General features: G+C 37.0%; 27 protein-coding genes (1 of these 27 running past the window's edge). 22 read left to right on the top strand and 5 right to left on the bottom strand.

All coding sequences use genetic code 11. The features are described 5' to 3' along the window. From A6I66_RS13705 to A6I66_RS13740, 8 genes are all read left to right on the top strand, one after another. Positions 1–1,078, top strand: the 3' portion of a protein-coding gene (locus tag A6I66_RS13705) for a peptidylprolyl isomerase (RefSeq protein ID WP_067150472.1). The gene continues 53 nt to the left of window position 1, outside the view; only the last 1,078 of its 1,131 coding nucleotides appear in the window; its start codon lies beyond the left edge, outside the window; it ends in the stop codon at positions 1,076–1,078. 16 nt (positions 1,079–1,094) lie between these two features. Further along, positions 1,095–2,024 (top strand): prolipoprotein diacylglyceryl transferase, encoded by a 930-nt coding sequence (gene lgt / locus A6I66_RS13710; RefSeq protein WP_067150475.1) that lies wholly within the window; start codon positions 1,095–1,097, stop codon positions 2,022–2,024. A gap of 1 nt (position 2,025) precedes the next feature. Further along, on the top strand, positions 2,026–2,505 hold the full coding sequence (locus A6I66_RS13715) for a DUF192 domain-containing protein (RefSeq protein WP_067150478.1): 480 nt from the start codon (positions 2,026–2,028) through the stop codon (positions 2,503–2,505). A 220-nt stretch (positions 2,506–2,725) separates the two neighbouring features. Then, positions 2,726–3,460: a DUF2092 domain-containing protein gene (locus A6I66_RS13720; RefSeq protein WP_067150481.1), complete on the top strand. Its 735-nt coding sequence runs from the start codon at positions 2,726–2,728 to the stop codon at positions 3,458–3,460. A 19-nt stretch (positions 3,461–3,479) separates the two neighbouring features. After that, positions 3,480–4,523: a DUF6515 family protein gene (locus A6I66_RS13725; protein WP_067150484.1), complete on the top strand. Its 1,044-nt coding sequence runs from the start codon at positions 3,480–3,482 to the stop codon at positions 4,521–4,523. A 127-nt stretch (positions 4,524–4,650) separates the two neighbouring features. Then, positions 4,651–6,816: a DUF748 domain-containing protein gene (locus A6I66_RS13730; protein WP_067150487.1), complete on the top strand. Its 2,166-nt coding sequence runs from the start codon at positions 4,651–4,653 to the stop codon at positions 6,814–6,816. A gap of 131 nt (positions 6,817–6,947) precedes the next feature. Next, a complete protein-coding gene (locus A6I66_RS13735) occupies positions 6,948–8,489 on the top strand; it encodes an arylsulfatase (protein ID WP_067150490.1) in 1,542 nt (513 codons plus the stop codon). A gap of 62 nt (positions 8,490–8,551) precedes the next feature. Then, positions 8,552–8,917, top strand: a complete 366-nt coding sequence (locus A6I66_RS13740; RefSeq protein ID WP_067150493.1) for a hypothetical protein — start codon at positions 8,552–8,554, stop codon at positions 8,915–8,917. A gap of 82 nt (positions 8,918–8,999) precedes the next feature. Here A6I66_RS13740 and mdh read toward each other — a convergent pair whose 3' ends face one another. Next, positions 9,000–9,926 carry a malate dehydrogenase gene (gene mdh / locus A6I66_RS13745; RefSeq protein WP_067150496.1) on the bottom strand — a complete coding sequence of 309 codons (927 nt, stop codon included), beginning with the start codon at positions 9,924–9,926 and terminating at the stop codon, positions 9,000–9,002. Between the two features lie 328 nt (positions 9,927–10,254). Continuing rightward, positions 10,255–12,204: a DNA topoisomerase (ATP-hydrolyzing) subunit B gene (gene gyrB, locus A6I66_RS13750; protein ID WP_067150499.1), complete on the bottom strand. Its 1,950-nt coding sequence runs from the start codon at positions 12,202–12,204 to the stop codon at positions 10,255–10,257. 496 nt (positions 12,205–12,700) lie between these two features. Here gyrB and A6I66_RS13755 point away from each other — a divergent pair, with 496 nt between their 5' ends. From A6I66_RS13755 to A6I66_RS13780, 6 genes are all read left to right on the top strand, one after another. Beyond that, complete coding sequence (locus A6I66_RS13755; RefSeq protein WP_067150502.1) at positions 12,701–13,993, top strand: hypothetical protein; 1,293 nt, start codon at positions 12,701–12,703, stop codon at positions 13,991–13,993. 278 nt (positions 13,994–14,271) lie between these two features. Continuing rightward, positions 14,272–14,541, top strand: a complete 270-nt coding sequence (locus tag A6I66_RS13760) for an Asp-tRNA(Asn)/Glu-tRNA(Gln) amidotransferase subunit GatC (protein ID WP_067150505.1) — start codon at positions 14,272–14,274, stop codon at positions 14,539–14,541. Between the two features lie 2 nt (positions 14,542–14,543). Next, positions 14,544–15,944: an amidase family protein gene (locus tag A6I66_RS13765; RefSeq protein WP_067150508.1), complete on the top strand. Its 1,401-nt coding sequence runs from the start codon at positions 14,544–14,546 to the stop codon at positions 15,942–15,944. Beyond that, positions 15,944–19,285 (top strand): bifunctional amidotransferase subunit GatB/aspartate--tRNA ligase AspS, encoded by a 3,342-nt coding sequence (gatB/aspS, locus tag A6I66_RS13770; RefSeq protein WP_067150512.1) that lies wholly within the window; start codon positions 15,944–15,946, stop codon positions 19,283–19,285. The genes A6I66_RS13765 and gatB/aspS overlap by 1 nt, the downstream gene beginning before the upstream one ends. Positions 19,286–19,373: 88 nt before the next feature. Further along, positions 19,374–20,663 (top strand): T9SS type A sorting domain-containing protein, encoded by a 1,290-nt coding sequence (locus A6I66_RS13775; RefSeq protein WP_169815735.1) that lies wholly within the window; start codon positions 19,374–19,376, stop codon positions 20,661–20,663. Between the two features lie 842 nt (positions 20,664–21,505). Beyond that, a complete protein-coding gene (locus A6I66_RS13780; RefSeq protein ID WP_067150519.1) occupies positions 21,506–22,102 on the top strand; it encodes a hypothetical protein in 597 nt (198 codons plus the stop codon). A 63-nt stretch (positions 22,103–22,165) separates the two neighbouring features. Here the strand turns inward: A6I66_RS13780 and A6I66_RS13785 are convergent, their stop codons facing one another. Beyond that, positions 22,166–23,380, bottom strand: a complete 1,215-nt coding sequence (locus A6I66_RS13785; RefSeq protein WP_067150522.1) for a sensor histidine kinase — start codon at positions 23,378–23,380, stop codon at positions 22,166–22,168. A gap of 230 nt (positions 23,381–23,610) precedes the next feature. Between A6I66_RS13785 and A6I66_RS13790 the strand changes: the two genes are divergently transcribed. Further along, positions 23,611–24,147 (top strand): DUF2911 domain-containing protein, encoded by a 537-nt coding sequence (locus A6I66_RS13790; RefSeq protein ID WP_067150526.1) that lies wholly within the window; start codon positions 23,611–23,613, stop codon positions 24,145–24,147. Between the two features lie 50 nt (positions 24,148–24,197). Here A6I66_RS13790 and A6I66_RS13795 read toward each other — a convergent pair whose 3' ends face one another. Beyond that, positions 24,198–24,509 (bottom strand): DUF202 domain-containing protein, encoded by a 312-nt coding sequence (locus tag A6I66_RS13795; protein WP_067150529.1) that lies wholly within the window; start codon positions 24,507–24,509, stop codon positions 24,198–24,200. Positions 24,510–24,520: 11 nt separating this feature from the next. Further along, positions 24,521–25,150: a 7-carboxy-7-deazaguanine synthase QueE gene (locus tag A6I66_RS13800; protein WP_067150532.1), complete on the bottom strand. Its 630-nt coding sequence runs from the start codon at positions 25,148–25,150 to the stop codon at positions 24,521–24,523. A gap of 157 nt (positions 25,151–25,307) precedes the next feature. Here A6I66_RS13800 and A6I66_RS13805 point away from each other — a divergent pair, with 157 nt between their 5' ends. The 7 genes from A6I66_RS13805 to A6I66_RS13835 form a co-directional block, all read left to right on the top strand. Then, the gene (locus A6I66_RS13805; RefSeq protein ID WP_067150535.1) at positions 25,308–26,849 is read left to right on the top strand and encodes a helicase HerA-like domain-containing protein; all 1,542 of its coding nucleotides are present in this window, start codon (positions 25,308–25,310) and stop codon (positions 26,847–26,849) included. Between the two features lie 44 nt (positions 26,850–26,893). Then, entirely contained in the window at positions 26,894–27,451 is a 558-nt protein-coding gene (locus A6I66_RS13810) for a hypothetical protein (protein WP_067150538.1), read from the top strand. Positions 27,452–27,461: 10 nt separating this feature from the next. After that, the gene (locus A6I66_RS13815; RefSeq protein WP_067150541.1) at positions 27,462–28,439 is read left to right on the top strand and encodes a YitT family protein; all 978 of its coding nucleotides are present in this window, start codon (positions 27,462–27,464) and stop codon (positions 28,437–28,439) included. A 23-nt stretch (positions 28,440–28,462) separates the two neighbouring features. Then, a complete protein-coding gene (locus tag A6I66_RS13820; protein WP_067150544.1) occupies positions 28,463–28,831 on the top strand; it encodes a cupin domain-containing protein in 369 nt (122 codons plus the stop codon). A 3-nt stretch (positions 28,832–28,834) separates the two neighbouring features. After that, positions 28,835–29,662, top strand: coding sequence for an alpha/beta fold hydrolase (locus A6I66_RS13825; protein WP_067150546.1), 828 nt, complete (start codon positions 28,835–28,837; stop codon positions 29,660–29,662). A gap of 185 nt (positions 29,663–29,847) precedes the next feature. Beyond that, positions 29,848–30,618 (top strand): pseudouridine synthase, encoded by a 771-nt coding sequence (locus tag A6I66_RS13830; protein WP_067150549.1) that lies wholly within the window; start codon positions 29,848–29,850, stop codon positions 30,616–30,618. A 351-nt stretch (positions 30,619–30,969) separates the two neighbouring features. After that, positions 30,970–42,645 (top strand): DUF11 domain-containing protein (locus A6I66_RS13835; protein ID WP_067150552.1); only part of this gene is annotated, 11,676 nt, incomplete at its 3' end.

Below are 42,645 nucleotides of genomic sequence, written 5' to 3' on the forward strand. Positions count from 1 at the left end.
CTTGAGTTCTTGCAAGGATCATTCCTACCCAGAACTTGAAGATGGCCTGTATGCGGAGCTTGAAACTTCAAAAGGAACCATGTTAGCGAAGCTTAGTTTTGAAAAAACACCTGTAACTGTAGCCAATTTCGTTTCACTTGCCGAAGGCACGAACACCTTGGTGAAAGCACCTTACAAAGACAAAAAATATTATGATGGCACCATTTTTCATCGTGTCATGAACGACTTTATCATTCAAGGGGGCGATCCAACCGGTACTGGTAAAGGAAATCCAGGTTACCGTTTTATGGATGAATTTCACTCCGATTTAAAACATGACAAACCTGGCATGCTTTCCATGGCCAATCCTGGAAAGAACAGCAATGGGAGTCAGTTTTTCATCACCGATATTGCCAAACCGCATCTAGACCATGTGCATACTGTTTTTGGTGAAGTGATAGAAGGTCTTGATGTTTTAGATTCTATTTCGAATGTTAAAACTAACGACAAGCACAGCCCCCTAACTGATGTGGTTTTAAAGCATGTTAGAATTATTCGAAAAGGAAAAGCTGCAGAATCGTTTAATGCACCAAAAGTTTTTCAAAAACATTTTGCTGAGCAAGAACGTCTCGAAAAGGAGAAAATTGAAAAAGCAGCTGCTATCTTAAAGGCTACTCACGATAAATTTGAAGCTCAAAAAGCAAAAGCGACTACCCTTGATTCTGGATTACAGTTTTATATCTCTGAAAAAGGCGAAGGAAAAAAACTTCCTAAAAACTCCAAAGCACTCGTGGACTATTCGGTGTTTTTTGTTGACGGAAAATTAATTGGCACTAGTAAATTAGATGTCGCTGAAGCCCTTGGTGCCGTAAATAAAAAACGTAAATTTGCCAACAAATATCATCCTATCACTGCCGAACTAAAACCCAATGCTCACATGATTCCCGGATTTAAAGAAGGTTTACAACAATTACATGTTGGCGATAAAGCTACTTTATTTATTCCGTATCATTTAGCATATGGCGATAGCGGTACTAAAGGGATCCCTGGTAAATCAAACCTCATTTTTGAAGTTGAAGTTTTAGAACTTTTAAAATAAAATAAGCTCAAAATCTATGCATGCATTAAAATTTGATTGGAATCCTATTTCTGGAATAGATATCGCAGGAAGTTTCAAAATTCACTTTTACAGCCTCATGTGGGTTACTGCGTTTATTCTAGGATGGTATATCATGAAACGCATTTTTACCAAAGAAAAAGTATCTCTAACTTATCTAGATCCGCTTTTTATTTACACGGTTTTAGCCACCATGATTGGGGCTCGATTAGGCCACGTATTATTTTATCAATCGGAATTGATATCAGAAGACTTTTTTAGCATCTTTTTACCTTTCAAGTTCAAGGGTGGTTTTGAGTTTACAGGGTTTCAAGGACTTGCTAGTCATGGTGCTGCAATTGGAATTATTATTGGCATGTATCTATACCGTAAAAAGTATAACTACAAGTCACTGCTTTGGATTTTAGACCGCGTTGTAATTCCTGTAGCGTCTGGAGCCATTTTTATTCGTATTGGAAACTTTATAAACTCTGAAATTATAGGTAAGGTAACCGATTCTAATTTTGGAGTACGCTTTATTCAAGACCAATATTACAAGAGAGAAGTAATGCAGCTTACAGGTATCAATGACGTACAAAAAGCCTATGATGCCGTTGCCACGGACCCTAAATTCCAAAACTTATTAGATGCTGTGCCTTACAGACACCCTTCGCAACTTTACGAGTCGTTTTGTTACATTTTTGTCTTTTTAATTTTATGGTATTTCTATTCTAAAACCACTAAAAAAGATCAAACAGGATTTTTATTCGGCTTGTTTTTAGTCCTTTTATGGAGCATCCGATTCTTTATTGAGTTCACCAAAGAGCCTCAAGGCGAAGAATACATTAATTGGTTGAACCTTAACACAGGACAATGGTTAAGTATCCCGTTTGTATTAATAGGACTCTATTTCATGTTTGTTTACAAGCCAAAATCTCAAGTAAAATAATATGTTCCTCAAAAGACACCTTTGTTTTGTATTAGCTTTATTAGTCCTTTCAGCATGTAAAGACCAAAAAAAAGACATTAAACAAACCGAGGTGTCGTTTAGCAAAGAAGGTGAACTCACTATTTTTAGCACGGAAAACACACCAAAAACCACTTTGGACATAGAAATTGCAGACACCGATTTTGATATTCAAACTGGATTAATGTATAGAAATTCTATGCAAAAAAACCAAGGCATGCTTTTTGTTTTTGATGATGAACAAGAGCGCTTTTTTTACATGAAAAACACTAAGATCCCATTAGACTTAGTTTATATCGCCGCGAACAAAAAAATTGTAAGTTTTCAAGAAAACGCCAAGCCATTCGATGAATCTTCATTACCATCTAATGTTCCTGCACAGTTTGTTTTAGAAATTAATGCGGGATTGGTCAACATCTGGAATCTTAAAATTGGTGACAGCATTCAGTTCACTACAAAATAGCATTGAGACTACTAAAACAAACCTCTTTATCCTTTCAAAACACCGTTTATTGCCTTAAGCGGTAATTAAAGCTTTACATATCACGATTTTTCTTATATTTACAATACGCCATGGCTGTATGTCTACTATTTAATTTACAATCATTTAACAAGCTTTAGCACATGGCTTCAAATTAATTCATTAAAGTTGTTCATAAAACACTAAAAAACCTTCAAAAATTATGAAAAACCATTTATTCGCGCTTACCCTCCTCCTTATCACCTCCTTGGGGTTTGCTCAAACCACCAAAGAAATTGACTCGACAGCCATCTTCATTCTTGACAAAATGAGTGCTGTTATCGGGGATTTAGAGTCTGTTAATTTTCATTTAAGCAGTTCTAACGATAAAATTAATGAGGACAAAGACATTATAAAAGAATATCACGAAAGTAATATTTCAATTTCTGGACCAGACAAACTTCATATTCGTGTCAATGGGTCAGATGAAGACCTAGCTTATTGGTATGATGGCTCATTCATTACTTATTACAACTACAATGAAAACAACTATGTGACCTTAGAAGCTCCAGAAACCACACTAGAAATGATAGATGACATGCACCATCAATATGATTTCCAGTTTCCTGCAGCCGATTTTTTCTATCCTGCCTTTACTGATGACTTAATAGAAGCCTTTGATAGTATTAAATTCTTAGGAAGAAAAACATTAAAAGGAGAAGACTGCTACCACATTCAGGCCATCAATAAAAATTTAAATGTGCAAATATGGGTTTCAGCTCAACCCGACGTTTTACCAAAACACTTTGTTATTATTTATAAAAACAAATCTAATTTGCAATATGAGTCTACTTTTAGCAACTGGACATTAAATCCCGTTATCCCAGAATCGAAGTTTCATTTCTTAGCGCCTCCAAATGCAAAACTAATTAGCATATTAAAAAAGGGGAATTCTTAATCAATAAAACATCATTATCATGACCACATATTCATTAAACATAAAACATAAATTAGGCATTCTTCTCGTATTTTTAGCTTTAGCTTTTCCTACCGATCTGATAGCTCAACGCATGAGTCATGGCGCTTCACGTGGAGGCGGCAGAACCATGTCTAGAGGTGGTGGGGGTGCTAGCCACAGCATGTCGAGACCTAAAACCACGCCAAGCAGATCCAACAATAGAGCAACAACAACCAATAGAGCCACGCCTAAAAGAACTATTAATGGTGGAAGCGCTAATAAGAGTCGAAGCTTTTCTGGAAATTCAAAGGGAAAAGTTACGAATAAATCAACTACAAGACCTAACCTTAGTACTAATAGAAAAACCTCAACTGTAAAGCGTACCTCTAACAATAAAATAGGGAATAACAGCGGAAATAAAATTGGTAACAAAACGCATATCGGTAATAACAATGTTAATATTAACGTAAATAACAGCCACCATAACAACAATATTAGAAATACCCGTGTAAGATCAAGTCATGTGCGTTACACAAGACCTCCATATCGCTACGGTGGTCGTGGATATTATTGTCACCGACCATATTATTACCACCCTTACAGACCTTATTACTGGGGGCCTGTGTGGCATCCTTGGGGATATTTTGTAGCCTCTTTAGCAAGAACTGCTATCATTGTAGCTATTATTAGTGACAACGAAGAAGACAAAAAAGAAGAATATCATTATGATAATGGTACCTATTACCTAAAAACAGAAGAAGGCTTTGTTGCTGTTCAAGCACCTGTTGGCGCGCAAGTTCCTTCCATCCCAAAAGAAGCTCAAGAAGTTAAAGTTAACGAAACCAACAATTACTATTACGGTGGCGCTTTTTATGAGCAAAACAAAGATGGCTATATTGTAGTTCCTGCTACAGCTGGAACCATTGTTCCTGGATTACCAGAAGGTGGCGAGGAAGTAAAAATAGGTGATGTGACTTATGTACAATTTGGAGAAACCTATTACCAACCAATACAAGTAGACGGTAAAGACATGTATGAAATTGTTGAAGTAAAAGAAGAATAAATATCACTTAAATAAAGCATGCAATAGGTCAAAAAAAACAAGCTTATAATTATTTAAATAAGCTTGTTTTTTTTTATTACCAATGACTGAAAGCTTTTCTCATTTGAAATAATTCAAAAGGACTCGAATGAATAAAAAAACAAAAATCGTCATTCTTTCTATTTTAGGCGTTATTCTAATTGCGCTAGCCATACTTCCTACCCTAGTGAAAAACTACGCTATAAAAAATAGTAAAGCCCTCTTAGGTAGACAAATTAACATTGGAGATTTAAAGTACAACTACTTCACAAGTACAGTTAAGGTTTACGATTTTAAACTATTTGAGGCTAACGAACAAGATTATTTCGTTTCATTAGACACTTTTATTTTAAATTTAAACCCGCTTAAACTTATTAAAGATAAAGTTGAAATCGATAAACTTTACCTCAGCCATTTAACTGTAAATACAGTTATGAAAGATTCTACTTTTAATTTTGATGATCTTCTTGCCTTTCATTCTAGTACAGACACCATTACTGAGAAAGAAAAGGAACCACTAAAATTTAGCGTTTCAGATATTTCATTAAAACATGCTAATTTCTATTTCGATGATCAAAACATTAATAAGGAAACCCATATTGAAGACTTCGATTTTATCATCCCCTACGTTAGTTGGGATCAGGAAGAAAAAAGTAATGCCGACCTAAAATTCAATTTGAAAAATGGAGGTTATTTTAAATCTATATTAAATGTACATCCTTCGAGCGGCGAATTTGATGCTCATTTCACCATTAGCGACTTACAATTAAAACCTTTTTACGAATACGTTGCCGAGCACGCTCATATTAATAGTCTAGAAGGGCTTATAAATTCTGAAATACAAATTAAAGGCAATACTAATGAAGCTTTAAAATCAATCGTATCGGGCAAGGTTGATATCAGTAATTTTGAAATGACCGATACTTACAACAAGCCATTTTTAGCAGCAAAACACATTGCATCCGATTTAAAAGAAATCGATTATTTTAACAGCTCATACACTCTTGAAACCTTAAAAATAAACGGTTCGTATTCCTTTTTTCAACTAGATTCTACATCAAATAATTTTTTAAGAATATTTAAATTAGACACAGCAACACCTGAAGTTGTAGAAAATAAAGGCGACACCTTATCTAATTCCAATACCTCTTCTGATAATGAATTGCATTACGCCATAAATCACCTAGTCGTTCAAAACGGCATTTTAGACTATACCGATAATTTAACAGGAGAACCATTTAACTACCATTTAAGTGAGATTGAAATTAATTCTAAAGCCATTACAAGTAACACTAATTGGATCGATATTTATTCCACCATGCTACTTAATAATCGAGGCACTTTAAAAGCCAATTTAGGCATTAACCCAAATGATTATTACAACTCGACATTAGATATTTCGATTGAAAACTTTCTACTACCAGATTTAAACATCTATACAAATTATTATATGGGACATAGTATCCTACAAGGTGACATGTATTATACTTCCAAATCTAAAATAGTAGATGGCCAAATTGAAAGTGAAAACAAATTACTGGTAAAAAATGCTTCGTTAGAAAACACTAAGGGCGGACTCTATAACTTGCCTTTAAAATTTGCCTTCTTCCTGCTTACCGATAAAAACGGTGACATCCATCTAGATGTTCCAGTACGTGGCAATCTAAACGACCCAGATATTAACGTCGGTAAAATTGTTTGGCAGACCTTTAAAAATGTAATTGGAAAAACCGTTGCTGCCCCTGTAAATTTTCTTGTTGGCTTAGTAGGCGGTGAAAAAAAGGACTTGGAAGAAATCGATTTGACTTATACCGACAGTATTCCTACTGAAAAAGCATATAAACAGCTAGGCAAACTCATAGAACTAGAACAGAAAAAACCAGACTTAAAAATTAATCTAACGTATTTCTCTGATAGAAACCTACAAGCTGAAGCCCTGGCTAAAGCTGAAATAGGAAAATCATTTAAACAAGAAACTGGTAAAGACTTCGAGAAACAAGAAAAAGAATTCGAAAAGTTCGTATTAAAAAAAGTAGAGTCCGATTCGTTAGATTTTAACGGCGCCATAAACAAACTGGTAAGTCAAACTCAAAAAGATAGCCTCGTTACAGCTTTTGAAACTCATTTAATTCAGAATACTGAAAGCTATATTAAAGCACAAGCCCCATTCAGCAAAATTGAAATCGAAAAAGGAAAACTTAAAGATCCCGAAAACACCGGAACTTTCCCGAAATTTAAAATAAGTTATGGTTTAAAAGAAGAAAATGCTAATTAACAAAAATGATAAGGGGCTCAAAACGCACAAATTAGTAGCAAATTACATTTAATAACTATCTTTTAACACTATTTATAATCATATAATATAATCAAAATAATTACCTTTAAGCTTTAATCAATCCTTATTTTATGACAAATTTACGAAAACTTGGAGTTCTGATGATGTTCTCCCTTCTTGCATCATCTGTTACGGCTCAAAAAAAACCGAATATCCTAGTCCTTTGGGGGGATGATATTGGACAATCCAATATTAGTGCTTATACCTTTGGAATTACGGGCTACAAGACCCCAAACATTGACCGTATCGCCAAAGAAGGCACCATGTTTACAGATTACTATGCCGAGCAAAGTTGTACTGCTGGTCGTTCATCTTTCATTTTAGGCCAGAGCGTATTTCGTACGGGCTTAAGTAAAGTTGGTATGCCAGGTGCAAAAGAAGGTATCAGTGAAAAAGACCCTACTATTGCCGAACTTCTAAAACCATTAGGTTATGCCACAGGTCAATTTGGAAAAAACCACTTAGGAGATCGTGATGAGCACTTACCTACAAACCATGGTTTTGATGAGTTCTTCGGTAACTTATATCACTTAAATGCTGAAGAAGAACCAGAATTAAGAGATTACCCAGACCCAGCTAAATACCCGAATTTTAGAAAGAAATTTGGACCGCGAGGAGTGATTCACTCAACTGCTGATGGTAAAGTAGAAGATACTGGACCATTAACTAAAAAACGTATGGAAACTATTGATGACGAATCATCAAAAGCTGCCATGGACTGGATTAGAAAACAACACAAAGCAGGAAAACAATGGTTCTGCTGGTGGAATGGTACACGTATGCACTTTAGAACACACGTAAAAGCAGAGCATACAGGAATTTCTGGACAAAATGAATATGGTGACGGTATGGTTGAGCACGATATGCATATCGGTTTATTCTTAGATTTATTAGATGAATTAGGAATTGCTGACAATACCATTGTGATGTATTCTACAGATAATGGACCACACAAAAACACATGGCCAGATGCTGGTATCAATCCGTTTAGAGGAGAAAAGAATACCAACTGGGAAGGTGGATGGAGAGTACCAGCTATGATAAGATGGCCAGGTGAAATCCCTGCAGGAACTGTAGCTAACGATATCTTTTCTGGCATGGACTGGATGCCTACTTTCTTAGCTGCTGCTGGAGATGATAAGGTAAAAGAAAAACTATTAAAAGGTCACTCTGCAAACGGTAAAACCTTTAAAGTACACTTAGATGGTTACAACATGTTACCATACTTAAAAGGTGAGGAGAAAAAAGGAAGACGTGAAGAAATATTTTATTTCTCTGATGATGGTGACTTAACTGCGTTACGTTACAATGATTGGAAATTAATTTTCATGGAACAAAGAAGTCCTGGAACATTACAAGTATGGGCTGAGCCATTTACTGTATTACGTTTACCAATGATTTACAACTTAAGAAGAGACCCTTATGAGTTTGCAAGCATCACATCAAACACCTATTACGATTGGTTATTAGATCACGCATTTTTACTTGTACCGGCACAAGCTTATGTTGCTAAATTCCTAGGAACATTTAAAGATTATCCGCCTAGAGCTAAAGCAGCAAGTTTTAGTTTAGATAAAGTAATGGATAAACTAGCCACTCCTACAAATAATTAAAAATTTATAAAATAAGGGGTAGACTGAGTTCTACCCTTTTTTACCAAAAAAAACAAAACAATATGAAAAAAGTTATCTGGTTAACATTAGGACTTATGTTTTCGGCATTTACAATGTCTGCACAACTTCCAATTAGTTCTTCTGATCTAAAAAGCATCAGTACAACAACGAAATTAAGTGAATCTCAAACTGAAAAAGTTGAAAAAGCTTTACTTACTGATAAAGATTTACAATCTAAAACAATTGATTACTTAAAATCAAACCCTGAAACGTCAAAATCTATTTTAGATTTAGCCTCTAATAGCTCAGGAAATACAGATCTTATGAAATCTATCTTAGGCGACAATGCTTTAGCTACTTATGCGATTGATTACATTGCTAAAAACCCAAAATTACTAAAACAAGCCTTGAAGGTTGTAGGCCTTTAATTTGAGTTTATACCATTTCAATCATAAAAAAACGTCTGAAAAATTAATTTCAGACGTTTTTTATTTATAAAGATTATTCAGCCTATAGCTCTAACAATCCGTTTGTTTTTGCTACACCTTCAGCACTAGCTTTCATGTGTGCTTTTTCAGCATCACTTAAAGGAATATCAACTATTTTTTCGATACCATCTTTTCCTAATACTACTGGTACACCGATACAGATATCATTTAAACCATATTCTCCTTCAAGGAAAGTAGAACAAGGGAAAATCTTTTTCGTATCACAAGCAATAGCTTGTACCATTCCTGATACAGCTGCTCCAGGTGCGTACCATGCAGAAGTACCTAATAACTTCGTTAATGTTGCTCCACCAACTTTAGTATCTTCAGCAACTTGTGCTAAACGCTCTTCACTTAAGAATTCAGAAACTTTAATACTGTTTCTAGTAGCGTGACTTGTTAATGGCACCATACCTGTGTCACTATGTCCTCCAACTACCATTCCATCTACATCACTAATAGGCGCACCTAAAGCTTCTGCTAAACGGTATTTAAAACGAGCAGAATCTAAAGCACCACCCATACCAATAATTCTATTTTTTGGCATTCCTGTAGCTTTATGTGCTAAATAGGTCATGGTATCCATTGGATTACTAACCACAATAAGAATCATGTTTGGAGAATGCTCAAGTAAACTTTTTGATACATTTTTAACAATACCAGCATTAATACCGATAAGCTCTTCACGAGTCATACCTGGTTTACGTGGAATCCCTGAAGTAATCACACAAATATCACTATTTGCTGTTTGGCTATAATCGTTAGTTACACCAGTTATTTTAGTATCAAAACCATTTAAAGATGCACATTGCATTAAATCCATTGCTTTTCCTTCAGCAAAACCTTCTTTAATATCAAGAATTACGACTTCTGAAGCGAAATTTTTAATAGCAATATACTCAGCACAACTAGCACCTACTGCTCCTGCTCCTACTACAGTTACTTTCATTTTTTTTATTATTTATTATTAGTATTTAATTTGTTTTTAAGCTCGAAATACAACTCATTATAGTTCAAACCGTGCTAATTTACGAATTAAAACCCTTTTAATAAAAAAGTAATAGGCAATTCAATTCTTTTTTGAGAGTACCTAAAAATTTTATGTTAAAATTTCAGAAATTATCCATTAAGCGATCAAAATGCTGATTAAACCCAAATATTTTCATCAAACCGCTTTGAATCTAAAAAAGTATGGCAAAAAAAATAACCCCATCACAAAAGTGATAGGGCTACAAATTTATCACTAAACACAAGGCTTAGTTATTTATAGGTTTTATTTATGCATCAATGTTAGCATAAATGGCATTTTTCTCAATAAAATCTCGACGAGGCGGTACCTCATCACCCATAAGCATAGAGAAAATTCTATCGGCTTCCGTACCGTTATCAATCTGTACTAAACGCATGGTTCTAAATTCAGGGTTCATTGTGGTATCCCAAAGTTGTTCAGCATTCATCTCTCCAAGACCTTTATAACGTTGGATTTTTGAACCATCTCCAAACTCGGCAATAATAGCATCACGCTCCTTGTCCGACCAAGCATACTGCTTTTTAGCTCCTTTTTTAACTAAATATAAAGGTGGCGTTGCAATGTAAATATGTCCGTTTTCAATAAGCTCCTTCATATATCTAAAGAAGAAGGTTAAGATTAAGGTTGCAATGTGACTACCATCAATATCGGCATCACACATAATAACCACTTTATGGTAACGTAATTTTGAAAGGTTTAGAGCTTTACTATCCTCTTCGGTCCCTATGGTTACACCAAGCGCCGTGAAAATATTTTTAATCTCTTCGTTTTCAAAAACTTTGTGTGTCATCGCCTTTTCAACATTAAGAATCTTACCTCTTAATGGTAAAATCGCTTGAAAAGCTCTGTCTCTACCTTGCTTGGCTGTTCCACCCGCCGAATCTCCCTCTACAAGGAATACTTCGCATTTTGATGGATCTTGCTCAGAGCAATCAGACAGTTTTCCAGGTAATCCGCCAATACTCATAACGGTTTTACGCTGAACCATTTCACGAGCCTTTTGGGCTGCATGACGTGCTTGAGCGGCTAAAATAACCTTCTGAACAATAATTTTAGCATCGTCTGGGTGTTCTTCTAAATAATCGGTTAACATTTCAGATACAGCCTGACTTACAGACGCTGACACCTCACGGTTACCCAATTTAGTTTTAGTTTGCCCTTCAAATTGAGGTTCTTGTACCTTCACCGAAATAATGGCGGTAAGACCCTCACGGAAATCATCACCAGCAATATCAAATTTCAGCTTATCTAACATCCCCGATTCATCGGCATATTTTTTAAGCGTATGTGTTAAACCACGACGGAAACCAGATAAGTGTGTTCCTCCCTCGTGTGTGTTAATGTTGTTTACGTAAGAGTGTAAATTTTCAGAATACGATGTATTATAAAGCATCGCAACCTCGACAGGAATACCATTTTTCTCCCCTTCAAAAGCAATAACGTCTTTCATTAAAGGCTCTCTAGTGGCATCTAAAAACTTCACAAATTCAGGTAATCCATTTTCAGAATGAAACGTTTCACCTTCAAACTCACCGTCTTCTTTTACCGAACGCTTATCAACTAAATGAATGGTAATCCCTTTATTTAAATAAGCCAATTCACGTAAACGACTGGCAAGTGTATCGTAGCTATACTCTAAAGTTTGTGTAAAAATAGAAGCGTCTGGTTTAAAAGTAACGATGGTTCCACGCTTATCGGTTTCACCTACTTTTTTTACAGGGTAAAGCGCTTTTCCACGCTCATACTCTTGTTCCCAAATTTCACCATTTCTATAAACGGTAGCTTTTAAATGATCTGATAAAGCATTCACACAACTCACACCAACACCGTGTAAACCACCTGAAACTTTATATGAATCTTTATCAAATTTTCCACCGGCTCCAATTTTGGTCATTACCACCTCAAGGGCAGAAACGCCTTCTTTCTTATGTAAATCTACAGGAATACCACGTCCGTCATCTTCTGTGGTTATCGAGTTATCTTCATTAATAATCACTGTAATATTGTTACAGTGTCCTGCCAAAGCTTCATCAATCGAGTTATCTACAACTTCATAAACGAGATGATGCAGTCCGCGCACACCAACATCGCCAATATACATGGATGGACGCATACGTACGTGCTCCATCCCTTCTAAGGCCTGAATACTATCAGCAGAATAATTATGCTTATTAAATTCTTCTTTTCCTTCGCTCATAATCTATGATTCTAAATTAATGTTAGGTTTTAAGTTTTTATTAGAGTTCGTTCTAAAACAGAAACAACTCCTCCCCTTTTTAATCTCGCAGATGCGGATTAAAACTGGGGCTGGTTCACATAAAAAAAGATGCCATCGAGCATCCTTTTGAATACAAACAAATATACGGCTTTATATCCTTAAATTAAAGCATTTCATCGAGTGACTCATTAAATTATCAACATTTGTTAATTATTCAAAACACGCTTAAATCGCTTAAAAACCACCTTAAACACGAAATAACACTCTTTTTCATCCATTGTCAAATCTAAAAATAAAAAACGCGCTCAAATTGCTTTAAATCGCTTCGATTTTAAATGTTTTATAGAAGAATCTACCACCTGCTTCGGTCAAATTCTTCAGAATAACACATTTTTTTTAAAATATGATGAAAATCACAAGACGGCCTCTGTATTAATTTTAATTTTGTACGAGATTGAAGGCAGAATTCATAACCATGACAAAATTAGCTAACCTATTTTTACTTCTCATACTTTTGGTACTTCCTCTATATTCTTTTGGGCAAGACACAATTATACGGCCAAATGAAGTAAAAAAAGAAGCTTCTTTTAAACCATCATTCAACTGGAATTTACGCGCACAAATTTGGTTACGTTACTCCGATTTAAACAACGGATCTATAATCAATAATGAACCGACTTCCAGTTTTACCGATGTATCAATACGTCGTATTAGAATACCTATTTCAGCTCAAATCACACCACGAGTATACGCCGTAGCTATGTTTGGTGATAACAATTACAATTTAAGACACAATACGGCGGGCATACGTATTTTAGACTTTTACGTAGAATATAGCTTTTCGAAATACCTGGAGGTTGGCATGGGAAAATCTGGCTGGCAGGGCTTAAGCCGTTGGAATATACGCTCTAGCAATTCGCTAATGGGACTCGACTCACCACTATTCCCCTTAAACACGGTGGAGAAAAACGATGATTTAGGGCGCCAATTCGGTGTTTGGTTTAAAGGCCAAGCAGGCCATTTCGATTACAGGTTTTCACTTAATCAACCTAAAGAAATAACAACGGCTCCAAATGGCAAAGTGGATTTTGCAAATAACAAACCGCGTTGGAAAACCTCATCGTATGTCAAGTATCAATTTTTTGAAAACGAATCCAATAAATCAGCTTACCAAGCGGGCACCTACTTAGCTAACAAAAAAGTTTTTAATATTGGTGCAGGGTTTCAATATCAAGAAAAAGCATTTAGTGACGGTGATGCACAAGACCCCTTAGCAACGTTCTATGACATGAAACATTGGGCGATCGATTCTTTTTTAAACTTACCGCTAGAACATGAACAAGCCATTACGGCTTACTTAGGCTATTACGACTTCGACTATGGTAAAGATTATGTAAGGAACCTAGGAGCTAATAACATAACTTCCGATGTAGAAAACGGTGATTTTAACGGACCAGGCATAGCCTTTCCTATGATGGGAACCGGAAGCACTTGGTACATGCAATTTGGTTATGCATTTAAAGCAAAAAATGTTTTCCACAGTCCTGTAATCATACAGCCAAACGTAGCCATCCAACATGCAAATTGGGACGCCTTAGCCGACCCTATGACGGTTTACGATTTTACAGTAAACTTTCTAATAAATGGCTCGCATAGCAATAAAATAAGCTTAGGTTATCAATCCCGTCCGATTTTCGATGCCGTATCTTTAACGAACATCGACCATAAAGGCATGGCCGTTTTACAGTATCAAATCGCCCTGAAATAAGGGTTTTTCAGACCAAATTTTGGCTTTAAAACCATGCTTTTCTAAGCTATTTAAGCGCTAAAAACGACACACAGCCTATTTTTATCCCAATCTGAAAGCAAAAAACGCATTATACCCACATCATTGTTACTAATATTTCAATGATTATAACACTTTACTCCCTTTTTTTAATAATCCTAGCATAATTTTAACTTTGCACTTAGTATTACAAAAACTACCTAAAATCTTTTGTAATTTTACCCGCTTAAAAGTTTCACTTTAAAATAGATAAAAAAGACATGAGTAAAATTATGACAGTCGACGTTTTGTCGAGTATTAAAGGAGCACAGCCTTCCGAGACTGTGAACAAGTTATTTGAGGTTATTAAGAATGCCAATCTTACCAATAATAATTCTTTTAATAATAATCATAATAATAGCGTGTCTTTAAATAATTTGAGAGAAGATGTTGTGATAGCCAGTTCAGAGCTAGAAAAACAAATCATTATTGAAAACTTTCCTAAAGAAAAAAACGGTTATTTAGTCGTTTCTAAAGTCATAGAAGAATAGTTATGGACTCTCAAATACACAAAATTCACCAACAATTGGTGAATCAAGATATTACTTGTACAGCGCTTGTGCAAAGTAAATTAGACGCCTTAAAACAAAACACCAACCATACTGTAAATGCTTTACTAGACGAAAAAGCTTTAGAGCTAGCTGCTAAAGTAGATGCTAAAATTGCCAACGGCGAAACCATTGGTTTGCTGGAAGGCATTCCTTTTGGTATCAAAGATGTTTACATGGTTCAGGGCACGCTTACCACAGCGAGTTCAGAATTACTTAAAAATTACAAATCGGCTTATACAGCAACTGCCATTCAAAAATTATTGGATGCTGGAGCCATTCCGTTGGTTAAAGAAAACTGCGATAGTTTTGGTCACGGTTCCTCTAGCGAAAACACCATTTTTGGTGCCGTCAAAAACGCCATTAACCCTGATTTAGTGGGTGGAGGTTCTAGTGGAGGTTCGGCCGTTAATGTTGCTAAAGACTACACTGTTTTTTCAATTGGTGGCGATACTGGAGGTTCTATCCGTCAGCCAGCAGGTTACAATAACGTCTATGGTTTAAAACCGACTTACGGACGTATTTCACGTTACGGACTCATGGCTTATGCCTCGTCAACCGACTGTGTTGGACCTATCGCAAAATCGATTGAAGATATTCGCATTGTTTTAAATGTGATGAGTGGTAAAGATGTTAAGGATCAAACCACTTACGCTTCCGCGGAAATCACTCCAGAAGCGATTCAATCTTCCGATACCATTAAAACTGTCGGGTACTTCAAAAATTTTATTGAAAGCGACGCGATTGATTCTGAAATAAAAGCTGATTTTTTAGCAGCTATCGAAAAAATAAAAGCCAAAGGTATTGAAGTGAAAGCTTTAGATTTCTTCGAATCGAATACTTTGGTTTCAACTTACTATACTTTAGCTATGGCTGAAACCGCTTCTAACCTTTCGCGTTTAGACGGTACGAATTACGGCAATCGTATTGAAGCTGAAAACTTAAAAGAAACCTACGCGGTAACCCGTTCTGAGAATTTTTCAGAAGAAACAAAACGAAGAATTGTTGGTGGAAACCAAGTACTATCTCAAGGATTTTCAGATGAAATCTATTTAAAAGGATTGAACCTTCGTGATCAAATTTCTGAAAATTTCGAGAAGGATTTTAATGAAGTGGACATCATCCTTTCACCGGTTACACCTAGCACACCACCTAAAATTGGAGATAGCTTAAAAGACCCTTTAGCCATGTACTTATCTGATGCTTATACCGTTGGTTTTAGCTTAGGACAATTACCTACGTTAACGGTACCACAAGGCACTGCAACAGGCTTACAAATTACAGCTGCAAAAAATAATGACGAACTCGTTTTGAAGTTTGCTAACTTCTTAAAAGACACGATATAATGGAACTGGAACAATTAAACGACTTGCTGAAAAAGCACGAATTAGAGTTAGTAATCGGTCTGGAAACACACGTTCGATTAAATACCAAAACCAAATTATTTTGTTCTTGCGCCAATAGCGAAATAGAACAACCAAATCAAAATATATGTTCGGTATGTACTGGACAAATGGGCGTTTTACCTGCCATTAACAAAGAAGCCGTTACTAAGGCCATTTACTTTGGAAAAGCGGTAAAATCGACTTTTTCTAACGAAGTTATTTCTTGGGATAGAAAACACTACGAATACCCAGACAACCCGAAAAACATACAAATTACACAGTTTCACAACCCTGTGATTCCTGACGGACAAGTATCTTGTTACCGTAATGATGGTTCACAATTTACGGTGAATTTAACTCAGGTACACATTGAAGAAGATGCCGCGAAATTGATGCACGAGAAGAAAATCTCATTAGTCGATTTTAACAAAGCCGGTGTACCTTTAATTGAAATTGTAACCGAGCCTTGTATTCGTCATATCGAAGATGCTTCAACCTATGCGCAGTACATTCAGCGTATTGTTCAGAATTTAAAAATATCTGAAGCCAACCTTGAAAAAGGCGAATTTAAATCGGATGTTTCGGTATCGCTTCGTAAAAAACATACTTACGAGTTAAATCCGCGTACAGAAATTAAAAACTTGAACTCGTTTAAGTTTATGGTCGATGCATTAAAAGAAGAGGTTGAAAAACAACTGAATTACTACATCGAAAACAAAGAATTTAGACCAGATCAAACCACGGTTTTATGGGATGCCGAATTGAAGCAAACCAAAACCATGCGTAAAAAGGAATTTGAAGCTGATTACCGTTTTATTTCGGAGCCCGATTTACCTTTTGTAAGCATTAAAGAAGTGGTAGAATCGATTGATGTCGATGTAAGCACTTTGCCTTATGCCGTAGAGTCCATCTTAATTAAAGGTGGAGTTTTACCACAAGACGCTAAGTTTTTCACAGCCGATTCCTTACGTTCGGAAACTTTTGTTGCTATTAATAATGTGATTAAAGATCCGTCGTTTGTAGCTAAAACTTTAGTAAATAATATTGGTGCCGATGAGTATGCCGATATTCACCGTATTGAACACTTAATTGAAATCTTTCAGCTTTTTAAAGACGAGAAAATCACTTCTGTTTTAGTTCAGAATGCGATTACCGCCTATTTAAAAGACCGTAAGTTTGATTACAATAAATATTTTGAAGAAAATACCATTTCCGAATCTCAAATAGAGGAAGCGATTGCTAAAGTCATTTCAGAAAATGAAGCCATTGCTAACGATATTAAATCGGGGAACCAAGGTAAAGCAGGTATTCTTGTTGGAAAAGTCATTGCGATAATAGGAAAAGGCGCTTCAGGAAAAGTGATTCGTGAAGGGATTTTGAGCGCCGTTGCGGGGAATAATGGCGGAAGTCCGAAGACGGATGACGTAAATACGCATCAGCCAGCAACCAACAACCAGCAACCAACAGCCAAAAAGGAAGAAGAAGTTCTACCACAAATTCCAATCGTCATAAAAGACACCTACAGAACGCATTTAATTTCTGATATTTCAGAAGAAAGCATTTCAGAAAAAGTAACACTTTCTGGTTGGGTATCTAGTGTTCGTGATCATGGGGAATTAATATTTATCGATTTACGCGATTCTAGTACACAAATTTTTCAAGTTCGCTTAAGTCGTGAGTCATTCCCAAATTTAGATGAATTGGTAAAACTTAAACCAGAGTCGGTAATTAGTGTCTCTGGAACAGTTATGCAGCGTAAAGAAGACGATTATAACGCCGCTCTACGTACCGGGAAAATCGAATTAGAGGCGAACGATTTAGAAATATTAAACCTTTCTAAAACGCTGCCTTTCGAAATAAAAAGAGCCACTAAAACGAATGAAAATGTTCGTTTTCAGTATAAATATTTAGACCACAGAAATGACGATGTGCGTCGTGTTATTGTAAATCGCCATAAGGTGATTAAAATGATGCGCGATATTTTAGATGATCAAGATTTCTTAGAAATTGAAACGCCTATTTTAAGTGCCGGAACCGATGAAGGGGCGCGTGAATTTATCGTACCAACCCGTAAGCAAGCCGGTTCGTTTTACACGCTACCGCAAGCACCACAACAATTCAAGCAAATGTTGATGGTTTCGGGTTACGAAAAGTATTTTCAAATAGCACGTTGTTTTAGAGATGAAGATTCTCGTGGCGATCGCCAGCCAGAATTCACGCAATTGGATATTGAAATGGCCTATGCCAGCATGCAACAAATCATCGATTTAAACACCAATATGTTTAATGCGATTGTTGAAAAAATATATGGTAAAAAATGGATTTTACATCCATTTGAAGTGCTTACCTACCAAGAAGCCATGGATTATTACGGTTGCGACCGGCCAGATTTACGTTTCGGATTGAAATTACAAGACATCACCGAGATTGTAAAAGACACCACATTCCAAGTCTTTAGCAAACCTATTGAAGAAGGTGGTATTGTAAAATGTATTAAAGTCTCTGCCGAAGAACAAGGCAACAAACGCTTATCTAAAGGGCAAATTGAAAAGTTAACGGGCATTGCCCAACAACACGGTTTAGGTGGTTTGGCTTATATTATCGTAAATGAAAACGATTTACAATCGCCAATCATTAAATTCTTAGGTGAAGAAATTGCTGCAGGTATTATAAAAACAACCGGAGCACAGGTTGGAGACATTGTGTTCTTCTCTGCTGCCGATTATGCGACTGCAAACAAAGCCTTAGATGCCGTACGTCAAGAACTAGGAAGCATGTTACGTTTAATCAATCCTAAGGAATTAAGACCTGCTTGGGTTATTGATTTCCCAATGTTTGAGAAAACCGACGAAGGCCGTTGGACCTTTACCCACAACCCATTCTCGATGCCTGCGATTTACGATTTAGATAAGCACATGAATGGCAAGGAGGAAGAAATAGGCAGCATTATCGCCCAACAATACGATTTAATCTTAAACGGTTACGAAATTGGCGGTGGTTCTGTACGTGCCCATAAACCTGAAATTCTTGAAGCCACATACAAAAACATGGGCTACAACAAGGAAGAGATGCTAAAAAGCGTTGGCACCATGTATAAAGCCTTCCATTACGGCGCACCACCACACGGCGGCATCGCTTGGGGTGTAGACCGTTTAATGATGATTTTAGAGAAAAAAGCATCCATTAGAGAGGTGATGGCTTTCCCAAAAACAGGAACTAGCGAAGACTTACTCTTTGGAGCTCCTTCTATCCTATCTGATAAAAAAGTTGAAGAAATGAATGTGCGTGTGATGAAGAAATAAATTGCCTTTACACAAAACCAATTTTTAAATAACCTAACCCAAATCAAAACTTAAAATGAAAAAATTTACTTTATTTACTATTCTATTATTGTTAGCATTTAATGTTGCTCAAGCCCAATGGAGCGAACTAGGAGGAAACAACTCTCTAACAGCTAATGATGACATACTAGCTATTGAAACAGATGATTCAGGAAATATATACGTTGCTGGAGATTTTAAAAACTCATCAAATCAACAATATGTTTCAAAGTTTGACGGAACTTCTTGGACAATTCTTGGCAACCCTAATTATTTTAGTTCTAGAATCCAATCAATGCATTTTACTAATGGAAAACTTTATGTTGCTGGAGGCATGAACTTTGTTGCTGTTTATGATGGCAATAGTTGGACACAATTAGGAGGTGATAATTCATTACAGGCTGATGATTCCATCAATATTGTTACTTCCGATAATAATGGAAATATTTATGCTGCAGGGTATTTTAAAAACAGTAACAATGTTCTTTATGTTGCCAAATTTGATGGAACATCATGGTCTGAGCTTGGAGGTACAGATTCTTTTAATGAAAATGGGTCTTCAATTCATGACATCGCATTTGATTCTCAAAATAATGCTTATGTGGTCGGAGATTTTTTAAATAATGGAAATGCTTATGTAGCTAAATTTGATGGAACTACCTGGACTTCCTTACCTAGCCTAAGCGGAGTTGCAGATTTTGGAGCTAATTCTTTACAAGCAATCGAAATTGATGCTAATGATAATATTTACACAGCTGGATATTTGGTTAATGGGTCTTTCAATAACTTTGTTGCTAAATATGATGGCACTAATTGGAGTGAATTAGGAGGAGTTAATTCACTTTCTGAATCTGGATACATATACACTTTAAATATTGACAATAACAACAATATATATATTGGTGGTAGTTTTGGTAATTCATCGGGAAATAAATACATAGCAAATTACAATGGTAATACTTGGAATGAACTAAGTGGAGATAATTCTTTAATGGCGAATGACATAATTCAAGACATGGTTATTACAAATGATAATAAGTTAGCGGTTGTTGGAAATTTTACAAATACATCAGGAAACCAATATGTTGCAATTACAGATAATCAAATTCTTTCAATTAATGATTTTCATAAAGAAAGTAAAATATCCTTTTTAATAGATTATACTACTAACACGTTACAAATCAATCCAAATAATGAATTAATAACGGAGTTGTCTATCTATGCCATAAACGGACAAAAGTTAAAATCATACGGCAAAGAAATTTTAAATATTGATATATCTACTTTGAGTGAAGGTTTTTATCTATTAAATATAAAAACTAGCAATGAAATAATTACTAGAAAATTTATTAAGAAATAATTACACTAAAAAAATGAGAGGTTAAACAAAAAGTGTTAAAACAGTCTGCCTATGTTTATTAATAAAAAAGATAAAATCTAAATAAATAAATTCTTTATAACCTCTCTTCATAACAACATAAATACAAGTTAAATCCCGATAGGTACGCCTATTGGGATTTTGTTTTTTGTAGGATTTTTTACATTTATATTTACGGAGAAATTATAACATAATGCCTTTTAATTTGAATTGTAAATAGAACTGAAAAGGTATTTGTAATATAAACTGTGTGAAATATTGAATAAAATGAATAAAAAAGTAATAATAATTTTTCTAATCTACTTTATACAGTCTATTGCAACTTCTTGTTGTTCTTGTGATTGCGACCCAATAAATACATTTGAAAAAACGTACAATGATTTGGATTTATAAGATTGGGATACTTCTGGATTTCAAAATACAGAAGTATTAAATTCTGCTTATAAAAATGCTTTCGGATTAACAGTTTCTATACAATTTGAATTAAATCAAATTTCATATTCAAAACCAATATGGAATATAAGCTCATTTGGATTTACATCGGCATATGCAATGAGTGATTGTGATTGTCCTATGGATGAGTATATCACTTTAGACCCTATCGTTTCAATAAAAATAAATGTAGTAAATTTGAAATTCGGGAAGATTGGCTGGATGGATTTCAAGTGGACATGTCAGAATATGACAATATTCCAGATAGATCTTTATTTACGGTTATAATCTCTCTGGAATCAGGGGCTGAAATAGTAAATAAAACTCAAGAAATAGCCTTTGAATAAAATACTTTACACAGCTTTGACTGTAAATTAAACCAACCTAAAACAATGACCCCAAAACAAGCAGAAAGGATTCAAAATAAAATTAAAAAAATTAAAAAGGAGCTTGCTGCTGATAAAAAACATTGGGGTGGCTACTATCATGACGGTCGAGGCCTTAGATATTTACCGCCTGCGTTATATTTAAAAATAAACGATTATACGGGCGCTTTACGCTATTTTAATTGGTTTAATAAAAACTTCCCCGAAGACTCTTGCTATCCAATTTTTCTATTTGAGTGGACAATAACGCTTTTCAAAAGGAAAAAGATTAAAGATGCTGAAAAAAAGGCTTTAGAAACTTTTTGCTGCAATCGATTTATAATTGATGTGTTTTTAGGCAATGAATTAATTCATTTAGATAATTCCGAAAATGCCAATTGGGAATATTCAAGCATCGCAGAAAACTTAGAATATTCTAAAGATCAAGAAGAACTCCATGATTTTACGATATGGTTGAAAGACTTTACAACCACCAAGACATTTGATGATTTCACTAATAAATTCTTCGAAATTGAAACAGCGTTAGAAAATGAAGATTCGGAAGCGAAAAGATCAAAACTTATGGATGAACAATTTCAAATGCTTGAAAACTTGAAATCATAAGCATTTTCCATGAACTCGTGGATTAAAAAATCAGAATCATGACATAAAAAATATGCTCAACTTCTAATTAGGGCTATAATGCTTCAGAATAGAAAAGGAAAAAGTACTTCCTTGGCCCATTTCAGAGGACACACTTATTTCTCCACCTAGATTATCTATAAGATTCTTTACTGTAGCCAGACCGATACCTGTGCCTATATTACCATATTTATCTTCGGAACCCGCAATGCTAAATAGATTAAAGATTTTAGAAATGAACTTGTCAGGAATCCCATCGCCATTATCTGCTACAGAAAACAAATATTCTGTTTCTGTTTCCGAAATTGTAATGGTAATTTCTGTTTTTGGCTTTTTATTATACTTTATCGAATTCGTTACTAAATTCACCAAAACCTGCATTAAAGCTGATTTATTTGTTTTTATTTCCGTGACATTTCCTTCTAGATGAAAAGATACCGTATGATCTAGATTGGTAATCTGTTTCAATTCGGTTAGAATATCATCAACTAAAATGGCTTCATTTTGCTTGCTTAGTATTTCATCATTATTATAAAATTTTAATAAGCCATCGATGTAATTTTTTAATGTATATGAAGAGGTCTTGAGGTATTCCAAATATTGCTGAGAATCTTCGTCTAAAGCGTCCTGATTTTTGCTTTCTAGCAATTCGGTTAATGAAATAATATTGGATAATGGCGATTTAAGATCGTGGGATACCACCCTGGCAAACTTTTTTAAGTTGTCATTCCTTTTCTTTAAATTTTCCTGAAGCTGCATCAGTTTTATGTTTTGAAACCGCTGCTCGAATAAATGAGCAACTTGCTTGGCCATGACTATTAAAGCATTTTTCTGCTCTTCTGTTAGCCTTCTCGGCTTGGTATCATAAACACAAAGGGTTCCTAATTTATAACCATCGGTATTAACGACTGGAACACCTGCATAGAAAATCGCTTGAAAATCTATTACTAAAGGGTTATCATGAAAACGAATATCCTCCCGTGAATCTTCGATGATGGTTATCACATCATCAGAATTAATAGCATGCCCACAAAATGACACATTCCTAGGCGATTCATTAAATGGCACACCATGATGCGATTTCAAAAAATTACGATCTCTGTCTAATAAAGACACTAATGAGATGGGAACCTCGCATATATAAGCCATCAAAGCCGTAATATTATCGTAACTTTCCTCTGGCAAGGTATCTAATAGCTGATATTTATTAACTGCTAACTGCCTTTCGTATTCATTTTTAGGTAATTCAGGACTTATCATTGGGAGCGAAAATTTCTTATTAAAATAACCTATATCTTTATAATATCCTAAAATAACATGATGCCATTTAATATATTATGTAATTATAACTACGAAACGAAGTGGCTAACATTTGATATAGGCGGTTTGCAGCTATTCACTCATAAACTTTAACATCTAAATCCGACATTTACCATATCATTAAGAATATTTCCCTTTAACTTTAAAATCTTAAATCTTAAAATTTCATTATGAAAAACTCAACTTTTATTTCAAGCCTTGCTTTGGCATGCTTATTATTTTTATCTACTAACGTGAATGCTCAAAAATTCGCGAAATTAGACAAGAGTCCGTTAGACGTTACGGCCTATCCAACTAGCAACAAAGAACCAAACAAACTCATGAAAGTGGTTTATAGCCGCCCACAACTTAAAGGTCGCGAGTTAAGTAAATTGGCACCAAACGATAAAGTATGGAGAACAGGAGCTAACGAAGCGCCGGTGATTACTTTGTATAAAGACATGAAAATTGACGGAAAAGCTATAAAAGCAGGTGAATATTCTTTGTTTACCATTCCTGGAGAAAAAACTTGGACCATCATATTAAGTAAAGATATTAATGTGTGGGGTGCTTACGCTTATAATGAAGCCAATGATGTGGTGCGTGTTAAAGCTGATGTTTCTACTGCAAATGATGCTGTTGAAGCTTTTTCAATGGCTTTTGATGAAAAAGGAACGCTGTTTTTAGCTTGGGACAAAACAAGAGTTTCTGTTCCTTTTACAAAATAAGTTATAGGATTTAGGCTATATACTTTACGTTAAAGCATATAGCCTAACACCTATTTATCTTTAGCTTCTTCAGACATATAGTACAGCTTTTTCAAGCTTTTCTTCAGCAGTCTAAAACGCATCACTCCTATCACTAAAAAGAGGATACAAAACACCAAACACACTAAGGCAAAGTATTTAAAATTCGGATAGCCTTTTAATTCAAAAAAGGCAAAAGCTCCAATGAGCAAGTACAAAGATGACCTAATGTAAGATAATAAGGTACGTTCATTTGCCAAACGGGTACGTTCAATAGCTAAATAATCTCTTAGGATAACTTTTTCATCTGGTTTAAAATCACGACCAAAACGTAAGAGTTTCATGAGTTACTTTTTTAAGGGATGTTCAAATATTTATGAGTTTGTAGCGATACTTTCCATTTCGGATTAGCCATCACATAATCCACTATTTCAGGCACTACTTTATCGCGTTTACTCCACTCCGGTTGTAGGTACAAGATACAATTTTTATTCACTTTTGCCGCTTGTTCTTCCGCGAAGCGAAAATCATCCTTGTTATAAACAATCACTTTTAACTCATTGGCATTGTCGTAAACCTCTTGCGTTGGCAGCTTCATTTTTTTTGGAGATAAACAAATCCAATCCCAAACACCGGTTAATTTATATGCACCCGAAGTTTCAATATGCACTTGCAATCCTTTAGCTTTTAATTGCGTAGTAAGCGGGGTCATATCCCAGGTTAAAGGCTCTCCTCCAGTGACTACAATGGTATCACTATATTTTGCTGCGTTTTCAACAATTTTAGCGGTTTCGGTTGGAGGATGTAACTCGGCATTCCAGCTTTCTTTAACATCACACCAATGGCAACCTACATCGCAACCACCAACACGAATAAAATAAGCTGCCGTTCCTTTATGGAAACCTTCCCCTTGAATGGTATAAAACTCTTCCATTAAAGGCAGCATTTCCCCTTTATCAACCTGTGATTTTATCTCTTCTTTCATAAGCTGCAAAGATACATATTACTTATTTCAAATTCTTGCTTTTAGATTTCAAATTAATTCAGCTCAATAAATGGCCTTTTAGAGCATGGTAAACTAATTTTTTCATTCTTTTTATTTCGTGTATTTTTAAGAACTGATTTAAACAAAAACATAATCCATGAGCAGCAAAGACTCTTTTTTTAAATACATAACCGAGGGCTATACAACAAAAGGCGATTATATACCAATTGGCGCTGCCATGTTAGATGGAGAAACCATTACAGGAGCCCATGTAAAAATTCCTTTAAAGACCTTAAACCGACATGGTTTAATTGCTGGAGCTACAGGTACCGGGAAAACAAAAACCCTTCAGGTGCTTGCAGAGAATCTAAGCAACAAAGGCATTCCTGTTTTACTCATGGATATTAAGGGCGATTTAAGCGGATTGGCACAACCCAGTCCGGGACATGCTAAAATAACCGAACGCCACGAAAAGATAGGTTTACCTTTCGAACCTAGCGCTTTTCCTGTAGAATTATTAACCCTTTCGGAACAAAACGGCGTACGACTTAGAGCCACCGTTAGCGAATTTGGCCCTGTATTATTATCGCGAATTTTAGATTTATCGGAAACCCAATCGGGTATCGTTTCTGTTATTTTTCAGTACTGCGACAATAACAAACTTCCCCTTTTAGATTTAAAAGATTTTAAGAAAATACTCCAATATGCCACCCAAGAAGGTAAAGATGAGTTTAACGAAGCTTATGGCAGAATTTCGACGTCTTCAACAGGAGCCATCCTAAGAAAAATTGTAGAATTGGAACAGCAAGGTGCCGATTTATTTTTTGGAGAAACCTCCTTTGACACCCAAGACTTACTGCGTATTGACGAGAACGACCGTGCCTATATAAACATCATTAGGCTAACCGACATTCAGGATCGTCCAAAACTATTTTCAACTTTTATGTTAAGCCTTCTGGCTGAAATTTATTCTACCTTTCCAGAACAGGGTGATAGTGACCAACCCGAACTTATCATTTTTATTGACGAAGCGCACTTGATTTTTGATGAAGCTTCCAAAGCCTTATTAAATCAAATTGAAAGTATTGTAAAACTCATCCGTAGTAAAGGGGTTGGCTTGTACTTCGTTACCCAAAACCCAACCGATGTTCCTGAAGATGTTTTAAGTCAGCTTGGCTTAAAAATTCAGCATGCCCTAAGAGCCTTTACAGCAAAAGACAGAAAAGCCATTAAATTAACAGCCCAAAACTATCCCGATTCTGAATATTATGACACCGAAGAAATCCTCACTTCCCTCGGCATTGGAGAAGCTTTAGTTTCGGCATTAGATGAAAAAGGACGACCAACACCATTGGCTGCCACGATGATGCGTGCCCCAATGAGTCGTATGGATATATTAACGGATGAAGAATTAAAAGCACTTCAGTCAAACTCTAAGTTGGTAAAAAAATATAATGAAACCATCGATCGTGAGAGTGCTTACGAATTGCTGAATGACAAAATAAAACAAGCTGAAGCCGATGAACTCAAAGAAAAAGCACAAAAAGAGCAAGAAGCACTAGAAAAAGCGGCATCAAAAAAACGATCTAGAAGCACCCGTTCTCGAAGCACGGCCATGAACCCTATTGTGAAAGTTCTTACGAGCGCTACATTTATTAGAAGTGTTTTTGGAATTTTAACTAAAGTCATGAAAAAATAAACCGATATTTGACCACTGAAAATTACTAACCTTAATTATACCTAATGCGTAAACTTTTATTCGGCGGAATAGCCTTAACATTATTATTATCAAGCTGTAGCAAAACACAAAACCCTTTTGAGATCTCTAAACAACACATTGGTTTGCTTACAGATTCTACTCAAGTAAAAGACTTAAATAGCGTTTTCCCTAACGATTCGATTGTTAAATTTATCGCTGGTGATGAATTTTTGGGTAATATCGACAACATTGAGATCTTTGAAAAAGGTGGAAAAAAACTGCTTAAACTAACACCTAAATTTGCTTTGGATTCTACTTCAGTAATTTCAAGTGTTCAGGTCATAGATCCTCGTTACAAAACAGACAAAAACATATCTTCAATAAGTACTTTTAAAGATATTCATAGCCAATATAAAATTTCAAAAATTAGTAACTTAATTAATTCTGTTTTGATTACTGTTAATGAAATTAATGCTGGTTTTACAATTGACAAAGCTGAATTACCTTCAAATTTAAGATTTGATATGAATTTAAAATTTGAACCAACACATATTCCAGACAATGCTAAAGTAAAATACTTTTTTCTAAATTGGGATAATTAAACCACTGTAAATGAACCCATTCTTATCTAAACTTATAGTAGACATTGCTCGAAAGAAATTAAAAAAAACGAGCGCTGACAAACCTATTTCTAAAAGGGATATTGTCCCGTTAGTAAGAATTTTACAAGTTGAATTTACTCATGCAATTAAAGAATATATTTTTATAATTCTTGGTGTATTTTCAGCGGGTTTTGGGTTAAAAGGTTTTTTACTGCCCAATAAATTTATCGATGGTGGTGCTACAGGTATTTCCCTATTGCTAGAGCACGTAACGTCTCTTCAACTGGGCATACTCCTGGTTATTGTCAACTTACCATTTATAATTTTGGCAGCCAGAACCATAGGTATGAAGTTTGCCTTAAAAAGCATTATTGCGATTGCCATGTTGGCCTTTGTGGTTCATTTTGTTGAATACCCCACAGTCACAGAAGACAAACTTTTAATCGCTGTATTTGGTGGTTTCTTCCTTGGTTTAGGTATCGGAATGTCGATGAGAGGCGGCAGTGTTATTGACGGCACCGAAGTTTTAGCTATTTTCCTCGGACGAAAATTATCCCTTACCATTGGTGATGTTTTATTATTAATTAATATCGTCATCTTTTCAGTAGGTGCCTATTTACTGTCTATAGAAACCGCGCTGTATGCGATTTTAACTTATATGGCGGCAGCAAAAACGGTAGATTTTGTAGTAGACGGGGTTGAAGAATATGTTGGGGTTACTATCATTTCCAATAAGCACGAGGATTTACGCATTATGCTTACCCAGAAACTTCAACGCGCTTGCACCATTTACGCTGGAAAAGGTGGTTTTGGAAGTTCGGGCGAAAGTTACGACAAAGACATTATCTACACCGTGGTAACCCGTTTAGAATTGGCAAGACTTCAAACTGAAATTGATAAAATTGATAGAAACGCTTTTATTATCATGGGTATCGTAAAGGATTTAAAAGGCGGTATGATAAAGAAAAAGCCCATGAAAGACCATTAAAATGGTTGTTAATAGCATAACAGATGTCTCGAAAAAAATACACGCTTCAAAACATGCCTTTTGTTCTTCCTACAACCGATGGCAAAATTATTAAAGAACATTTTGGAAAAACTTCCGATGGCAATTCGGATATAAGTATCGCTCATATGGTAGCCCCTGCTGGCTGGAGTGAACCTTTTCAAACACCAGAGTTTGATGAATTCACTTTTATCATCAAAGGCAAAAAACAATTTATTATTGAAGATGAAACTGTCATCTTAGAAGCCGGACAATCCATTAAAATTGAAAAAAACACCAGAGTGCAATATTCAAATCCCTTTAAAGAAACCTGTGAGTACATCGCTATTTGCACGCCTGCTTTTTCAATGGATTTAGTGCATAGAGAAGATTAATACATGAGTAAAATAACGCCTCAACTTATAGGAAAAACGATTAATGCATTAAGTTATTTCCAACCCAAACTTGCAGCAAAATATGCTGTTAAATTATTTTCAACACCACAAAAAGGTAAAATCACCGAAGATCAACGTGCTTTTTTAAATACAGCCGTTCACGATACGGTAAACTATAAGGACATCCAGATTAAAACCTACCTATGGGGCGGATCCAAAGACACGGTCCTACTGGTCCATGGTTGGGAAAGCAATGCCTTCCGATGGCAAGATTTAATCGCATTACTTAAAGCAGAAGATTATAACATCTTGGCTATAGATGCCCCTGCTCATGGGGACTCTAGTAACAAAATATTTAATGCACCGATGTATTCGGAATGTATTAGTGAAGTTGTTAAAACCTATAAACCCAATGTCATTATTGGCCATTCTATAGGGGCAACGGCAAGTATCATAGCCCAAGAAAACCATAATTTACCTTCGGTTGAAAAAAATGTTTTACTAGGAGCGCCGTCCAATTTAGCCATTTCGGTTAAAAATTACGCCGATTTTATGGGTCTAAATAAAAAAGTTCGAAAGGCTATCGATGCGTACTATTTAAAATACTTTAAGCATTTACCTAGTTATTATTGTGCTGAAAACTTTTATAAAAACAACGAAACACAAGGCATCATTATTCACGACAAAAAAGATAAAATTATATCTTATCGTGAAGCTTTAGATATTAAACGGCACTATAAAAATGCCGAACTTATAAAAACTCAAGGTTTGGGTCATCGACTAAAATCGGACGCTGTATATCAGCACATTTTAGAGTTTTTAAAGGTTTAACCCAAAATATGCTTTAGAAAATCTATTACGACCTGAAACCCTGCAAAATCAAGCACTTCGTTGGACTTTACTCATGCACCTTAGCGATGCTAGGGCCCAATCTCAAAAGCCATGATTTTATTGGGATTTCAACCCTCATTACGATTCCTAATACATAATTTGGGTTTATATTGTATTTTTGTACCATGGAAGAACCACAATTAAAGCGCATCAATAAATTTTTAAGTGAAGTGGGGTATTGCTCACGCCGTGAAGCAGACAAACTCATTGAAGCTGGCCGTGTAACCATTAATGGTGTCATCCCTGAAAAAGGCACAAAAATAGCTCCTATTGATGAAGTGGCTGTAGACGGAAAAAACATTAAAAATACCAAGGAGCGTTTCGTTTACTTAGCGTTTAACAAACCCGTTGGTATCGTTTGTACCACCGACACTTCAGTTGAAAAAGATAACATTATAGACTTTATCAACTACGGTAAACGTATTTTCCCTATTGGAAGATTAGATAAACCCAGTGAAGGCTTAATTCTGTTAACTGATGATGGCGATATCGTCAATAAAATTCTTCGAGCGAGCAATAATCACGAGAAAGAATATGTCGTTACAGTCGACAAACCTATTTCTCAAACTTTTGTAGAACGTATGGCTGGAGGTATTCATCTTGCCGATTTAAATAAAACTACTAAAAAGTGTTATGTTGAAAAACTAAGCACATACAAATTCAAAATTATTCTAACTCAAGGTTTAAACCGTCAGATTCGTCGTATGTGCGACTACCTCAATTACGAAGTACAAACCTTAAAGCGTGTTAGAATTATGAATATTAAATTAGACATGCCTATTGGTGAATACCGCGAACTCACAGAAGCTGAATTTAGCGAACTTAATCAATTGATTAGCGACTCTACAAAAGAGTATTTAGGAGCCAAGACGAAAACATCGAAGCATAAAAAATAAGAAAATAGATTATTTATATATACCAAAAGCCTTGTAATATCATTTACAGGCTTTTTCTTTTTTATAAGCCTTTACCAAACTAAAAACAAATTTCTAAAAATCAACAGCTTACAAGCCAACATACTTAATTAACATATAAATATACCCTCTAAAAACCTTTAGTTACACTTTATAAATCAAAAAGAAGAATGTTTTTTAAACAAGAATCAATTCATTATCAAAATATTAACCTTACTCACTTATAGCACTCCATAGCCTTTTTTATAAAAAAATTTGTTAAATTTATCCTAACAAAAGACATATAGGTCTGACTTTATTATTTAATCCCTCAATGCCCTTAAATTATAATACATGCAAAAAAACTACCCTAGCAGAAATTCTAAAAGAGGTACCCATGCCATTAAGTTAACATTTTTAACCTTCCTTTTAAGCTTAAGCGCCACTTTTACGTACGCACAATCATGTACTCTAAATGCTGGTCTTGACCAAACCATTTGTGCTCAAGATGTCATGCAGTTAAACGGTGAAACGCCAGACACTTATGTTGACACTCCTGTTTGGACTCAAATATCTGGACCATCGGTAATAATTAGTGACCCCACCATAGACGATCCTATTATTACAGGGTTTACAGGAGGAAATAGCTATACCTTTGAGCTTTCGGCATTTTGCTTCAATGGGGCTCACCCTAGACAAACGGTCACCATTACCGTTGAACCTGTAACTGAGGCTGATGCTGGTACAGATATCGCATCATGCCCCGATAGTTCAGGATCCCTCATTATTAGTGGTAACACCCCTGGTTCGGGTGAGGATGGCAACTGGTCGATTGTAGGAAATAATAGTGCAGGTGTCGTTATAAACCAACCCAACTCACCTACTTCAACCATTACATTGCCTGAAGGCAGTGCTGGAACAACCACAGTAAGATGGACCATTACAGGTCCTCAATACCAACCTGGAACTTTTTGTGAATCAACTTCTGAAATTTCCATCACCAATTACGGTGGTGTTGAACCGGTAGATGCTGGTCCAGATCAAACCTTATCAAATTGTTATACAGTAAGTGAAAACACAGACTTAGACGGCTCATTTGCAGGTTCCGATCCTAATATCCAAATAGGAACTTGGACTTTTGTAAGTGGCCCTTCAACACCTAATATTGCTGATCCAAATCAAAATGACACCAATGTTAGCGGACTAATAGAAGGTGTTTATGTTTTTAGATGGGACGTAAGTGGTACCTGTGTTAATGGAAGTGATACGGTAACCATTACTGTACCGCCAGCAACTCAAGATGTTACTCAAGCTACCGTTGCAAACAGTAACCAACATTTTTGCGATCCTAGTGTTACAGAAACGACATTAACAGGATCGAATCCTAATTTTACCAACGAAACTGTTCTATGGGAACTCATACAACCGGCACCATCGGCAGCGCCTTATATTGACATTAAAGATCCCAATAGCCCGACAACACTTGTTACTGGATTATTATCTACAGAATCTTATGAATTTAGATATACCATTATAAATAACGTAACAGGTTGTGAAACGAATGCCACGGTTAACGTTAGATATAATGCCAGTTCGGTAAGTATCGATGTAAACTCTGGAGACGATATTGTTGCTGCTTGTGGAGAAACCTCGGTTGATGTCCCTTACACTTCTTCTGGAGGAACGAAAACAGAATACAGTATTATTAGCGGTCCGGCAGATTCTTCTATCTCCTTTCCTACATCTTATGAAAACACCACTGGCGCCAACGGTACAGTTACCATAAATAATTTTGATGTACCTGGTGCTTACAAAGTTAATTTTAGACGATCAACTTCTGGAAATTTAACACAAAGCTGTAATGTGGCTAATGCCGAAATCACGGTGTTTATTTCAAAACCTGCTTCTGGTTCAAGTGCTGGTTCTAACCAGGCTTTTATTTGTGGACAAGACAATGGAACTTTAGCAGGAAGTGTTACTCAACCTGGAGAAACCTCATTTTGGTCGCAAGTTTCAGGGCCGGTAATAGCTAACATCACCGACCCTTATGCGCAAATCACAACCGTTACCGGTATGGCTAACGGTATTTACGTTTTTAGATATACCGTTTCTGGAGGCGTTGGATGTTCTCCCGATGCGACTTCGGTAACTACGGTTTATGTGTCACCTGCAGACAATGGCATTTCCGATCCTGGCAGCTACCCCGATATTTGTGTAAATACACCTTTGCAATTGGCAGCTAACGAACCTTTAATTGTATTGGAAGGTACTTGGACTGCTTCCGACCCTAGTATTGTTTTTTCAGATATTCACGATCCTAATGCTATTGCGACAGGCTTTTCCTCTCCAGATACAGACTATACATTAACATGGACCATAGAAAACAGGTTTACCGATTGTGGTCCTCCTGCTGTGGGCAGTGTCGTCATTTCAACGAATTCTGAAGAATCGCCTTCAGCGGCTGATGCTGGTAACGACATTTGCCTCACTTCCGGTACGACAAGCATCGCTAGCTTAGATGCTAACACGTCTAACTTAAATGAAATCGGAACTTGGTCTCAACTATCAGGGCCTTCAACAGTAACCTTTACAGCCCCTAACAATCCGAACACCGAAGTAACTGGTTTAATAGACGGACAATATGAATTTCAATGGGAAATTGCCTTCAGACCAATTGCCGCTAGCTCTTGTGCAACAACAACTAACGATACGGTAAATGTCGTTGTTGCTGATGTTGCAGCTGTAAGTTCTGCTGGTCCAGATCAAAGTTTGTGTTTAGACCGCTCAAGTGTTTCAGTAACGATGAATGCTACCGATCCTGCGCCTTCGGGAGGTATTGGAACATGGAATTTAGTTTCAGGCTTAGGTGGTTATACTGTGGATGATATTAACAGTCCTACAGCAACCTTTTCAAATTTATTCGAAGGCACTTATGTTTTTGAATGGGTAGTATCTTATGGTAATTGTACCACAGCTGCAACGCCAGATCAAGTTCAAATTGAAATTGGGATCGAACCTACGCCAGCCAATATTACGAGTGTCAATCAGCCTTCATGTGGAACCACGGTTTCTATAGAAGCCGATCCTATCATAAATCCAAATACAGAAACAGGAAGTTGGACCGTCATTTTTGGTCCTAACTCGCCAACTATAGATGACCCTAGCAACAACATTATCAACGTAAGTAATTTAATTACAGGATCCTATGTGTTTCGTTGGACCATATTAGGCAGCTCATCCTTATGTCCAAATTCCTTCGATGAAGTTACCGTTGATGTATTTGAACAACTGCAACCTATTGCCGATCAAAATCTTTGTGAAGTTTCTAGTGTATTTTTAGAAGCCACTACAGGAACTACAGGAACATGGAGCATTGTTTCGGCTACGGAAACAGCGACCTCAACCGCTGTAACAGACCTCAGCCCTTACACCCCAACGCAATCTCCAAGCGACAGTAATACGGCTAACGCTTTTGTAGATCCTGGATATACTTATGTTTTTGAATACACAACGAATTACACCGGGGCTGGAAGTTCCTGTAACACTTCACAACAAACTACGGTAACGGTTTCCAACGGACCAAGTGAAGATGCTGATGCTGGACCAGATCAATCTATTTGTATCACAGAAACTCTTGTAACTTTAACTGCTGGGAATACCTCTATTCCTAGTGATGTGACCTCAGAATGGCGAGTACTCTCTCAGCCAGGAGGAGCAAATGCTAGTTTTTCAGCACCTGACAACAGTTTAAGTACTGATGTTTTAGGATTAACTGTTGCTGGTATTTATGTTTTCGAACTGAATTTCCAAAGTAATTTTTGTACTGATGATGCCGATATCGTAAGGGTCACTGTTTATGATGTCCCTGGACCTGTTGAAGCTGGACCAGATCAAGATCTAGCCTGTCAACAAACCACCCAACTTGATGCTACAGCTCCAACTGTGGGCATCGGTGAATGGTCGTTTGCAGATCCGAGTCACGATCCTTCCAATGGTGCAGTAGTTATTGACAGTCCGAATAACCCACAAACCACCTTATCAAACATACCTGATGATGCTGGAAACGACGGATTAGATGATGTCTACATCCTAACTTGGACTGTTACTTCTGGTCCGCTAACCACTGGTGCCTGTGCACCACAGTCGGATACGGTAACCCTAACGTATACAGGCACCCCACCTTCACTGGCAGATGCTGGTCTAGACCAAGAGTACTGCGATGTTACACAATTTTATTTAAACGCTACGCCATTAACTGTTGGAACCGGGACTTGGGTACAAACTTCAGGAAACCCAACGACCATTACAGCCCCAAATAATCCGAATAGTTTAGTATTAGGTCTAACTCCAGGGAATTATGAATTCACGTGGACGGCTACCGGCGGCGGATGTTCATCTTCAGACAGTATGGAAGTGCTCATTTATTCCGACCCCGGAATAACCGATGCTGGCCCAGATCAAACATTACCAGAATTTTCTAATGTCGTTTTAGCTGCAATAGCTCCAACAGTAGGTACAGGTGTATGGTCACAAGTTTCAGGACCATCAAGTGCTAGTTTCATTGATTTAAATGACCCAAATACAGCAGTTTCAGGAACAACGGTAGGCACTTATGTTTTTGAATGGACCATTTCAAATGGTACTTGTACGCCAGTTTCCGATCAAGTAATCATTAACATTTTAGCTAATTCCGATTTAGAACTAACCAAAACGGCATCGCCTTCTAGTGTTAATGTGGGTGATATTGTAACGTTCACGCTGTCTGTTTTTAACGATAATTTCAACACAACCAACTCAGATGCTACAGGTGTTGCTGTTCAAGATGTTTTACCTCTAGGCTACAGCTTGGTATCGGGAAGTGTTTCCAATGGTGGAACCTATGATTTAGCTTCGCAAACCATTAGCTGGACCAATCTTAACATCGCAAACGGTGCCACTTTAAACCTCACTTTTGATGCGACAGTAAATGCATCAGGATCGTATTTAAACACGGCTCAAATCACAGCTAGTGATAATTTTGATAGTGATAGTACACCTAACAACGATGATGGTGACCAAAGCGAAGATGATGAAGATAATGCACAGATTACCATTCAGTCTGCAGACTTATCACTTGATAAAAGCATATCTACCGCTGTAGCCAGTGTGGGTGACAACGTTGTTTTCACATTAACGGTGACTAACTCGGGGCCTGACGAAGCTACTAACGTACAAGTTTTTGAACATATTCCTTCTGGTTACACCTATCAAAGTGACGATGGGGGAGGAAATTACAACGCTACGTCTGGTATTTGGAATGTAGGTTCAATCCCTTCAGGTGATGATGAAACCTTAAACATAACAGTTAGTGTAAACGCGCCTTCAGGAAATACGAATGCATATTTTAATACTTCAGAAATTACTACCAGTGATCAAGCAGACCCTGATAGTACACCAAACAACGACGATGGTGACCAAAGTGAAGATGATGAAGATAATGCTGAAATCACACTTGATGTCGCCGACCTTGAACTTACAAAAACCATCGCTCCAATGTCTGGATCGGTTGGAGACACGGTGACCTTTACCGTTCTAGTTGAAAACCAAGGCACAGGAAATGCTACAGGAGTTGATGTGCAAGATGTTCTACCTAGTGGTTACAATTTAGTTCCTGGTTCAATTTCTAATTCGGGTGTTTACCTCGTAGGAAATAATGCTATAGAATGGGATGACTTGAGTATTGCAAACGGTCTTTCGGTAACACTTACCTACCAAGCTGTTGTAAATGATTCTGGAAATTACACCAATATCGCTCAAATTATCGCCAGTGACTTAACCGACCCTGACAGTACACCTAATAACAACATTGCTAGTGAAGACGATCAAGACGATGCGACCTTTGTTATTGAAGAAGCCGATTTAGAATTAACAAAAAACATCAGTGCTTCAAGTAGTGCTACTCCTAATATAGGTGATACTGTTACTTTCGAATTAACGCTTGTTAACAATGGTCCTAACGATGTAAGCAGTGTATCGGTGGAAGACATTATACCTGCAGGTTATACGCTTTCCGCAGGAACTATTGATATTGGCGGTACCCTTATTGGCAATACCATTAATTGGAATAATCTTAGCCTTACCAATGGTGCAAACTTGATATTATCTTATGATGTTATTGTGAATAGTCCAACAGGTAATGCTAATGACTATACCAACACGGCTCAAATAACCTCAAGCAATCTAGTTGACCCTGATAGTACGCCAAATAATGATGATGGTGATCAAAGTGAAGATGATGAAACCTCTTTCACCATTACACCACAAACAGCTGATCTATCAATAAATAAAATCGTAAATGATAACACCCCTAATGTGGGTGACGCGATCACTTTCACCATAAACCTTAGTAATGCAGGAACAGTTACCGCAACCAATGTATCGGTACTTGATGTACTTCCAGTTGGTTATAGTAATATCGCTAATATTAGTGGAGGTGGTACAGATTCTGGAAATCAAATTACCTGGACAGGATTAACAGTGCCTGTAGGAAATAATACCGTAACGCTAACTTTTGATGCTACGGTAAACGCTCCAACCGGAACTACCAACGAATACCTCAACACGGTAGAAATTACAGCTAGCGATCAATTTGATCCAGATAGTGATTCGGGGTCTAGCTTCGATACCGATGATTACAATGACGGCATTGCCGATGATGATGAAGACACCGAAAACATTAGTATTCAACAAGCCGATTTAAGCATCACAAAAACAGTAAGCAATACCAGTCCGAATGTTGGTGATACTGTAATTTACACTTTAACGGTTGTTAATGCTGGTCCGAATATTGCCACAGGCGTTGCTGTTGAAGACGTTTTACCTTCAGGTTTAACCTTAACCACAGTAAATAATGGTGGCACTCAAAGTGGCAATACGGCAACCTGGTCGGGCTTAATTATTGGTGCAAACAATGGCACACGCGTACTAAGCTATGAAGCTACAGTAAACATGCCAACAGGTACTGCAGGTGAATTTACCAACGTAGCTCAAATTACAGCAAGTAACCAATTTGACCCTGACAGTGATCCTACTACCGATGAAACGGTGGATGAAGATGGTGATGGCGATGGTTTTGATGATGACGAAGATACAGTCACTATTACACCAAACATGGCCGATTTATCTTTAACTAAAACGGTGGTCAACAATAATATCACACCTTTAATAGGTGAACAAATTACTTTTGAAATTCGATTGACTAATGATGGTCCGCAAAACGCAACCGGCGTTGAAGTTGTTGATTTACTTCCATCAGGATACAGTTATGTTTCCTATAGTTCTACGGAAGGCGTATACAATAACACCACAGGCTTATGGTCGGTAGGCACCATAGTTGCTTCAACAACAGAAGTACTATTAATTGATGCCATAGTTAACGCTACGGGAACATACCTTAATACAGCAGAAGTTACAGCTTCAGATGTCGCGGATAGTGACTCAACCCCTAATAATCACATCGAAAGTGAAGATGATCAGGACAGCGTTACAACTACTCCTGTGGTGCCTATGGCCGATTTATCCTTAGTAAAAACAGTCGCTAACGGAAATACATCACCTCAAGTAGGATCACAAATCACCTTCCAAATTGCAGTGACTAATGATGGTCCTCAAGATGCCACCGGAGTTCAAGTGGCGGATTTATTACCTAGCGGATTTACTTATGTGTCTTCTGTAGCCTCTTCTGGAACCTACAATGATGTTTCTGGAATTTGGAATACGGGCTCTGTATTAAATGGTACAACCGAAACACTTTCTATTATTGTTACTGTAAACACCACAGGTGATTACACCAATATTGCTGAAGTAAGCGCTTCCGACCTGTTAGACCCAGATTCAACTCCTGGAAATGATGATGGCGATCAAAGTGAAGATGATGAGGATAATATCACCATCACTCCTGTTCAAAACATGGCGGATTTATCATTAACTAAAACGGTAGCAAACGGAAATACATCGCCTTTAGTGGGCTCTCAAATTGTTTTCCAAATTGCGGTGACTAACGATGGACCACAAAATGCAACAGGTGTAGAAGTGACTGATGTTCTACCGAGCGGATTTACATTTGTTTCAGCCATTACAACTTCTGGAACTTCCAATAACACAACAGGTGTTTGGAACACAGGTTTAGTTAATACTGGAACCAGTGAAACCTTAACCATTTTAGCCATTGTAAATGCTACTGGCGATTACCTAAATATTGCTGAAGTTACCGCTTCAGATATTGCCGATCCAGATTCAACACCTGGAAATGGTATTGACACCGAAGACGACCAAGATAGCGTCCTCATCACACCAGTTGAAGTGGTAGCCGATTTATCACTTACCAAAACCGTGGTTAATGGTAACACATCACCAATACAAGGGACGATAGTAAGCTTCCTTATTACAGTCAACAATTCGGGGCCCCAAGATGCAACCGGTGTAGAAGTTACCGATTTACTACCTTCGGGTTACGAGTTTGATACCTTCAGCACCTCATCAGGAACTTACGACATGACTACAGGAATTTGGACACTAGGCAGTATTGCCAACGGTGATTCCGAATCCTTATTGATTGATGCTCGCGTTAAACCATCTGGAGTCTATTTAAATACTGCCGAAATAACTGCTTCAGATCAAGTTGATAGCGATTCAACGCCAGGTAACAATGTTGCTTTAGAAGACGATCAAGACAGTATTTTATTAATCCCTACGGTTGCTTTAGCCGACTTGTCTCTAACAAAAGAAGTTGTTAATGGTATTTCATCACCGTTAATAGGATCGCAAGTGACCTTCCAGATTACGGTTTCTAACGACGGACCGAATCCTGCAGTTGGTGTGGAGGTTACAGACCTACTGCCTACTGGTTTTAGTTATGCTCAATTTAATTCAACTTCAGGAACCTATAACCCAAATACAGGGTTATGGCATGTAGGCGTTATAGCCAATGGCAACGCACAAACCTTATTAATCGACGCTACTGTTAATGCACCTACAGGAGCCACAGATGAGTATTTTAATGTTGCTGAAGTTTCTGCGAGTAGTATTAATGATCCTGATTCCACTCCTGGAAATGATGATGGCGATCAAAGTGAAGATGATGAAGATAGTGTACGCTTAACCCCTGTTTCTGCTGCTGCCGATTTATCACTTACCAAAACAGTAGTCAATGGAAACACCACACCTGTCGTAGGTTCACAAATCACCTTCGAAATTGTCGTTTCTAACGATGGACCAAATCTGGCCACCGGTGTAGAAGTTACCGATATTCTTCCTTCAGGGTTTAACTATGTCGTATTTAGTAGTACTACCGGAACGTACAATCCTGCTACTGGTTTATGGATTGTTGGTCCTATTATAAGTGGTAACTCCCAAACGCTTTTAATTGACGCCTTAGTAAATGCGCCTACTGGAACCACTAATGAATATTTAAACATTGCTCAGGTTTCGGCATCAGATGTTGCTGATAGTGATTCGACACCTGGAAATGATGACGGCGATCAAAGTGAGGATGATGAAGATAGTGTACTCATAACACCAACCGATATCATAGCCGATTTATCACTTTCAAAAACCGTTGTCAATAATAATACGAGTCCGAATGTAGGTGATCAAATCACTTTCGAAATCACAGTTTCTAATGACGGACCAAATATTGCTACAGGGGTTGAAGTTACAGATGTACTCCCTGCTGGCTTTAGTTACAATCGATACAGTTCTACCTCAGGAACCTACGATCCAACTACGGGATTATGGACTACCGGAATCATTGCAAGTGGCGGTTCACAAACTTTACTGATTGATGCTACTGTAAACCGACCAACCGGGGCAGCAAATGAATTCCTTAACATAGCTGAAGTTTCAGCTAGTAATGTTAGAGACTCCGACTCCACTCCAGGAAACGACGACGGTGATCAAAGTGAAGATGACGAGGATAATGTGTTAGTAACACCTCTACCTGAGATTGCCGACTTATCGGTAACTAAAACGGTAACTACAGGTAACACATCACCTCAGGTAGGGTCACAAATCACATTCCAAGTCACCTTAACAAACGGCGGCCCTAGTGATGCTAGCGGTGTTGAAGTCACTGATTTACTCCCTTCTGGTTTTAACTATGTATCGTACAGCTCTTCTAAAGGACTTTACGACCAAAATACAGGAATCTGGAATCCTGGAACCGTAACCACTGGAGCTACTGAAATCCTACTTATTGATGTTTTAGTAAACCAAACAGGGAACTTCGAAAACATCGTAGAAGTAACAGCTTCCGATATAACAGATCCTGATTCAACACCTGGAAACGGAATTGATACGGAAGATGATTATGCTAGTGTAACCATCACGCCAGTTCAAAACATGGCGGATTTATCACTTTCAAAAATTGTGTCAAATGGAAACACTTCTCCGTTTGTTGGATCTCAAGTTGCTTTCCAAGTTTCTGTAACTAACGCTGGCCCGCAAGATGCCACGGGCGTTGCTGTAACGGATTTATTACCTTCTGGATTTACTTATGTATCATCTATAATTTCTTCAGGAACTTATGATGAAACTAGTGGAATCTGGAACACAGGTATCGTAAATAACGGTGCTACGGAAACTTTATCGATCGTAGCTACTATAAACCCAGCTGGTGATTACACTAACATCGCTGAAGTATCGGCTTCTGATATTGCTGATGCAGATTCGACACCTGGAAATGGTGATCCGACGGAAGATGATTATGACAGTGTAACTATTACGCCTGTCACGATTAATGCTGATTTATCTCTTACGAAAACAGTTGCCGGTGGAAACACCTCGCCGCTTGTTGGTTCGCAAATCACTTTCCAAATTGCCGTGACCAATGATGGTCCGCAAGATGCAACGGGAGTAGCTGTAACGGACTTATTACCTAGCGGATTTACTTATGTATCATCTATCATTTCTTCGGGAACTTATGATGAGACTAGTGGAATCTGGAACACAGGAACGGTTATAAATGGTGCTACGGAAACACTTTCTATCGTAGCCATCGTAAACCCAGCTGGTGATTATACCAACATCGCAGAAGTATCTTCTTCTGATATAGCTGATGCGGATTCTACACCTGGGAATGGTGATCCGACTGAAGATGATTATGATAGTGTAACCATTACGCCTGTCACTATCAATGCTGATTTATCTCTTACGAAAACAGTTGCTGGTGGAAATACTTCTCCGCTTGTTGGAACAGAGATCACTTTCCAAATTGCAGTGACCAATGATGGTCCGCAAGATGCGACGGGAGTAGCTGTAACAGACTTATTACCTACTGGATTTACTTATGTATCGTCTATCATTTCTTCGGGAACTTATGATGAGACTAGTGGAATCTGGAACACAGGAACGGTTATAAATGGTGCTACAGAAACACTTTCTATTGTAGCCATCATAAACCCAGCTGGTGATTACACTAACATCGCTGAAGTATCGGCTTCTGATATTGCTGATGCAGATTCGACACCTGGAAATGGTGATCCGACGGAAGACGACTATGACAGCGTGACTATTACGCCTGTAACTATAAATGCTGATTTATCTTTAACTAAAACTGTTGCTGGAGGAAATACTTCTCCGCTTGTTGGAACAGAGATCACTTTCCAAATTGCAGTGACCAATGATGGTCCGCAAGATGCTACTGGGGTTGAAGTAACTGATTTATTACCTAGCGGATTTACTTATGTATCGTCAATAATTTCTTCGGGAACTTATGATGAGACTAGTGGCATTTGGAACACAGGTATCGTAAATAATGGTGCTACGGAAACTTTATCAATCGTAGTAACTGTAAACCCAACTGGTGATTATACAAACATCGCTGAAGTATCAGCTTCCGATATTGCTGACGCGGATTCGACTCCTAATAATGGCGATGCGACGGAAGATGATTATGACAGTGTAACCATTACACCTGTAACTATAAATGCTGATTTATCACTTACGAAAACCGTAGCTGGTGGAAACACCTCACCGCTTGTTGGATCGCAAATC

Source organism: Pseudotamlana agarivorans (assembly GCF_001642835.1).
Taxonomy (GTDB): Bacteria; Bacteroidota; Bacteroidia; order Flavobacteriales; family Flavobacteriaceae; genus Pseudotamlana; species Pseudotamlana agarivorans.

Coding starts and splice junctions, on each gene's coding strand:
- lgt (WP_067150475.1), top strand. CDS start 1,095: ATGCATGCATTAAAATTTGATTGGAATCCTATTTCTGGAATAGATATC.
- A6I66_RS13715 (WP_067150478.1), top strand. CDS start 2,026: ATGTTCCTCAAAAGACACCTTTGTTTTGTATTAGCTTTATTAGTCCTT.
- A6I66_RS13720 (WP_067150481.1), top strand. CDS start 2,726: ATGAAAAACCATTTATTCGCGCTTACCCTCCTCCTTATCACCTCCTTG.
- A6I66_RS13725 (WP_067150484.1), top strand. CDS start 3,480: ATGACCACATATTCATTAAACATAAAACATAAATTAGGCATTCTTCTC.
- A6I66_RS13730 (WP_067150487.1), top strand. CDS start 4,651: ATGAATAAAAAAACAAAAATCGTCATTCTTTCTATTTTAGGCGTTATT.
- A6I66_RS13735 (WP_067150490.1), top strand. CDS start 6,948: ATGACAAATTTACGAAAACTTGGAGTTCTGATGATGTTCTCCCTTCTT.
- A6I66_RS13740 (WP_067150493.1), top strand. CDS start 8,552: ATGAAAAAAGTTATCTGGTTAACATTAGGACTTATGTTTTCGGCATTT.
- mdh (WP_067150496.1), bottom strand. CDS start 9,926: ATGAAAGTAACTGTAGTAGGAGCAGGAGCAGTAGGTGCTAGTTGTGCT.
- gyrB (WP_067150499.1), bottom strand. CDS start 12,204: ATGAGCGAAGGAAAAGAAGAATTTAATAAGCATAATTATTCTGCTGAT.
- A6I66_RS13755 (WP_067150502.1), top strand. CDS start 12,701: ATGACAAAATTAGCTAACCTATTTTTACTTCTCATACTTTTGGTACTT.
- A6I66_RS13760 (WP_067150505.1), top strand. CDS start 14,272: ATGAGTAAAATTATGACAGTCGACGTTTTGTCGAGTATTAAAGGAGCA.
- A6I66_RS13765 (WP_067150508.1), top strand. CDS start 14,544: ATGGACTCTCAAATACACAAAATTCACCAACAATTGGTGAATCAAGAT.
- gatB/aspS (WP_067150512.1), top strand. CDS start 15,944: ATGGAACTGGAACAATTAAACGACTTGCTGAAAAAGCACGAATTAGAG.
- A6I66_RS13780 (WP_067150519.1), top strand. CDS start 21,506: ATGACCCCAAAACAAGCAGAAAGGATTCAAAATAAAATTAAAAAAATT.
- A6I66_RS13785 (WP_067150522.1), bottom strand. CDS start 23,380: ATGATAAGTCCTGAATTACCTAAAAATGAATACGAAAGGCAGTTAGCA.
- A6I66_RS13790 (WP_067150526.1), top strand. CDS start 23,611: ATGAAAAACTCAACTTTTATTTCAAGCCTTGCTTTGGCATGCTTATTA.
- A6I66_RS13795 (WP_067150529.1), bottom strand. CDS start 24,509: ATGAAACTCTTACGTTTTGGTCGTGATTTTAAACCAGATGAAAAAGTT.
- A6I66_RS13800 (WP_067150532.1), bottom strand. CDS start 25,150: ATGAAAGAAGAGATAAAATCACAGGTTGATAAAGGGGAAATGCTGCCT.
- A6I66_RS13805 (WP_067150535.1), top strand. CDS start 25,308: ATGAGCAGCAAAGACTCTTTTTTTAAATACATAACCGAGGGCTATACA.
- A6I66_RS13810 (WP_067150538.1), top strand. CDS start 26,894: ATGCGTAAACTTTTATTCGGCGGAATAGCCTTAACATTATTATTATCA.
- A6I66_RS13815 (WP_067150541.1), top strand. CDS start 27,462: ATGAACCCATTCTTATCTAAACTTATAGTAGACATTGCTCGAAAGAAA.
- A6I66_RS13820 (WP_067150544.1), top strand. CDS start 28,463: ATGTCTCGAAAAAAATACACGCTTCAAAACATGCCTTTTGTTCTTCCT.
- A6I66_RS13825 (WP_067150546.1), top strand. CDS start 28,835: ATGAGTAAAATAACGCCTCAACTTATAGGAAAAACGATTAATGCATTA.
- A6I66_RS13830 (WP_067150549.1), top strand. CDS start 29,848: ATGGAAGAACCACAATTAAAGCGCATCAATAAATTTTTAAGTGAAGTG.